This is a genomic window from Burkholderia sp. SJZ089 (assembly GCF_007828315.1).
In the GTDB taxonomy this organism is placed as follows: Bacteria; Pseudomonadota; Gammaproteobacteria; order Burkholderiales; family Burkholderiaceae; genus Burkholderia; species Burkholderia gladioli.
This window is the reverse complement of sequence record NZ_VIUM01000001.1, coordinates 630024-687694: the sequence shown is the minus strand read 5'-3', so window position 1 is coordinate 687694 and position 57671 is coordinate 630024. Positions and strand designations below refer to the sequence as shown.

Below are 57671 nucleotides of genomic sequence, written 5' to 3'. Positions count from 1 at the left end.
ATACCTCTATGCGCACGATGCCGGCCTGTTCGAGCCGCTGGTCGAGCTCGGCGCGACGGTGGCGGCCGGCGACGCGGCCGCGCGCATTCACTTCCCCGACACGCCGCTGCGCGAGCCGGTGCTGTTGCGCTTCGCCGCCGCCGGCGAGCTGGTGTGCCGCCGCGTGCCGGCCGCCGTCCGGCGCGGCGACTGCCTGTTCCATCTGGCGTCGCCGCTCGACGCCTGAGCGGCGCCGCCGCCGGCCCGGCGGAGGGCCTCGCGCATCGCGCCGATCCGTGCTGCGCATAGCGGCGCGCGCGGGCATAAGGATCTGCCGAATGCTTGGTTAGTGGCAGGCCCGGGCGCTGCTATCTTGGCTTGCGTGCCGCGTGCCGGCAGGCATCGATCTCGATTCCCGGACCACCATGCTCCTCACCTACGACGTCGTCGACACCTCGCCCCTCGATCCGCTGGCCGAGCCGCTGCTCGGCGGGCTCGCCGCCGAATACGCGACGCGCTACCGCGAGTTCAGGCCGGGCGGGGTGGAGCAGGCGCGCCACGAGATCGATACCTACCCGGCCGAGCATTTCGCGCCGCCCTCGGGCGCCTTCGTGCTGCTGCTGCACGAGGGCGAGGCGGTGGGCGGCGGCGCATTCCAGCGTTACGACGCGAGCACGGCCGAGCTCAAGCGCATCTGGACCCACGATGCCTGGCGCCGCCGCGGCGTCGCGCGCCAGGTGCTCGACGCGCTGGAGGCGAGGGCGCGCGGGCAGGGTTATCGGCGTCTCTACCTGACCACCGGCTACCGCCAACCGGAAGCCGTGGGCCTGTACCTGGCGGCCGGCTACGCGCCGCTCTACGACCCGGCGATCCCGGTCGAGGTGCATTGGCGCCTGCCCTTCGGCAAGGACCTGCTGGAGAGCGCGCGCAGCGACACGCTGGCCGACCTGCGGCGCCCCGGGCCGCTCGGGCGGCGCTGAGCCCGAGCGGGCTGGCCGAGCCTGCTTTCTCCCCACGATACCAACCAGGACAAGACACGATGAACCAAGGCAGCACATTCCGAGCGACGATGGTGGGCCTGCTGGTGAGCGCCTTTGCATGGCTGGCGGTGCCGGCACAGGCCGCGACCCCGACCGCGGCCCTGAATCTGAGCCCCGACCAGCACGACCGCGTGCGGACCACCGCCGATCGCGCCGCGATCGCGGCGATCCCGGCCAGTTTCCCCTTCGTCACCAAGGGCGAGCTGACCGTCGGCCTGGCCCCCTCGTCACCGCCGCTCGACACCTATGCTTCCGACGCGAAGACCCTGGTGGGCTACGATCCCGACCTCGCCCAGCTGGTGGCCGACGGCCTGGGCCTCAAGCTGAAGCTGGTGCCGCTGGCCTGGGCCGACTGGCCGCTGGCGGTGGCATCGGGCAAGGTCGACGCGGTGCTGTCGAACGTGACCGTCACCGAGGAGCGCAAGGAGAAGTTCGACTTCTCGACCTATCGCCGCGACGTGCTGGGCTTCTACGTGCCGAACGGCAGCCGGATCCAGGCGATCCGCGATCGCCGCGACGTGGCGGGGCTGCGCATCATCACCGATTCGGGCACCAACCAGGAAAAGATCCTGCTGGCCTGGGACAAGCAGAACGTCGCGCAGGGGCTCAAGCCGGTGCAGGTGATCTACTTCGACGACGTGGCCGCACGCTATCTCGGCCTGGTAGCGGGGCGCGCCGACGCGATCTTCAGCGTCAACGCCACGCTCGCCTACCAGCAGTCGCGCACGCACGATATCCGCGCGGTCGGCACCGTCAGCGGCGGCTGGCCGCTCACGGCCGAGGTGGCCGTCACCACCCGCAAGGGCAGCGGGCTGGCCGCGCCGATCACGCTGCTGCTCAACGACCTGATCAAGAACGGCAAGTACCGCCAGGTGCTGGAGCGCTGGAACCTCGGTGCCGAGGCGATCGACGCCGCGCGCACCAACCCGCCAGGTCTGCCGAAGAGCTGACCCGAAGCCCGGCCGGCCCGTCCGGGCTCGGCCGATTCACTTAGTCATGCGAAGCAGGAAGGCCGTCGCGACGACGACGGCCGGCCTCGTCGCGCGTGCCAGCGAGGCTCGCGCGCGACCACGCTCGTCTCGTACACGGGATAGTCGATGCGGTCAGAGCAAAGGGAACACAGGGCAAGCGCGCGCGGCATGGCCGTCGCGCCTTGGCGGTGGGCGACGGCCGGCGCGCTGGCGCTGGCCTGCGGCTCGGCCTGGGCGCGGGCCGCCGCGCCGGCGACGAAGGATGCGGGCACGAGCCATGATCCGCAGGGACAGGCGAGGCCAGGCGGCTCGCCGCTCGCGCCGGCCGTGCACGCGGCGCCCGACGCTGGCGTGACGCCCGCGGTAATCGTAGCGACGGCGGGAACGACGGCGGGCGCGACGGCAGGCACGGCAACCGGCGCGCCCGTCACGGTGCGCCAGGACGCCGTGGTGGTGACCGGCGCGCGCACGCAAACCCGCGCCAGCCAGAGCCTCACGCCGGTCGACGTGATCGGCGGGGCGCAACTGCAGCAGACCGGCGCGGCCAACCTGCGCGACGCGCTGGTGCGGCTCTCGCCCTCGATCACACGCGAGTCCTATGCGGGCGACACGGCGGTGCTGACCGACGTGCTGTCGATGCACGGCCTCACGCCCGACCACGTGCTGGTACTGGTGAACGGCAAGCGCCGCCACACCACGGCCAACATCTCGCTGGACGGCGGCCTGAACCAGGGTTCCACCGGCGTCGACATCTCCACCATCCCGGTGGCGTTGATCGACCATATCGAGATCCTGCGCGACGGCGCGGCCGCGCAATACGGCTCGGATGCGATCGCAGGCGTGATCAACATCATCCTGCGACGCAACTCTCGCGGCGGCTCGGTCGAGTCGAGCAACGGCCAGACCTATGCCGGCGACGGCTTCCGCAACAACGAATCGGCCGTGGCGGGCTTCAACCTGGGCGGCAACGGCTTCCTCGACCTGGCCGCCGATTTCTCGCGGCAGAACCACACGGTGCGCACCGGCCCCGACGATTATTTCGGCCGCTTCGCGCCGGGGCAGGGCTACGCCAACCCGATCGAGGGCGACCCGGCCAGCACCCGGACCTCGGTGGGCTTCAATGCCGGCTACCACCTCGGCGATTCGGTCGAGCTGTACGGCTTCGGCACCTACGCGCACCGGCGCGGCGAGGCCTACCAGAACTTCCGTCCCGGCACGGTGCTGCCGGCCGTCTACCCGAACGGCTTCTCGCCGGTCGAGACCGTCAACGAGAACGACTTCTCGGTCACCGCCGGCATCAAGGGCGAGAACCTGTTCGGCTTCAGCTGGGATCTCAGCTCGACCTACGGCGGCAACTACGAATCCTTCGGCCTGCTCGATTCCGCCAACACGGGCCTGTACGGCACGCAGGGCAATACGCCCACCAGCTTCCACCTGTCGACGGTCAGCAGCACCCAGCTGACCAACAACCTCGACCTGTCGCGCGCCTTGCGCCTGCCGCTGCTGCCGGCGCCGCTGTCGGTGTCCTTCGGCCTGGAGCAGCGCCACGAGACCTACAGCGTCTCGCCCGGCGACGAGGCTTCCTACCTGCTGGGCGGCGCGCAGGCGCTGCCGGGGCTGGCGCCGGTCAGCGCGAGCCGTTCCTCGCGCGACGTGCTGGGCACCTATGTGGATCTTTCGACGCTGATCACGCCGCGCTGGAAGATCGACCTGGCCGGCCGCTTCGAGCACTACAGCGACGTGGGCGACACCGCCAACGGCAAGCTCGCCACGCGCTACCAGTTCTCGCCGGCGCTGGCCGTGCGCGGCAGCGTCAGCACCGGTTTTCGCGCGCCCTCGCTGGCCGAGGAGAACTACACCAACGTCAACGTCTCGCCGGCCTCGGCCAACGGGCTGCTGGCCGCCAATTCGGGCGCGGCCCGGCTGATCGGCGCGCAGCCGCTGAAATCGGAGAAATCCACCAACTTCAACCTCGGCCTGGTGCTGACGCCCACCCGCGACCTGAACCTGGCGATCGACGCCTATCAGATCGACATCCGCGACCGCATCGTGGAGGGCGGTACCGCCTCGGGCACGGCCGCCATCGCCGCGCTGCAGGCGGCCGGCCTGTCGGTGCCGGGCAGCGTGCCGGCCTCGTCCGTCTCGGCCAGCTACTTCACCAACGGCGCCGACACGCGCACCCGCGGCCTCGACCTGACGGGCACCTGGCATACCGGCTTCGGCGCCTACAGCCAGGTGGACTGGGACCTCGGCGTGAACTTCAACACCACCTCGGTGACGCGCGCCGGCACCACCGCCAGCGGCGCGCCGCAGCTCAACGCGCAGCAGATCGCCTGGCTCACCACCTCCACGCCGAAGAACCGCGTGATCGTCGGCGGCACCTGGCATCGCGACAAGTGGGCCGTGACGATCCACGAGACGCGCTTCGGCCCCACCACCAGCGAGGAAACCTACATCGTCGGCCCGAATGCCTTCTCGACCACGCAGTTCCTGCGCTTCCGGAACGCCGCGAAATACACCACCGATATCGAGGTCCGCTACGACCTCACGAAGCGGTTCCAGGTCGCGCTGGGCGCCATCAACCTGTTCGACGCGAAGCCTTCCGAGCTGCCCTACGAGGCGCAGTTGGAAGGGATCCGCTACGACTCGGCGGCGGCCACCATCGGCGCGAACGGCGGTTTCTACTACGCGCGCCTGCGTTACGCGTTCTGAGCTTTTCGTCATATGCATCGCAGGAATTGCTCGAACGGCGCGCCGCGCGACTGACCATAATCGATGGATGCCACGCCGATGTCGGGCGACATCCAAACTTCCCGCCGGGCCCGCTCCCGGATTGGAATCCGCAATCATGAGCTATACCGTTTCGCTTCTCGACAAGAGCCCGATCCCCGAGGGCGGCACCGCGGCCGAGGCCCTGCAGGCCACGCTGCGCCTGGCGCGGCGCGCCGAGGCGCTCGGCTACCGGCGCTTCTGGGTGGCCGAGCACCATGGCTCGCCCACGCTGGCCAGCTCGGCGCCCGAGGTGCTGATCGCGCACCTGCTGGCCGTCACCTCCTCGATCCGCATCGGCTCGGGCGGCGTGATGCTGCAGCACTACAGCCCCTTCAAGGTGGCCGAGACCTTCCGGCTGCTGGCCGCGCTGGCGCCGGGCCGCGTCGATCTCGGCATCGGCAAGGCGCCGGGCGGGCTGCCGGCCACCACGCGCGCGCTGCAGGCCCGGCACGATCGCGCGACGCGCACGTCGTTCGATGCGCTGTTCGCCGAGCTCGACGGTTTCGTGAGCAAGGGCGCGAGCGAGGATCCCGCGCTGGCCGGCGCGCAAGCCTTCCCGCAGCCTGGCGAGGCGCCGCAGCGCGTGCTGCTGGGCGGCAGCCCGTCGAGCGCGACGCTGGCGGCGCGCCACGGCTGGCAGTTCTGCTATGCCGGCCACTTCAACGGCGACGTGGCGAACATCGAGCGCTCGATCGAGGCCTATCGCGAGGCCAGCGGCCGCGCGCCCTTGCTGGCGCTCTACGCCTACGCGGCCGAATCGGGCGAGACGGCGCGCGACGCGCTGGGCGCGCTGCGCATCGTCAAGCTGCACCTGCCCGACGGGCAGGCCGTGAACCTGCCCAACGAGGCGGCGGCTGCCGCCTACGCGGCGCAGGTGGGCGCCAGCGACTACCGGCTCGAGGAACTGCGCCCGCACGCGGCGGCCGGCACCGGCGAGGCGATCCGCGCCGAACTCGACGCGCTGCACCGTCGCTTCGGCATCGAGGAGTTCGTGATCGACACGCCGGTGGCCGAACACGCCAGGCGCCTGGCCTCGATCGAGGCGATCGCCGGCGCGCTGGATACGGTGCCGGCCTGAGCCGGAAAACTGCGGCGTCGCGCGAGCGGCGCCTTTCACCTTGTGCTTCGTTCAACTGATTGCGGATCCCGACATGACCCGGAAAAACCTCAGCTTCGGCATCATGCTGCATGGCGCGGGCGGCCATATGAACGCCTGGCGGCACCCGTCCGGCCCGGCCGACGCGAGCGTCAACTTCGGCTTCCTCACGCGCATCGCGCGCGAGGCGGAAGCCAACGGCATCGCCTTCGCCTTCGTGGCCGATGGCCTCTATATCAACGAGCGCTCGATCCCGCACTTCCTGAACCGCTTCGAGCCGATCTCGGTGCTGTCCGCGCTGGCCGTGGCGACCACCAAGCTGGGCCTGGCCGGCACGCTGTCGACCTCGTACAGCCACCCGTTCACGGTGGCGCGGCAGTTCGCGTCGCTCGACCTGCTGAGCGGCGGGCGCGCCGGCTGGAACGTGGTGACCTCGCCGCTGGAAGGCTCGGCGAAGAACTACGGCGGCCAGCATCCCGATCACGCGCTGCGCTACGAGATCGCCGACGAGTACCTGGAGGTGGTGCAGGGCCTGTGGGACAGCTGGGACGACGACGCCTTCGTGCGCGAGCGTGCCAGCGGCCGCTTCTTCGATCGCGACAAGCTGCACACGCTCGACCACAAGGGGCGCTTCTTCGAGGTGGCGGGGCCGCTGAACATCCAGCGCTCGCCGCAAGGGCAGCCGGTGATCTTCCAGGCCGGCTCGTCGGATGCCGGCATCGAACTGGCCGGCAAGTACGCCGACGCGGTGTTCACGCATTCGCCCTCGCTGGAGGAGACCCGCGAATTCGCCGAGCGCGTGCGCGCCAGCGCCGTCAGGCACGGCCGCGCGGCCGGCGACGTGAAGCTCTATCCGGGCATCGGGCCGATCGTCGGCGCCACCCGCGAGGAGGCCGAGGCCAAGCATCGCGCGATCCGCGAGCTGGTCGGCATCGACGAGGCGCTGGCCTACCTGGGCCGTTTCTTCGACCATCACGACTTCCGCCAGTACCCGCTCGACGCGCCGTTCCCCGAGCTCGGCGAGATCGGCCGCAACAGCTTCCGCTCCACCACCGACCGCATCAAGGCCGAGGCCAGGGCCAGCGGCGCGACGCTGCGCCAGGTGGCGCTCGACGTGACCACGCCGAAGGCGCAGTTCCTCGGCACCGGCGAGAGCATCGCCGAGGAGCTGATACGCTGGTTCGACGCCGGCGCGGCCGATGGCTTCATCCTCGGCTTCCCGGTGCAGGCCGAAGGCTTCGACGACTTCGTGCGCCACGTGATTCCGGCGCTGGAAGCGCGCGGGCGCTACCAGCGCGAGCTGACCGGGCAGACCTTGCGCGACCATCTCGGCCTGCCGCGCCGCGAGAGCCGGCACGCCCGCCAGGCCGCCGAACACGCCGCCGCCTGAGCCCGAAGGAGTCCAGATCATGAACGACAGCTCCCGGAACATCGCGGCTCTCCCGCTCGGTGCGGGCACCCTCGGCGAGGCGGGCGCGCCCGACGACTACCGGCACCTGCGTATCGTGCCGAACCGGCGCCTGGCGCGCATCGCCGGCAGCGTGCTGGCGTTCGCGCTGCTCGCGCTGGTGCTCGACTCGGTGCTCGGCAATCCGCGCTGGGAATGGGGCGTGTTCGCGCAGTGGTTCTTCGCCGCGCCGGTGCTCGACGGGCTCGCCAAGACCCTGGTGCTGACCCTGGTGGGCGGCACGGCCGGCTTCGCGCTGGCGCTGCCGGTGGCGTTGGCGCGCCTGTCCGTCTCGCCGCTGCTGCGCGCGCTGGCCTGGGGCTACATCTGGCTGTTCCGCTCGATCCCGCTGATCGTGCTGCTGCTCCTGCTGAACAACCTCGGCTATCTCTACGAGACGGTGCATATCGCCGTGCCCTTCACCGGGCATGTGCTGCTCGATGCGCCCACCACCGGGCTCGTCACGCCCTTCATGGCGGCCGCGATCGGCCTCACGCTGAGCCAGGCCGCGTTCTCGGCCGAGGCGATCCGCGGCGGGCTGCTGTCGGTCGACCATGGCCAGCGCGAGGCCGCCGCCGCGCTGGGCCTGCCGCGCGGCCGGCAGATCCGCCGCATCATCCTCCCGCAGGCGATGCGCAGCATCCTGCCCGCGGCCTTCAACGACCTGGTCGGCCTGGCCAAGAGCACCTCGGTGGTCTACATCCTCGCCATGCCGGACCTGTTCTATACCGTGCAGATCATCTACCACCGCAACCTGGAGGTGATTCCGCTGCTGATGGTGGCCACCGTCTGGTACCTGGTGATCCTCACCGGCTTGTCGGCCCTGCAGGGGCTGGTGGAGCGGCATTTCTCGCGCGGCGCGACGCGCGAGGGCGTGGCGCCGTCGCGGTTCGCGGCCGTGCTGCGGGGGCTGCTTGCCGGCGCGCGCCGTGCCGGCCGTGCGCGCGACATCGCCACGGCGCAAGCCGATGTCGATGCCGCGTCGGTCGCGAGCTGGGCCGAACGCCGCGCGGGCGGCGCGGTGCGCATCCACCAGGTGTCCAAGCGCTACGGCGCCAACACCGTGCTCGATCGCCTCTCGCTGAGCGTGGCGCCGGGCAGCGTGACGGTGATCCTCGGCCAGTCGGGCTCGGGCAAGTCCACGCTGCTGCGCTCGATCAACCACTTCGAGCGCGTCGACGACGGCTTCATCGAGATCGACGGCGAGCTGGTCGGCTATCGCCGCGACGGCGACACGCTGCGCGAGCTGCGGGAAGGCGAGATCCTGCGCCGACGTGGCAGCGTCGGCATGGTGTTCCAGGGCTTTCACCTGTTTCCACACCTGAACGTGCTGGACAACCTCGTGGAAGCGCCGCTGGCGGCCGGCGTGCCGCGCGAGCGCGCCGAACGCGAGGCGCGCGCGCTGCTGGCACGCGTCGGGATGGCCGACAAGGCCGAGGCCTGGCCCCGCCAGTTGTCGGGCGGCCAGCAGCAGCGCGTGGCGATCGCGCGGGCGCTGGCGCTCAAGCCCAAGGTGCTGCTGTTCGACGAGCCCACCTCGGCGCTCGATCCCGAGCTGGTCAAGGAGGTGCTCGACGTGATCCGCCAACTGGCGAACTCGGGCACCACGCTCTTGATCGTCACGCACGAGATCGGCTTCGCGCGCGAGGTGGCCGACACCATCGTGTTCATGGACGGCGGCCGCGTGCTCGAATCGGGGCCGCCCTCGCGCGTGCTGATCGAGCCGGCCCATCCGCGCACGCGCGATTTCCTGTCGAAGGTGCTGTGATGCGTCAGCGAGGAGGGAGCTTGGGATGAGCGTGGCAGCGAGCGAGGCGCCGGCGGCGCGAGAAGTGGCGCGTTCGGGCGCGAGCGAGGTGTTTGTCGGCGTGAGCGTCGTCGATCCGCGCTCGCGGCCGCTGTTCGAGGAACTGGCCTACGAATACGGCAGCCGCTACGCCGGGCTGGTCGATCCCGAGGCGCTGCGCGAGGAGTTCGTGCGTTATCCGCCCGAGCATTTCGAGCCGCCGCTCGGCGCGCTGGTGTTGCTGCTGCGCGAGGGCATCGCGATCGCGGGCGGCGCCTTCATGCCTCACGCCGAGGCCGGCACCACCGAGTTCAAGCGCATCTGGGTGGCCCGCGAGCATCGCGGGCAGGGCTTGTCGCGGCGCGTGCTGGCCGAGCTGGAGCGGCGCGCGCTGGGGCTCGGCTACACGCGCGTCTATCTCAGCACGGGGCCGCGCCAGCCCGAGGCGATCGGCTTGTACCGGAGCAGCGGTTATCGGCTGTTCTACGCGCACGATTTCGGCGAGGACGTGGAACCCGGTTATCGCTTCGACAAATGGCTGGCCGGCGGAAGCGATGCGGCGCTTGCCGAAGCCACGGCGGGCTGAGTTCGCGAACCATGGCCTGCACCGGTGAATCCCTGCGAAAGATCGATCACGCCGGCCGCGCCCGGGCGAGCGGCGAGCACGAGAACGAGAACGACAGCGAAGCCGCGCTGGCCTGGCGCCTGCTCGGCGCGCACCTGGCCGGCCTGGTTTTCTGCGTGGCGATCCTGGCGGCCGCGACGGTGCTCGTGCGCGGCGTGCTGCACGTGATCTGAAACGGCGACGCCACCGGCACGCGGTGCCGGTGGCGTCCCTGACCGACCCCGCGCGAGCGGGGCCGGCTTGGCGGGCTGGCTCGACCGCTCAGGCGTCGAGCCTGTCCGGCAGGTCCAGGTCCTGCATCGCGATCGCCGTCGGCGAGGAAGTGATCGAGCTCGGCAGTTCGGTCACCACCTGCGTGGCGGCCGGATCGCTGAAGCTGCTCTTGCCGTTCTCCACGTGGCCGGCGGCGCGCCAGGCGAAGGCCGCGCCGTCGGAGACGGTCAGGTCGTACCACTGGTGGCTGTGCTTGAGCGTCCAGACTTCCTCGACGAAACCTTCCGACGGGATCGAGAAGTGGCGCGTCTGCGCGCCGTAGGCGTTATCCGTGACGGACAGCTTCACGGCCTTGGCCCCCTTGTTGCTGATCTTCAGCATGACGTTGCCGTTGGCCGCGTCGTAGCCCACCACCACCACCGGCTTGGCTGACTTGTTCCGGGTCTTCCTGTCCTGCGGGATCGCGCCGACGAACTGGCGCACGAAACCGTTCGGGCCATACACCAGGAAGTTGTAGACGCCGTCCGTGCCGGCCAGGTTGAAGGTGTCGGCGATCGACTTGCCGGCCTCCACCGTGTAGCGCCACGGGCCGTCGCCGCGGTTGGTCGAGTACACGTAGAAGCTCGCGCCCACCTTGCCCGTGTTCGAGAAGTTGATCTGGAATTCGTTGTCCTTGGTGAGTTCGCGACCGTTGGCGTGCAGCTCGTAGGGCAGGGCGCGCGCGGCGCGCACGCCGGCTTCCTGCGCCTTGATCGAGCTGGGGCTCGGCACCGCCGGCACCACCGCCTTGGGGTTCTGGCAGGACGCGTCGGACATCGCCTGGTAGTTGCTGGTGTTCGGCAGCGTCGGGAACGCGGCATCCGGCGTGCTGAAGTCGAAGCAGCTCAGCAGGTCGCCCGACACGGCGCGGCGCCACGGGCTGATGTTCGGCTCCATCACGCCGAAGCGCTGCTCGATGAAGCGGATCACCGAGGTGTGGTCGAACACCTGCGAGTTGACGTAGCCGCCCTTGGTCCAGGGCGAGATCACGATCATCGGCACGCGCGGGCCCATCCCGTAGGGCAGGTTGTCGGCCGTGTAGCTGCCGCCGCGCAGCGGGTTCACCACGTTGTGGATCTCGGCGCTCACGTCCACCGTCGACAGGCCCTGGGCGCGGTTGGTCGGCGGTTGCGGCGGGGCGATGTGGTCGAAGAAGCCGTCGTTCTCGTCGTACATCAGGAAGAAGGCGGTCTTGCTCCACACATCCGGGTTCGCGGTCAGCGCGTCGAGGATCTGGGCGATGTAGGTCGCGCCGTAGGCCGGCGTGTAGCTCGGGTGCTCGGAATAGATCGCCGGCGGGCACAGCCAGGAGACCTGCGGCAGCTGGTTGGCCAGCACGTCGTTCTTGAGGTCGACCAGGGTGCGTACCGCGTTGCCGCGCGTCTGCAGCGCGGAGCCGGCCGGCGCGTTGATGAAGTTGGCGAAGTTCGGCAGCATGTTGGTGCCGTAGTTGCCGTTCACCGGATCGTTGCCGTTTACGCCCTGCTGGTAGAGCTGCCAGGAGATGCCCGCGGCCTGCAGGCGCTCCGGGTAGGTGGTCCAGGTCAGCAGGTCCCACTTCGGCGGCAGGTCGTTGTCGACCGCGTCGTTGTTGTCCAGCAGCGGGCCGCCCTGCTTGCCGGTCGGGTCCACCATGCCGGTCATCAGGTAGGTGCGGTTCGGGTGCGTCGGCCCCGGCATCGAGCAGAAATAGTGATCGCAGATCGTGAACGCGTCGGCCAGTGCGTAGTGGAAGGGGATGTCCTCGCGCACGTGGTAGCCCATCGTCAGGTCGGACTTGTTGGCCGGCCAGGCGTCCATGCGGCCGTTGTTGATCGCGTTGTGGGTCGGGTACCAGCTGTGGTCCAGGTCGCCCAGGCACTCGCTGATCTTGTTGACGTTGTAGCGGAACGGCAGCACCGGCGTCTGCGGGTTGGCCTTGGACGGCTGGAACCAGACCGGCTGGCCGCTGGCCAGGGGGATCGGGAAGCGGTCGTTGTAGCCGCGCACGCCGCGCAGGTGGCCGAAGTAATGGTCGAACGAGCGGTTTTCCTGCATCAGCACCACGATGTGCTGCACGTCCTGGATCGAACCCGTGCCGGAAGCCGCCGGAATGGCGAGCGCCTTGCGGATCGCATCGGGGAACACCGTCAGGGCAGCGGCTGCGCCGGCCGTCGAGGCGGCGGTCTGCAGGAAGCGTCGTCGATTGTAGGTAGACATGGTCGGGCCTCTCGTGAGAGATACGGTGATACGTTTGTGGGCGGCTTGCTATTGGTGAACTGCCGGGAACTGCCAGGACTGCTGAGGACTTCGGTGCCGGTCAGTTGCTGGCGTCCGCCGCGGGCTCGGGCGGGTAGTGGACGACCGGGGTGGACTGCTCGGCGGCCAGCCAGGCCGACTCGCCGTGGCTGGGATCGATGATTGGCGCCAGCGCCCGGGTGGCGCGCGGCGGATCGACGGTTTCGGTCACGCCGGCCGACATCGCGATGGCCGGCGAGGGCGGGTCGATCGGGGAGGTGTCGTGCGGCGTGTCGGCGATGGGCGGCGCGGCGGCGGGGGCCGTGCCGGGGGCGCTGGAATCGGGCGCGGTGCCGAAGCGGCTGGCGCCGCCCGCGTTATCGGCCGGGTGCAGCGAGAGCGCCGCGAAATCCTGTCGCGAGGACGCGGCGCCGGCCGGATTTCCCTTGTCGCAGCCGGCCAGCATCAGCAGCGCGGCCAGCACCACCAGAACCCTCGATTCTTTCATTTTGCCGACCTGTGATTATGTTCGAATTCAAGATGGCGATATCTTGATTCAAGGCCGATGTCATATTTGTGAATGGAATGGCGATCCTGATTGTTCGATTCGAGATTGCTTGTTTTCAGTGTGGTGTAAAGCGTAATTGAAATGCTGTTGAAAGCGATTCGGCTCGATGAAAGTGCCTGCGGTGCCTGATTTTTGCGGATTTGGGCGTGGTATCGCCGGGGGATTGCCGATTCGATTCGTATTTCGGATCAAGTATTTTTTATCGAATTAGGGAATCGATTTGGGTAAATTGTTCCGTATTGAAAATCGAGGTATTGAAGATGCGAGGCGCGGATCGAGCTTGTAAATTTTTTAATTCGATGCCGATCGGCGGCCACCGCGATCGGGTGGCCGCCCGAGTTTCTTCAGGCCGCGCCGTCGCCTGCCGCGAACCCATACAGCTCGGCCGGATTGGTCACCAGGATCCGCGCCAGCGTGGCGCTGCTGCTGAGGTTGCCGATCGCCCAGTCGAGCAGGGCCGCGTCGTCGGGCACCGGCTTCACGTTCGGATGCGGCCAGTTCGAGGCCCACAGGCAGCGTTCGGGGTAACGCGCGGCCAGCTCGCGCGCGATCCAGGCCACGTCCTGGTAGGCGGGCGGCCCCTCGCGCGAGCTCTCATAGGGCGCCGACAGCTTGATCCAGCAGCGCCCGCCGTCGAGCAGCCGGCACAGCGCCGCGAAGGCCTCGCCGTCGGCGGCCACCGGCCCGAGGAACTTGCCGAGATGGTCGATCACCAGCCGCGTGGGCAGGCGCGCGAGCAGCGTCTCGTAGTCGGGCAGGGTGCGGCCGTCCAGTTGCAGGTTGATGTGCCAGCCGAGCGCGGCGATGCGCGAGGCCAGCGGCGTGAGCGCATCCCAGCCCAGCACGCCGCCGCGCAGCATCATGAAGCGCAGCCCGCGCATGCCGCCCGCGTGCAGGCGCTGCAGTTCCCCGTCGTCCACGCCGGGCTCCACCACCGCCACGCCGCGCGCGCCGTCGCCGAGCTGCTCGATCGCGGCCAGCGTGCAGCGGTTGTCGGTGCCGTAACCGGTCGGCTGCACCACCACCACGCGCGACAGGCCGAGCGCGCGCTGCATGTCGCGATAGGCGGTGGCGGGCGCCGGCGGCGGCACGAAGGTCGCGCTCGGGGCGAGCGGGTAGGCGTCGTCGTAGACGTGGACATGGCAGTCGCAGGCGCCTGCCAGCGCGTGCACCGGGCTCATCGGTTCGGCTCCTGGAGTTCGATCGGCTGGCGACGCGCCAGGCGCGTGGCATGGGCGGCATTCACGGCGCCGGCGGGGATGCGCCCCTGCAGCAGCGCCTCGACCTGGGCGACGGTCTCGAGCGACTGGTGCTCGATCGCGCCGGGCGTGAGGCCGCCCACGTGCGGCGTGGCGATCACCAGCGGATGCGCGGCCAGCCGCGCCGAGGGCATCTGGTCGGCGGCCATGCCGACGTCGAGCGCGCAGCCGCCGAGCCGGCCGCCGTCGAGCGCGGCCAGCAGGGCCGCCTCGTCCACCAGCTCGCCGCGCGCCGCGTTGACGAACACCGCGCCGGGCTTCATCGCCGCGAAACGCTCGGCGTTCATCAACTGCGCCGTGTCGGCATTGGCCGGCGCCAGGCACACCACGTAGTCGGCCTCGCCGAGCAGGGCCTCGAGCCCGGCCTGGTGCATGCGCAGGTCGGTGACGGTGGCGAACGGGTCGGCCACCACCACGCGCATGCCGAAGGCCAGCGCCAGCTCGCACAGATAGCGCGAGATCTGTCCGTAGCCGATCACGCCGAGCGTGGCGCCGCGCAGCTCGCGGCCCATGCGCGGCACCGGGCGCTCGCCGCGGCGGTAGGCGGCGGCGTAGTCGGTGGTCGAGCGCGACAGGTCCAGCATCGCGCCGATCACCCACTCGCTGACGGCGGCCATGAAGCCGGCGCTGGCCTGCGTGATCAGCACGCCGTGCTCGCTGGCGGCGGCCACGTCGATGGTGCGGATGTCGACCGCGCAGCGCGCGAAGGCGAGCAGCGCCGGCAGCGCCTCGAACAGCGCGCGCGGCGCCGGCGTCTGGCGATAGCCGATGATGATGTCGGCATCGCGCGCCGCCTCGATCAGCTCCGCGGTGCTCAGCTCGCGGTCCTCGGGGTTGAAGCGCGCCTCGGCGATCGCGCCCAGCGCGGCCGTGGCGTGCGCGCCGAAGTAATGGTCGAGCATCGAGCGCGGATGGCTCACGAATACCTGGGTCATGTGAAGAGTCCCTTAAGGCCGGGTCCGGGACGGACGCGCGACCGATTCGCGCTCGACGAGCGCGATGTCCGTAAAGAGCGTGGGCTCGTGTTCGCGGGGGCTGTCGGGGGCGCGCATCACGCGCTCCACCATCGCCGCGGCCATCGCCGGCACCGGCAGTTGCACGGTGGTCAGCGCCGGGTTCGAGATCGCGCCGAGGAAATGGCCGTCCATGCCGACCACGGAAATATCCTCCGGCACGCGCAGGCCCGCCTCGCGCAGGCCGGCCATCAGGCCCAGCGCCATCAGGTCGTTGACGGCCACGATGCCGCTCGGGCGCTCGGCGTCGAGCGCGAGCCGGCGCGCCAGCTCCAGGCCGTTCTGCGCGATCATCGAATCGCCGTATTCGTCCACGTGGCCGCTGTCGAGCACGCGCGCGCTGGCGGCCAGGCCCGCCTCGGCCGCGGCGGCCAGGAAGCCGTCGATCTTGTCGCGGCGGCTCATGGTGATGCCGGCCAGGGTGGCGTAGGCCAGCCGCGTGTGGCCGTGCTCGATCAGGTGGCGCGTGGCCAGGCGCGCGGCGCCGAAGTTGTCGGGCGTGACGTGGTCGATGCGGCTGGGTTCGCCGTCGGTCGCGCGGCGGTCGTAGCTGACCACCACCATGCCGCGCGCGGCGGCGGTCTCCAGGTGGCCCTCGTCGGCCAGCGAGGAGAGCACGATCACGCGGCGCACGCCCTGCGAGAACAGGTCCTCGAAGAACGAGGCTTCCTTGCGCGGGTCGCGGTAGGTGTTGCCGATCAGCACGCGATGGCCGTAGCGCTCCTGCGCGAGCGTCTCGATCTCGCGCGCGATGTAGCCGAACATCGGGTTGGCGATCGAGGGCAGCAGCAGGCCGACCAGCGGCGTCTGGCCGGTCTTGAGCTGGCGCGCGAGCTTGCTGGGGCGATACTGCAGCGCCTCCATCGCGGCCCGCACGCGCGCCAGCGTGTCCTCGCGCATCTGGTCGACGCGGCCGTTGAGGACGTTCGATACCGTGCTGACGGACACGCCGGCCTCGCGTGCGACATCCTGAATGGTGCTCATGTCTGGATCTTGTTACCGGCTACAGGCCGAGCCGGGTCGGCAACCACAGGGAAAACGACGGTACCAGGATCAGTACCACGAGAGCCGCGCACAATACCACCAGATATTTGAGCATGGGGCGCGCCACCGCCTTCACCTCGGTGCCGGTGATCGCGCAGGTCGCGAACAGGCCCAGGCCGATGGGCGGCGCGAACAGGCCCAGCCCCATCGCCACCACGATCACGGTGCCGAAGTGCAGCGGGTTGATGCCCAGCTGCATGGCGATCGGGGTGAGCAGCGGGCCGAAGATGATCAGCGCCGGCGCGCCTTCCAGCACCGCGCCGAACACGATCATCAGCAGTACCGACAGAATGATGAACATGGTGGGCCCGTATTGATGCGCGAAGGCGATCATCGAATCGGACACCAGCATCGGCACCTGCTCGATGGTCAGCGCGAAGGACACGCTGGAGGCCGCCGCCACGATGAACAGGATGCTGCTGGCCATCGAGGCGGCGCGCACGAACACGCGCAGGATCAGCCGGGGGTTCAGCTCGCGGAACGCCAGCCAGCCCACCAGCAGCGCATACACCACCGCGAAGGCCGAGACTTCCGTCGAGGTGGCGATGCCCGAGGTCACGCCCTTGCCGATCATGGTGATCATCAGCAGGGCCACCAGCGCGCCGCCCAGCAGCGGCAGCCAGTTGCGCGGGTTGGGCAGCGCCGCGGCCAGGTCGATGCGGCGCCCGGCGATCACGGTCACCGCGGCCAGCGCGACGGCCAGCACCGCGGCCGGCACCACGCCGGCCAGGAACAGCCCCGCGATCGAGATATTGGCGACGAAGCCCATGATGATCATGTTCACGCAGGGCGGGATGGTTTCGGCCATCACCGCGCTGGCGGCCAGCAGCGCCGCGGCCTCGTCGGGATCCTCGCGGCTCTGGCGCACCGCCGGCATCACCACGCCGCCCACCGCGGCGATATCGGCCAGCTTGGAGCCCGACACGCCCGAGAAGAAGGCGGTGGCGATGATGGTGATCAGGCCCAGGCCGCCGCGCACGCGCCCGAACAGGCGCAGCAGCAGCTCGATCAGGCGCGAGGACATGCCGTTGCTTTCCATCAGCAGGCCGGCCAGCACGAAGAAGGGGATCGCCAGCAGCACGAAGTGATCGGTGCCCGCCATCACCTGCTGCGCGTAGACCAGCATCGGCAGCGAGGGTTCGGCGAGGAAGTAGAGCAGGGCCGAGAAGGCCAGCACGAAGCCGATCGGCACGCCCAGCAGCAGGCCGCCCACGAAGCCGGCCGCCATCAGCAGGCCCGGGCCGATCGCGTGGGCCGGCGCGAGCGCGTTCCAGCCGAACACGGCGCCCGCCACCAGCAGGCACAGCACCAGCGAGCGCAGCACCTCGCGGCGCGGGCCGTTCAGGGCATTGGCCAGGCCGAACACGGTCATGAAGGCGCTGCCGGCCGCCAGCGGATAGACGTTGATGCAGGCGGGCAGGCCGCTGGGCGTCTGCTGGCCGAAGGAATCGAGCAGCAGGAACACCGAGGACACGCAGAGGTTGCCCGCCACCGCGGCGATCACCCAGTGGCCGGCCTGCACCAGGGTGGCTTGCCAGCGCCCGGGCAGCATGCCGCGGAACAGGTCGACGCCGACGTGCTGGCTGCGTGCCAGCACGCTGGCCGCGCCGCAGAACACCAGCACGATCATCAGCGCGCCCGCCACCTCCTCGGCCCAGTCCACCGGGTCGTGCAGGAAGTAGCGGTAGATCACCGAGACGAACACCACGGCCACGTCGGCCGCGAGCACGGCCGCGCAGAAATACTCGATGCCGTGCAGCAGCGCGGCCAGGCCGCGCGCCAGCGGCGTGCCGGCCCGGGCGGCGGCCGGCGCGGCGAGCTCGGGCGAGGCCGCCGAGGGATCGGGCGAGGTGGACAGGGCGCGCATGGCCTCAGCTCCGCGCGGCCGCGATGGCCTGGAACAGCGGCGAGGTGGCCGGGTATTGCTTCGAGAAGCTCGCGTAGAGCTGGGTCTGCATGGTGTGGCGCACCGCATCGCGGTCGGCCGGCGACATCGGCGTGAAGCGCATGCCGTGCTGCTTGAGCTGCTGCTCGGCGTTGGCGGCGGTCTGGATCGCGGCCTGGCGCTGCTTGGCGGTGGCGTCCTGCATGGCGGCCTGGAAGGCCGGGCGCAGCGCCTCGGGGATCTTGGCCAGCGCGCGGCGGCCCATCACCGCCACCACCGGGCTGAACACGTGCTGGGTCTGCCAGCAGGACTTCACCACCTCGTCGAACTTGCTGGCCAGCACGGTCGCGCAGTCGTGCTCGAAGCCGTCCACCACGCCCGTCTGCGCGGCCATGTAGAGCTCGCCGATCGGGATCGGCGTGGGCACCGCGCCCATCAGCCGGAAGGTGTCCATGAAGGCCGGCGTGGGCAGCACGCGCAGCTTCAGGCCCTTCAAGTCCTGCAGCGACTGCACCGGCTTCTTGGTGAACACGTTGCGCCCGCCGAACGAGTAGCCCCAGGCCACCGCCGAGCAGCCGGCGCGCTGCTGCAGCAGCTTGTCGAACGAGGCGCCCACCGAGCGGTCCATGGCGCGGCCGACGTGGTCGAAGCCGTCGAACAGGTAGCCGAGGTCGAGCATGCCGAGCTCGGGCAGCACGGTCGCCCAGATCGAGGAGCCCGACACCATCATGTCCACCGCGCCCACCTTGACCTGCTGCACCACGTCGCTTTCCTTGCCGAGCTGGCTGTTCGGGAAGAAGTCGATGCGGATCCTGTCGCCCACGCTGGCCTTCAGGTTCGCCGCCAGGTGCTGGTACCAGACGTAGTGCGCGGCGTTCTCGTTGGCCGGCATCGACGAGGACAGCCGCAGCGCGACCGGTGAATCGGCGCGCGCGATGGCCGGCAGGCCGAGGCTCGCGGCCGCGAGCGATGCCGCCGAGGCGGTCTGGAGGAAGCGTCTGCGGGAAGTCGACTGCATGTGGTGTCTCCTGGTTGCCGTTGCCGCGCAGCGGGCGAAGGCTGGTTCGTGATTGAAGGTGTCCCGTATCGGCGCGGCCCGTCGCTCGACACTGTATCGATTTAGTGTATCGATACAGTAAACGTCGTCGGGATCGGATGTCATTGGGGTTTGCCCTTGTGGGGCGGGCGTGCCCGTTCCTGGTGCCTTTTTGAGACGACGAGGCGAAGCCATGAACCGAATTACGATTCAAGCCGCTGGCGCGCGGGCCGTTAACCGCGGTTACGCAGCGTCGGATCCCCCGACGCTCATTCCGTTAATTAGCATGTTCAGCAAAATCAAGGTTTCAACCGGCTTGCTGTGCGTCCTGGTCGCGTTCTGCGCGTTCCAGCTCGTCACGGCCGCGCTCGGTTACTGGGCGCTCACGCGCACGCACGACAACGTCATCGAGCTGTCGAACGTGGCCGTCGAGCAGATGAAGTCCGTCACCGATGCCACCCAGCAGTTGATGGACGCGCGCATCAATCTCTCGCGCGCCGGCACGCGCATGGTGAAGGGCGGCGTGGAGCCGACCGACATCGTGCAGCACGCGCGCGAGCAGCTCGGCGCGGCCGAGCAGAGCTTCGCGCGTTTCGCCGAGGCCAGCCGCGGCGAGCACGCCGCGCCCGGCGCGGCCGAGCTGGTGGATCGCTACGGCAAGTACCACGCCGCGCTCGGCGAGCTGGCGCAGTTCCTCGATGCCGGCAACGTGCAGGCCTTCCTCGACCAGCCCACCCAGTCCTTCCAGGACAACTACCTGAAGGAGGTGCGCGGCTTCGAGGCCTATGCGGGCAGCTCGGGGCGCGCCTCGCTCGACGCGATCGACGCGCGCCTGTCGCTGTTCAAGCTGGTGGGCGTGGTGATCCTGCTGTTCCTGGCCGCCGTCACGGCGGCCATCCACCTCGGGCTGCGGCGCGGGCTGGTCGCGCCGCTCGAGGAAGCGGGGCGCCACTTCGACCGGATCGCGGCCGGCAAGCTCGATACGCCGATCGCCGCGCGCGGCAGCAACGAGATCGGCCACCTGTTCGCCGGCCTGGCCAACATGCAGGCCAGCGTGGCGGGCACCGTCAGGCTGGTGCGCGAATCGGCCGACGCGATCCACCTGGGCGCCGACGAGATCGCCACCGGCAACGCCGACCTGTCGGCGCGCACCGAGAGCCAGGCCGCCTCGCTGGAGGAAACCGCCTCGAGCATGGAGGAGCTGACCTCCACCGTGCGCCACAACGCCGAGCACGCGCGCGAGGCCAACAGCCTGGCCGCCAGCGCGCTGGAGGCGACCGCCCAGGGCAGCGAGGTGGTCAACCAGGTGGTGGACAAGATGCACAGCATCGCGCAGAGCTCGGACCGCATCGCCGAGATCATCTCGGTGATCGACGGCATCGCCTTCCAGACCAATATCCTCGCGCTCAACGCGGCGGTGGAGGCGGCCCGCGCCGGCGAGCAGGGCCGCGGTTTCGCGGTGGTGGCGGGCGAGGTGCGCGGCCTGGCGCAGCGCAGCGCGCAGTCGGCCAAGGAGATCAAGGCGCTGATCAACGAATCGGTGGAGCTGATCCGCGGCGGCGCCGAGCTGGTCGAGAACGCCGGCGAGGCGATGGGCAGGGTCTCGACCACCATTTCGCGCGTGGCGCAGACCATGGAGGAGATCAGCGCTTCCTCGCGCGAGCAGAGCACCGGTATCGAGCAGGTCAACATGGCGGTCACGCAGATGGACGAGATGACCCAGCAGAACGCGGCGCTGGTGGAGGAGGCGGCCGCGGCGGCCTCCTCGCTGCACCAGCAGACCGAGCAGTTGAAGGCGGCGGTGTCGGTGTTCGAGGTGTCGGACGCAGTGATGAGGCCGGCCGCGGCGGCGATGCGGCACGAGGGGCGTCTCGCGCGAGTGGAGCGGCAGTTCGCCTGAACTCGGCCCGGTAGAGGCGGGAAACGATCGGCCCGGCGCTTCCCTGATGGGAGGGCGCCGGGCCGATTGCATTGGCTCCGATTCAAATCCATGGGTTTTGGAAAAAGCTAACCGAGTCGGATTCTATTAATTCCTCGATTAAATACCTTCCTATTATCTTGATAATCAAATCGTTACCTATGAATTCGATAACTTTTTGAGTTTAACGATTCAACCTCGTAAATCTGTCAGTGGTGATGTGAAAACCCGCATGCTAATTTTCCATCGTCCTCGATTAACTCGGGGATGACGCGGTAAAACGAAAATCGCCATTCAACCACCTACGGGGACCATCATGGCAGAACTTCATCCTTTCAATCACACCGGCAATTTCACGATCGGCAAGCCGGGCCTGCCCGGCGCTCTGCTGCTCAAGGCCATCCTCACCGTGCCGCAGGGCACCAGCCAGGTGACGGGCCACGGCGTGCTGAGCCAGGCCACCAACCCGCCGCTGCACAACCAATCGGCCTTCCACGGCTCGGTGCATTCCCTGGGCGTCGGCGGTGCCAAGCAGGTCTATGCGCTGCAAGGCACGGCGATTCCGCCGCTGCTGGGCGCGCCGCACGTCACCGAGCTGCTGATCCAACTCGACAGTGTGTGGGGCCGCGCCGGCAAGGCGTCCTATACCTACGTGCAGGGCGACACGGTCCATCGCGTCGAGGACCAGGAAGTCGCGGTCCAGTGGCTGCTGCAGGAAAACGAACGGGCCGCATGAGGCGTGTCGGCGTCATGCGCGGCGCGACTCGCCGCGCATGACGAGCGATTGAAACCCGCCCGATCCGATCGGGCGGGTTTTTATTGCCGCGATGCGAGATGGTAGTGAGTCGCTGGTTAATCCCGCTCAATGGAGACTTGGTTGCGGCGCGATGGTTTTCATTGCCGGGTGAGAAGCGGGGGCTTGATCGGAAAATCAGGGCGGGGCCGGATGTTGATTTTCGGCATTCGCGCCAATATCAATCGGCATTCCTGCCGCGCGGGCTTGGCCGGATTAATCGCCGGGCTTTGGCGCGCGGTGTTCTTTCTCTTTCGCTGATCGCTTGGCGCGGCGCGAAAATGCTCCGCGGCTGCGGGTTTTTTCCTAGACGAAAGCGCTTGCGCAAGCGCTTGCGTTCTCTATACTAGCTCGCGTTGGAGCGGGCTGGCGCTGCCTGGAGACGGCCGCGCACGGTGCCGTCCGCCGTCACGGAGAACGATGCATGGCCACGATGGAAGATGTCGCCCGCGAGGCGAATGTCTCCATGTCCACGGTTTCGCATGTGCTGAACGGCACGCGCAAGGTCAGCCCGGCGACGGTCGAGGCCGTGCGCGAGGCGATCCGCAAGACCGGCTACGTGCCGAACACGCTGGCCCAGGCGCTGGCCGGCGCGGCCTCGCGCACCATCGGCGTGGCGATCTCGGCGCTGACCAACCACTACTTCTCGGAAACGGTGCGCGCCATCGAGGCCGAGTGCGCGCGGCGCGGCCTGATGATGTTCCTGGCCGACACGCACGACGATCCGGGCCAGGAACTGCGCGTGGTGCAGGCGCTGCACCAGCGCCGCGTGGACGGCATCATCCTGGCGCCGACCGTCGGTCCCGAGCGTCGCGCGCTCGACTACCTGGAGACCGCGCGGATTCCCTCGGTGATGGTGGACCGCATCACCACCGGGCGCTTCGACCAGATCGGCGTGGAGAACCTCGAGTCGATCGCGAGCCTGGTCGCGCACCTGGTCGGGCACGGCCATCGCCGGATCGGCTTCGTGTCGGGCGCGCCCGACATCCCGACCTCGGTGGAGCGGCTCGACGGCTACCGGCTCGCGCTCGATCGCGCGGGCCTGCCCTTCGACGCCGAGCTGGTGCGATGCGGCCATTCCGACAAGGAGCCGGCGCGGCGCGCCGTGCATGCGCTGCTGGCGCTGCCCGAGCCGCCCAGCGCGATCACGGTGTCGAACAACCTGATGATGATCGGCGCGATGCATGCGCTGCGCGAGGCGGACGTGGCGGTGCCGGGCCGCATGGCCCTGGTCGGCTTCGACGATTTCGACTGGGCCGAGTACGTGAGCCCGCGGCTGACCGTGCTGGCCCAGCCGCTCGAGGAGATCGGCACGCGCGCGGTGGACCTGCTGATGCGGCGCATCGCCGAACCCGGCGGCGACTACTCGGTGCACCGGCTCGCGCCGGCGCTGCGGATACGCGATTCCTGCGGGTGCAGCGGATGAGCCGGCGCGCCGGGCCGCGCCGAGGCGCTTCGTTTTCCTTTCCTCATTGTTCCAAGCGAGGTATGTCATGACCGATGCCGTGCCGACGCCGCCGATCCTGGAGATGCGCGGCATCTGCAAGACCTTCCCTGGCGTGCGCGCGCTCGATAACGTTTGCGTCAGCGTGCGCGCCGGCGAGGTGCATGCGCTGATGGGCGAGAACGGCGCCGGCAAGTCGACGCTGATGAAGATCCTGTCGGGCGCCTATCGGGCCGATCCGGGCGGCGAGATCCTGGTCGACGGCCGGCCGGTGCAGATCGACGGGCCGCTGGCCGCGCGCGCGCTCGGCGTGGCGGTGATCTACCAGGAGCTGAGCCTGGCGCCGAACCTGAGCGTTGCCGAGAACATCCACGTCGGCCGCGAGCTGCGGCGCCGACGTTTCGGGCTGCCGACCATCGACCGCGCCGCCATGGAGCGCGACTGCGAGGACGTGCTCAAGCGCCTGGGCGCCGATTTCGGGCCGCGCACCCTGGTCGGCACGCTGTCGATCGCGAGCCAGCAGCTGGTGGAGATCGCGCGCGCGGTGCATGCGCGGGCCCGCATCCTGGTGATGGACGAGCCCACCACGCCGCTGTCCTCGCGCGAGACCGACCGCCTGTTCGCGCTGATCCGCCAGTTGCGCGAGGAGGGGCTGGCGATCATCTACATCAGCCATCGCATGGCCGAGATCTACGAGCTGTCCGACCGCGTCTCGGTGCTGCGCGACGGCAGCTACGTGGGCACGCTCGAGCGCGAGGCGCTGTCGGCCGAGCGGCTGGTGCAGATGATGGTCGGGCGCGACATGTCGGGCTTCTACAAGAAGGCGCATGCGCCCTACGATCCGGGCCGGCTGCTGCTGTCGGTGCGCGACATCGCCGACGGCGCGCGCGTGCGCGGCTGCAGCCTCGAGCTGCACGCCGGCGAGGTGCTCGGCATCGCGGGCCTGGTGGGCGCGGGGCGCACCGAGCTGGCGCGGCTGATCTTCGGCGCCGAAGCCCGCACGCGCGGCTCGATCGAGATCGAGGGCAGGGCGCTGGCGATGCGCACGCCGCGCGAGGCGATCGAGGCGGGCCTGGTCTACCTGACCGAGGACCGCAAGCGCCAGGGCCTGTTCCTCGACATGAGCGTGCTCGGCAACATCAACATCGCCGTGTGCGGGCGCGACGCGCGCGCCGGCGGCGTGCTCGACCGCGCGCGCGGCGCGCAGCGCGCCAGGCAGGCGATCGCCTCGCTGTCGATCCGCGTGCCGAACGCGCGCATCCACGTGGGGGCGCTGTCGGGCGGCAACCAGCAGAAGGTGCTGCTCTCGCGCCTGCTGGAGACGCAGCCGCGCATCCTGATCCTCGACGAGCCCACCCGCGGCGTCGATATCGGCGCGAAGTCCGAGATCTACCGGATCATCAACGAGCTGGCCAAGGCGGGCGTGGGCGTGATCGTGATCTCCAGCGAGCTGCCCGAGCTGATCGGCGTGGCCGATCGCGTGCTGGTGATGCGCGAGGGCGAGATCGTCGGCGAGCTGGGCGGGCATACCGGCAGCGCGCTCACGCAGGAGGCCGTGATCGCGCTGGCCACCGGCTCCGGCGAGCCGCTCGACGCGGCGGCCTGAGGCGCGAGCGCCTGCGCATCACCTCACGGGCATCCCTATTCGATATCAGCAGGAGGACGACATGAACGATCACAGCCAACCCGGCGCCGCCGACGCGGGCCCGGCCCGGCGCGAGACGCGCGCCGACGCGGGCTACCGCGCCCGCATGCAGTCGCTGATGCGCACCGCCGGCATGCTGCCGGTGCTGGTGCTGCTCTGCCTGGGCTTCGGCTTGCTGACCGACGGTTTCGCGAGCTGGCAGAACATCTCGATCGTGGCCCAGCAGGCCTCGATCAATATCGTGCTGGCCGCCGGCATGACCTTCGTGATCCTGACGGGCGGCATCGACCTGTCGGTCGGCTCGGTGCTGGCCGCCGCCGCGGTGGCCTCGCTGCTGGGCTCGAACATCGCCGGCTGGGGCTGGCTGGGCGTGCCGATCGCGCTGGCGGTGGGGCTCGTGTTCGGGCTCGTCAACGGCTCGCTGATCGCCTTCCTGCGCCTGCCGCCCTTCATCGTCACGCTCGGCGCGCTGACCGCGGTGCGCGGCGTGGCGCGCCTGCTCGGCAACGATTCGACCATCTTCAACCCGCAGTTGCCGTTCGCCTTCATCGGCAACGGCGCGATCCTCGGCGTGCCCTGGCTGGTGGTGATCGCGCTGGTGGTGGTGGCCGCCGCCTGGTTCATCCTGCGCCGCACGGTGCTGGGCATGCGCATCTACTCGGTGGGGGGCAATCGCGAGGCGGCGCGCCTGTCGGGCATCAACGTGCGCGCCATCGAGCTGTTCGTGTACGGGGCCTCGGGGCTGCTGGCCGGGCTCGGCGCGCTGATGTCGGCGGCGCGCCTGTATGCCGCCAACGGCCTGCAGCTCGGCCAGTCCTACGAGCTCGACGCGATCGCGGCGGTGATCCTCGGCGGCACCAGCTTCGTGGGCGGGGTGGGTTCCATCGTCGGCACCCTGATCGGCGCGCTGATCATCGCGGTGCTGTCCAACGGCCTGGTGCTGCTCGGCGTGTCCGACATCTGGCAGTACATCATCAAGGGCCTGGTGATCATCGGCGCGGTGGCGCTCGACCGCTACCGGCAGAGCTCGGCGCATACCTGAAGCGAGGCACCTGCCAGCTTGTTCATGCGGGCCGGGCGGAACCGGCCCGTCCTCGACAGCGGCGCGACGTCGGGTCCCGCGCGCCCGTTTCCCTCATCGACCCACGGAGACAAACCTCATGTTGAAGCTCAAGAGCTCGTTGCGGACCGGCGCGGCCTGCGCGCTGCTGTTCGCCGCCGGCGCGGCCCAGCTCGCCCAGGCGGCGGACAAGCCGCTGAAGTCGATCGGCATCACGGTCGGCTCGCTCGGCAACCCGTATTTCGTGACGGTGGTGAAGGGCGCCGAGGCGCAGGCCAAGGCCATCAACCCGAACGTGAAGGTCACCGCGATCTCGGCCGACTGGGACCTGAACAAGCAGTTCACGCAGATCGACAACTTCATCGCCGCCCATGTCGACCTGATCCTGCTCAACGCGGCCGATCCGAAGGCGATCCTGCCGGCCGTGAAGAAGGCGCAGGCGGCCGGTATCGCGGTGGTGGCGGTGGACGTGGCCGCGGCCGGCGCCGATGCCACGGTGCAGACCAACAACGTCAAGGCGGGCGAGCTGGCCTGCGACTACCTGGTGAAGAAGATCGGCGGCAAGGGCAACGTGATCATCGAGAACGGGCCGCAGGTGTCGGCCGTGATCGACCGCGTGAACGGCTGCAAGGGCGTGCTGGCGAAGAATCCCGGCATCAAGCTGCTGTCCTCGGACCAGAACGGCAACGGCTCGCGCGACGGCGGCCTGGCGGCGATGCAGGGCTACCTGACGCGCTTTCCCAAGCTCGACGGCGTGTTCGCGATCAACGACCCGCAGGCGATCGGCACCGACCTGGCGGCCAAGCAGTTCAATCGCGGCAATATCGTGATCACCTCGGTGGACGGCGCGCCCGACATCGAGGCGGCGCTGAAGTCGAATTCGCTGATCCAGGCCTCGGCGAGCCAGGACCCCTACGCGATGGCCAAGGAGGCCGTGACGGTCGGTTATGGCGTGATGAACGGCAAGAAGCCGGCCAATCCGATGATCCTGCTGGAGCCCTCGCTGATCACGCGCGACAACGTCGGCAGCTACAAGGGCTGGAGCTCGCACTGAGCCCGGCCTGACGGGGCGGTACCGAAGAAGCCGGCCGGCGCCGCGCCTTGCGCGGCCCGGCCGGCTTTGGCGTTTCAGTGCGCGCGCCCGTCGTAATGCGTGACGGGGATCGCCTCGAGGTCGATCTCCTCGATGCAGCGCAGGTTGACGGCGGTCATCGGGCGTCCATCCGGGGCCGCGCCGTCCGCATAGGGGTGGATCCCGCAGGCGGGGCAGAAGCGATGCCGGATCACGTGCGTATTGAAGCGGTAGCTGCTGGCATCCTGCTCAGGTGTCAGCAATTCGAAATCTTCCCGCGGCACGAACCACAGCAGCGAGCCCTTGCGCCGGCAGATCGAGCAGTTGCAGGCCATCGCGCCGGCCGGCTCGCCCCGCACGCGGAACGCCACGCGTCCGCAATGACAGCTTCCCTCGTAACTCATGCGCGCCTCCTGATGATCGAGTGACGCCAGTCACTATAGGCGATGGCTCGTCGCGCGCCGCGCTTTTCCGGCGCCGGGGCATGCTGCACTGCAATCAGGACGCATAAGGCGGATACCGTTATCCAAAGCGAGTCCGATTATCGATTGGCCGGGTGATTATCGAAATCCTGTCATTGGTTTTCGATAACGGTAAAGGCTGAATATCGGGATGTTTGAAATAATCGAATCGGATGGATGGGATTTATTTTAAATCGACGAACGTCATGTGCTCGATTTGTCGAGTCTGTCTATTTTTGTCGTTGTTGACGATTTGACACAGTCTCGGATTGTCAAAAACATTTGACAATATTCGTCGTTGGTTTCGATTCGGGAGGAATCCGTTGTTTTATCTTTTGGGACTTGATGATTGATTCCGACGGGTTGCGGGTGAGGCTTGGCGGGCAGGGCGGAAGGTGGCTTCCGGACTGCCATTCCGGATTGCGTGAAATCCCTGGAAAGCCCGTGTAACAAGGTGTTTCGGCGATTTTTCGAATTTCGTCGGAAGAGTGATGGCAGTGAAAACCTTCTGTTCCTGTACGCGTCGTCGGGGTGTCCCGCAAACGTTTAATTTACATACTAAATATTCTGCGCTTAACAATGCTTTACAGTATTAGTTGCATGGTTCTATTAGGATTCGCCCAGTCCAAGGGTGACCGTTCCGAAACAAAACACATCCGGACGCGTGATGTTTATTTCGGGGTTGCCATTGGATGTCGAGCGGCGATATTGATGTGAAGATAGTCGCGGCGTCGCATATCCATCCAGATAGTTTGTGAGACCAATCACCATGCAAACCAAGCTCATTTCCGCCCTGCTGATCGCGGGCGCCGCCACGGCTTCGCAAGTCGCCTTCGCCGCCGACGGCACGATCACGTTCTCCGGCAACGTGACCGCCCAGACCTGCACCATCAACGGCAATGGCAGCGGCTCGAAGAACTTCACCGTGACGCTGCCGACCGTGTCGGCCAGCTCGCTGGCCACCGCCGGCGCCACCGCCGGTGCCACGCCGTTCAACATCGCCCTGACGGCCTGCACGCCGACCACCGGCACCAACGCCGTCAAGGCCGTGCACGCCTACTTCGAGGCAGGCCCGACGATCGACACCACCACCGGCAACCTGATCCTCGCTTCGGGCGGCGCCACCAACGTCGAGATCCAACTGCTGAACGCCGCCGACCAGTCGGCCGTCAAGCTCGGCCAGGCCGATGCCTCGCAGAACTCGAAGCCGGTGAACGTCAGCACGGGCGGCGCGGCCACCCTGCAGTTCTACGCGCAATACTATGCAACCGGCGCGGCAACGGCCGGCGCGGCGAACTCGAGCGTGATGTACACCATCGCCTACCAGTAAGCTGACGCATAGTCATACGAAGTAACCAGCGGGGCGGGGCGAACCAGCCGTTCGCTTCCCCCACTCGCACGTTTTCTGCATCGATCCATGCCATGAAGCTCCGCAAAGCACTCAGATTCGCGATCGCCACTGCCTGCGTCGCGTGGTTCAGCCAGCTCACGACGCCCGCCGAAGCCTCGGTGGTGATCGGCGGCACGCGCGTGATCTACGGCGCGAGCGAGCCGGAAGTCACGATCAAGCTGTCCAACGAGGGGCAAGCGCCCGCGCTGGTGCAATCGTGGGTCGATGCAGGCGACGTGAAATCCGCGCCGTCCACCACCAAGGTGCCCTTCGTGGTCACGCCGCCGATCTCGCGGATCGATCCGAGCAAGTCGCAGACGCTGCGCATCGTCTATACCGGCGAGCCGCTGCCGAAGGATCGCGAATCGGTGTTCTGGCTCGACGTGCTCGAAGTGCCGCCCAAGCCGAGCGCCGCCGAGGCCGACATGAACCGCATCCAGCTGGCCTTCCGTTCGCGCATCAAGCTGTTCTATCGCCCCGACAACCTCAAGGGCAAGTCGGCCGATGCGCCTTCGCAGCTCGCCTGGCGCCTCACCCAGGTGGACGGCAAGCCGGCCCTGGAAGCGCGCAATCCCACGCCGTACTACGTGTCGGTGATCGGCATCACGCTGCAGTCGGGCGCCCGCAAGGCCACCGCCGACGACAGCGGCATGATCGGCCCGGGCGAGACGCACATGTTCCCGCTCTCGGGCGACGCGCTCGAGGCGGCCGGCGCCAGCGTGCACTACACCACGCTGAACGACTACGGCGCTTCGGTCGATGGCGACACGCCCCTGGGAGGCGCGGCCTCCTCGAAATGAGGCCTGACCGACTCCCCCGTCGAGTGAGTCGCGCGTAGCGCGCCACGTCCTTCCCCACGCAAGACCGTCCATGCCCGCCAGGGCAGGGCGCAGCCTTGCCCACGTTTCGGCCGCCATCGTGAACCAACGCACCTCCTCCTTGCCGCTGTCCATGCCCTGGCGTCCGCGTCCGTGCTGCGTGCTCGCGCTGTCGATGTTCGTCTCGACGGGCGCGATGGCCGCGACCACCGCGGGCAGCATGCAGGTGGCGGAAGTTCAGTTCAACGACCTGTTCCTGCAGCATCCGGACGGCGTGAAGGTGGACGTGAGCCGTTTCGACAAGGGCAACGTGGCGGCGCCGGGTTCGTATCGCGCGGACCTGTTCGTCAATACCAACTGGATCGGCCGCGCCGAGATCACGCTGCGCCAGATCGGCGGCGACACGGGCAACGTGCAGCCCTGCTTCGATCGCGAGCTGCTGCAGCAGGTGGGCGTGGACATCTCGAAGCTGTCGCCCGAGGCCACCAAGCTGCTGACCGAGCCGGGCGCGAGCTGCGCGACCCTCGGCATGCTGGTGCCGGACGGCGTGGCGACTTTCGACAACGGCGAGCAGCGCCTGGACGTCAGCATTCCGCAGGCCTCGCTGAGCCGCGAGGCGCGCGGCTACGTGGACCCGCGCTACTGGGACGAGGGCGTGCCCGCCGCGCTGCTGTCTTACAACGGCAATGCCTATCGCTCCGACAACCAGGGTTCGTCGGCCACCCAGGCCTACATGGGCCTGACCGCGGGCCTGAACTTCGGCCCCTGGCGCTTCCGCCACAACGGCAACCTCACCTACGACTCGCACGGCGGCACGCACTACCAGAGCGTGCAGACCAGCCTGCAGCGCTCGATCGCGCGCCTGAAGTCGCAGTTCGTGATCGGCGACGCGTTCACCGACGGCACCATGTTCGACAGCGTGGGCTTCCGCGGCGTGCAGATCGCCAGCGACGAGCGCATGTATCCCGAGTCGCAGCGCGGCTACGCGCCGACCATCCACGGCATCGCCAACAGCAATGCGCTGGTGCAGGTGCGCCAGAACGGCAACATCATCTACAGCACCAACGTGGCCACCGGCCCGTTCGAGATCAACGATCTCTACCCGACCGGCTACGGCGGCGACCTCGACGTGGTGGTGACCGAGGCCGACGGCAGCATCCACACCTTCAAGGTGCCGTATGCCTCGGCCGTGAACTCGCTGCGCCCGGGCATCACGCACTTCAGCGTGACGGCCGGCGTGTACCGCAATCCGCTGCTGTCGAGCAAGCCGGCGCTGTTCCAGGCCACGATCCAGCACGGCTTCACCAACCTGATCACCGGCTACGGCGGCGTGACGGCCGCGCGCGGCTACCTGGCCGGGGTGATCGGCGCGGCGCTCAACACCGAGCTGGGCTCCTTCGCGCTCGACATCACGCAGGCCAATACCGAACTGCCGGGCATGGCCTCGCGCCACGGGCAGAGCGTGCGGATCTCCTACAGCAAGCTGATCAGCCCGACCAACACCAACGTGACGGTGGCCGCCTATCGCTACTCGAGCAGCGGCTACCTCGGCCTGCAGGACGCGATGCAGCTGCGCGATCCGCAGACGGGCGGCGTGAACGGGCTGCTCTCGGGCGGCATCCGCCGCGGGCAGTTCCAGGTGACGCTGAACCAGAGCCTGCCCGAAGGCTGGGGCTCGTTCTACCTGTCGGGCTCGACGGTCAACTACTGGAACCGCGGCGGCAACGACACGCAGTACCAGGCCGGCTACAACAACAACTTCAAGCGCATCAACTACGGCGTATCGGCCTCGCGCCAGTTCGACGTGACCCAGAACCGCTGGGACAACCGCTTCATGCTGAACCTGTCGATCCCGCTGAACCTGGGCTCGCACGTGGTGTATTCGTCCACCAGCCTGCAGCGCGACACCGGCGGCGCGACCGTGGTCCAGCAGTCGCTGACGGGCTCGCTGGGCGTGGACAACGCGCTCAGCTACGGCGTGAACGTGGGCCACACCACGGGCGGCGGCGCGAATTCGACCACCAACGTGGGCGGCAACGTCTCCTACATGTCGCCGTACGCGACCTTCACGGGCAATGCCTCGAAGGGCACCGGCTTCACGCAGTACGGCGCCGGCATCTCGGGCGGCGTGGTGGCCTATTCCGGCGGCGTGGCCTTCACGCCGACCATGGGCGAGACGGTGGCGATCGTCGAGGCCAAGGATGCCGCCGGGGCGCGCGTGACGACCGGCAGCGGGCTGCGCATCGATCCGTTCGGCCATGCGATCGTGTCGAGCCTCACGCCGTTCTCGACCAACGAGATCGAGATCGACCCGAAGGGCCTGCCGATGAGCGTCGAGCTGAAGACCAGCGCGCAGCACACGGCGCCGACCGCGGGCGCGGTGGTGCGCCTGAAGTTCGAGACCGAGGGCGGCGGGCGCTCGGTGATCATGCGCGCGCGCATGAGCGACGGCCAGCCGGTGCCGTTCGGCGCCGAGGTGAACGACGCGAGCGGTCAGAACGTCGGCACGGTGGCGCAGGAAGGCCGCATCGTGCTGCGCGGGCTGAAGAGCGATACGGGCACGCTGAGCGTGAAGTGGGGCGAGACGGCCGCCGATGGCTGCTCGCTGTCGTACAAGCTGCCGGTCGCGGACAAGGCGAGCAAGCAACGCTGGACCGACGCGGAGGCGGTATGCGCGAAGTGAACGAGGGGTGGGCGATGGGCCTGGGAGAGAGCGGGAAGCGGGTTGGGAAGCCGGCGAAGATCGGCCGCCTGCTGTTCTGGCTGTTCACGATGGCGGTGATGATGCTCGGGCTGGGCTCGCGCACGGCGCTCGCGCAGAGCGCTACCTGCTCGGGGAGCGCACAAACGGTTCCGATCTCGATGCCCGCTTCGATCACGGTGCCGCGCGATGCCGCGAACGGCACGATACTCACCTCCTGGGTATCCACGGCGGCCACGACCAATTACTACAACTGCACGGTGGTGCCGGTGGGCAATACCGTGCGCCCCGCATCGGGCATGGCCTTCGAGCCGCTGTCCATGACCAAGGCGGGCTTGAGCGTGACCGGGCCGAATGGCGCGGCGTACACGGTCTGGAACACCAACGTGCCGGGAGTCGGCATCGCGATCGGCGTGCGCTCGTACGTGAACGGTTGCGGCTGGCAGGCCTGGGGCGACCTGGGCACGCGCTCGGGTTTCCTGCCGTCGCCATGGAAGGGGAGCGCCTGCAACGCCAACGGTTCGGTCGCCAACGGCGGCCAAGCGCAAATGGCACTGGTCAAGACCGGTACCATTGCCGCCGGCACCGTCTCGGGCGGTGTGCTGTTCGAGGGCGCCTCGGTCACCGCCATGGACCTCAACGGGCCCTATACCATCGCCACCTCGGGCCGCAAGTCGTTCTCGCCGAGCCAGACCATCATCAACGTGGCGGCCTGCACCACGCCGAACGTGACGGTCACCATGGGTTCGTACAAGCAGTCGGCTTTCACCGGCGTGGGGTCGACCACGCCGGCGGTGGCCTTCAACGTGGGCGTCAATGCCTGCCCGGCCGGCTTGAACTCGATCCAGTACCAGTTCATCCCGGTCAACGCGGTGCTCGACACCACCAATGGCGTGCTGGCGCTGTCGAGCGACTCGACGGCCGCGGGCATCGGCTTGCAATTGAAGGACAACAGCGGCAAGGCCTTGAAGTACAACACGCAGTACACGCTGACGAGCTACAACAGCTCGACGGGCGGTTCCTACACGATTCCGCTCACGGCCAACTACTACCAGACCTCGGCCAGCGTGACGCCGGGTAGCGCGAATGCGGTGCTGACCTTTACCATGACGTACCAGTAGGTTGCGCAGCAGGTTTTGACGAATACGGAGGTATCGCGAGCATGTCGGATTGGATACGGCGATTGAGCCATCTTCATCGCCACGGCGCTTCGGCGGCGTGGCGGCTCGCGGCGCGCTGCGCGGCCCTGCTGGTCCTCGCGCTGTCCTCGCACGCGGCCTGGGCGACCGCCAGTTGCTCGAGCACGGCGCAGACCTTCACGGTGTCGATGCCGTCCTCGATCACGGTGCCGCGCGATGCGGCGGTCGGCACGGTGTTGACGACCTGGGTGTCGACTTCGGCCACCACCAATTACTTCAACTGCACGCTGAGCGGTTCGGGCGCAACGGGAACCGGCTTCGAGCCCTTGTCGCTGAGCAAGGCGGGGCAGACGGTGGCCAGTCCTCACGGAACCTATACAGTGTGGAATACCAACGTGCCCGGCGTCGGTATCGCGATTGGCATCCGCCCTTACGTGAACGGTTGCGGCTGGCAACCATGGAACGATCTAGGCACGCCATCCTCGTTCTTCCCGAATCCGTGGGTCGGCTCTGCCTGCAATGGTGGGGGCTCGGTCACCAACGGCGGCCAGGCCGAGATGGCCCTGGTCAAGACCGGGCCGATCACGGCGGGCACGGTCAACGGCGGCGTGCTGTTCGAGGCCGCCGCGGCCGTCTCGCAGGGCGGCGGCTACACCATGCAGAGCGGGCGCAAGTCCTTCTCGCTGACGCAAACCATCATCAACGTGGCGGCCTGCACCACGCCGAACGTGACGGTCGACATGGGCTCGTACAAGCAGTCGGCCTTCACCGGGGTGGGTTCGACCACGCCGGCGGTGGCCTTCAAGGTGGGCGTCAATGCCTGCCCGGCCGGCCTGAATTCCATCCAGTACCAGTTCATCCCCGTCAACGCGGTGCTCGACAGCACCAACGGCGTGCTGGCCCTGTCGAGCGACTCGACCGCCAGCGGCATCGGCCTGCAACTGAAGGACAGCAGCGGCAAGGCGCTCAAGTACAACAGCCAATACACGCTGACGAGCTACAGCAGCGCGACGGGCGGCACCTACACGATTCCGCTCACCGCCAACTACTACCAGACCTCGGCCAGCGTGACGCCCGGCAGCGCGAATGCGGTGCTGACCTTCACGATGACGTATCACTGATCGCGCGGCGATAGACCCATAGCGCCGCCATGGCCAGCAGCAGGCAGGCGCCGATCATGATCGACAGGCTGCGCGCCTGGGGCAGCACTTCGTTGAGCCGCGACATGCGGCCGACCATCAGGGCCGTGACCGCCGCCTGGGAGAAACCGAGCAGGGCGGAGCTGGTGCCGCGCAGCAGCGGGAACCGCGCCAAGGTGCGTGCCACGCCGATCGTCAACAGGGTGCCGTTGGCGGCCACCAGCAGCGCGGCGGCCAGCAGCAGCCCGGCCGCACCGAGCGGCCGGCCCGCGACGCCCCAGCCCGCCAGCAGCACGGCGCCGGCCGCGAACAGCGCCGTGCCGGCGGTGACGATGGCGCGATCGCCGGCGCGCGGCGCGAGCCGCCGGCCGACGGCGCTTCCCAGCACGAAGCCCGCGGTGACGGGCAGGTAGGCGTAACTGATCGCGCGCGGCGTGTAGCCGAGCGCGAGCAGCAGCAGCGGCGCCTGGAACAGGTACAGGAAGTAGGCCGCATAGGCCGCGCAGGCCAGCGCGCAGAACGACACGAAGCGCCGCGAACGCGCCAGCGCGAGCCACGAACTCATCCATTGCCGTGCCGCCCCGCCAGCGGGCGCGGGGCGATGCGTTTCCGGCACGAAGCCCCAGGTCAGCGCGAAGGCGAGAGCGCCGACGCCGGCCAGCGCCGCGAAGATCGCGCGCCAGCCCGCCAGCGCCGCGATCCACTCGCCGACGATCGGCGCCAGCGCGGGCGACACCACCATCACCGGCACCACCACCGAGATCGCGCGCGTCGCCGCTTCGAGCGGCAGCGCGTCGAACGCGATGCTGCGCCACAGCGCGACCGGAATCCCGGAGGCCAGGCCCTGCGCGAAGCGGCAGGCCGACAGCGTGGCGAGATCGTGCGCGCCGGCCATGGCGAGGCTGGTCGCGGCGTGCAGGGCCAGGGCGGCGAGCAGCGGCCGGCGGCGCCCATGACGATCGGACAGCGGCCCGCAGACCAGCAGCGACAGGGCGAGGCCGGCGAAGTAACTGTCGAACAGCCGCTGGGTGGCGGCCACCGACACCGCCAGGGCGCTCGCGATGGCCGGCAGCGCGGGCAGGAACAGGTCCGACGACAGCATCGGCAGGAAGGCGACCAGGGTAAGGCAGGCGGTCAGCCGGGCGGGGCGATCGGCGAGCGAAATCTCGGGCATGGCAAAGGGCGGGGCCGCGAACGGGAAGTGCGCAGTCTAGGCGGGTGCGCCGCGCACGGCTGGCAGGCGATGCGCGAAGGCTGGCAGGAAATGCGCATCGCCCCCGCGCGGCGCTTTTTTTCGCGGCGGCGGGGCATGAACCCCGGTGCTAGAATCCGCGCGAACCGCCGGCCGTCGTCGGCGGTCGTTCAGGGAGCGCGCATGCGGGAATACGATGCGAACCTGGTGTCGAGGTCGGTCACGCGACTGGGCGGCACCAGCATCGAACTGGTCCGGCGCCGCATCGAGGCGGGCGCGCCGGCCAGGCTCCACGTCGCGCACGAGCGGCACGCGATCTACGCCGAAATGAGCCGCGGTTTCGAGTGCGAGCGGCAAGTGGCCGGCGCCGCGCGCGAGCGCTTCGTCAGCGAACCGGGGCTGGTCTCGTTCCGGCCGGCGGGCTCCGAGGTGCGCGGCAGCACGATCGGCGAGGGCATCGTCAGCTACGGCCTGGTGCTGATCGATCCGCGCCAGGATTGGCTGGACGACTTGCAGGGCGCGCTGCGCCCGCTCACGGCGCTGCGCCATGCGCGCCTCGCGGCCGAGCTGGCATCGATGTTCGAGGCCTGCGCGGCCGGCGAAGCCGCCGGCGCCACGCCGTTCGCGGCCCTGCATGCGCAAGGGCGCAGCCTCGCGCTGCTGGCCCTGCTGGCCGACCAGGGCGGCACGGCACCCGCCGTCGATCGCGTCGATGCGCGGCTGGCCGCGGTCACTGCCTGGATCGACGCCCATCTCACGCAGGAATTCTCGCTGGCCGAGCTGGCCGAGGTCGCTCATCTCAGCGTCTCGCAACTGGTGCGCCAGTTCCGCTGCCGGCTCGGCATCACGCCGATGCGCCATGTCTCGAACGCGCGCCTGAAGGAGGCGCAGCGGCTGCTCGCGCAGACCCGCTGGCCGGTCGCGCGAATCGCGGCGCATCTCGGTTATACCGACGCCAGCCATTTCACCAGCCGCTTTCGCGCCAACACCGGCGCCACGCCCGCCGCCTGGCGTCGCCGCTTGCACGGCCGCTAAGGCGAGCGCCGGCGCTCGTCCCGCGGCGTCGGTGCGACGTCCGACATCCATGTCGCGCTCGGCGGAAGCGCAGCCCGGCTGCACCGATCCGCTGCAGATGCAATAAAAACGCATCGACGCAATATTCGACCGGACTGTGGGCTAAACTACTCGCTGCGCCGAACGGGACAGCGCCTGATTTGCGTTTCAAAGAACTGAAGATATTTCATATGCAGCGCGAAGATTGCGCATGTGAATCAAAAAACCTGAAACCGGTTCACTTCGCTGCCATGAAAACGCAAGGCCGGCAAGGGTTTTCGTTGATATGACGAACTCTCGGCAAGTGCCGCTCGACTCGCCAATATCCTGATCATTCCGTCGCGCGCGAGCCCCCATGGGGCATAAGCTTATTCGTTGTATGTGCAATCTAATTGCCTCGCGAATTGTTAATAAAAGTGAGGAAATAATGCCGGGCCGCCGCTATAATCGGTTCGGACTGCTGGACTTCAATAACCGCCCTTGACATCGCCGCGACGTCAGTCGTCATGTTCCGATTCGTCCCATGATTGATCTTTTCAGACGAAGCTTCATCGAGCTCAGCGTCGGCCTGCCGCGCATGGAGCGCGCGCAGGCGCCCGGCGAGCCGCCCTTGCTGGTGGCGGGCCGGGGCAGCGCGACGCCGGCCGCGGTGGCCGCGCTGCAGCGCGAGTTCGCCTTGCGCGACGTGCTCGACGAAGCCTGGAGCGCGGTGCCGCAGGCGCTGATGCCTTATGGCGACGGCGTGCTGTTGGTGCTGGCCGATCGCGGCGGCGAACCCCTGCCGCGCGGCGGCATGGGCGGCGAGGCGCTGCCCGCGTTCTTCGCGCTGGCGCGCGGCATGGTGGCGGCGGTCGGCGAGATGCACGGCGCCGGCCTGATCCATCGCGCGCTCGGTCCCAAGCGTTTTCTCGCCGATCGCGAGGGGCGCGTCTACCTGACCGGCTTCGGCTTCGCGGTGCGCGGCGGCGCGACCCAGGCTGGCCAGGGGCAGCGGGGCAACCCGCTCGGCGCCGGCCGCTGGGCCGACGACGAACTCGAATGGGACGACGAGAGCTTCGTCTACATGGCGCCCGAGCTCGGCGCGCGGATGAACGTGCGCGTCGACGCGCGCGCCGATCTCTATTCGCTCGGCTGCGTGCTCTACGAACTGCTGAGCGGCGTGCCGCCGTTCGAGGCCGGCGACACCGCCACGCGCATCCACGCCCACGCCACGCGCCGGCCCCGGCCGCTGCCCGAGGTGGCGGCAGGCATTCCGCGGCAACTGTCACGCATCGTCTTGAAGCTGCTGGAGAAGGCGCCCGAGCAGCGCTACGCGAACGCGGCGGGCCTGCTCGACGATCTGTGCCGCTGCGAGGAACTCTATCGGCGCGACGGCCGCATCGATCCGTTCGCGCTCGATACGCGCGCGGCGATGCGCTCGCTGCGCCACAGCGAGGTGGTGGTCGGCCGCGAGCGGGAGATCCACGCGCTGCTGTCCCTGCATCGCACCGTGGCCGAGAGCGGCCGCGCGCGCGTCGCCTGGATCTCGGGCCAGTCGGGCATCGGCAAGTCCACCCTGCTGCACGAGGTGGTCTCGCGCATCCAGCGCGAGGGCGCGCCGCTGCTGGCGCGCGGCAAGAGCGAGGAGGGGCGGCGCGGCACGCCCTACGCGATCCTGATCCAGGTGCTGGAGCCGCTGCTGCAGTACGTGCTGGCCTGTCCCGACGAGACCTTCGCCAGTTGGCGCCAGCGCGTGCGAGAGGCCACCACGCCGGTCGGCCGCACGCTGTCCGACTTCCTGCCCACGCTGGCCACCGTGCTCGGCCCGCAGCCGGAGCCGGTCGCGCCGCCCGATGCGCAGCCGGCGCTCGAACGCGAGCGCGTGCTGCAGGGCATGGCGCGGCTGCTGGCCTGCTTCGCCGCGCCGGACCGGCCGCTGGTGCTGCTGCTCGACGACCTGCAATGGACCGACGTCGGCAGCCTGCAAGTGCTCGAGCGCGTGCTGCTGCAGCATGCCGATGCTGCGATCACAGTCATCGGCGCCTTCCGCGGCAACGAGATCGACGATGCCCATGCGCTGCAGGCCTTGTTGCGCTCGCAACGGATTGCCTCGCTGCCGATCGCGCTGGGCCCGCTCGACGCGGCGGCGCTGCACGACCTGGTGGCCAGCGCGCTGAGCGGCGACGCGGCCGCGCTCGAACCGCTGGTGGCCGAGATCGACCGCAAGTCCGGGCGCAATCCCTTCTTCGCGCGCCACCTGCTGCGCGTGCTGGCCGATGACGGCCTGCTCGACTACGACCACGACGCCGCCACCTGGCGCTGGAATCTCGATCACATCGCCCGCCATCGCGGCATCGACGACATGTTCGAGCTGCTGGTGCACAAGCTGGAGCAACTGCCGCCGGCCGCGCAGAGGCTGTCGCGGCTGCTGGCCTGCCTGGGGGACCGCGCCTCGATCGAGCGGCTGTCGATCGCCGCGGGGCTGACGCCGTTCGAGGTGGTGCGCGACCTGCAGCCGGCGCTGGAGGCCGGCACCATCCTCAGCGACGGCGACGACTACGCGTTCGGCCACGACAGCATGCGCGAATCGGCCTATGCCTCGATTCCCGAAGGCGAGCGCGCCGCGCTGCACCTGCTGGTGGCGCGCCGGCTGCTCGGGCACCCGGGCGCGCAGGCCGACGTGTTCGCGATGGCGGCCCAGGTCAACCTGGCGCGCGAGGCGGTCGACGCGCGGCGCGAACGGGCCGCCTTCGCCGCGCTCAATCTCGACGCGGGGCGGCGCGCCAAGGCCGCCACCGCGCATCACTCGGCGCTGGTGTATTTCCGCGCCGCGCTCGACTTCATCGGCGAGGACGACGGCGAGCAGATGGGCCTGGACGCGCGCGTGCTGTGCGGCGAGGCCGAATTCATGACGGGCGCGCTGGAGGCGGCCGAGGCACGGCTCGCGGCGCTCGAGGCGGTGGCCGGCGACGGCATCTTCGGCGCCGACCTGGCGCGCCTGCGCGCGGCGCTCTACACCACGCTGGGCCGCTACGACCTGGCGATGGGCACCGGCCTGGCCTTCCTGCGCCGCGCCGGCATCGAGATCCCGATGCAGCCCGAGGTGGCCGAGGTCGATCGCGAATACGCGCGGCTGCGCGGCTGGCTCGACGAGCACGGCATGGAGGGCCTGCGCGCGCTGCCGGTGGCCGCCGACCCGCTGCGTCGCGCGCTGATGGACATCCTCGCCGACCTGATCCCGCCGGCGATGTACACCGACCAGAACCTGGTCGACCTGATGGTGATGCGCACCGCGACGCTGTCGATCGCCTACGGCCAGTCCGATGCCTCGGCGAACGCCTATACCTGCATGAACCTGGTGTTCGGCGCGCGCTACGGCGACTATTCCTACACGCTCGACTTCGGCCGGCTGGCGCTGTACCTGGTCGACGAGCTGGGCCTGAAGCGCTACCAGGCGCGCGTCTACATGGTGTTCGGCTGCTTCGTGGTGCCCTGGACGCTGCCGGCGCGCTCGGCGCGCGACTACGCGCGGCGCGCCTACACGGTCGCGCTGGAATCGGGCGACCACACCTTCGCGAACTACTGCAGTCCGAACGAAGCGACCGGCATGATCTTCGGCGGCGAGTATCTCGACGACATTCGCGAGACGGTGCGGCGCGGGCTGGTGCTGGCGCGCGACTCGAACTTCCTGCTGGTGATCAACCAGTTGCTCGCGCAATCGAACCTGCTGGCGCGCCTGCAGGACGACCCGGCCGAGCGGCGCGAGCCGCCGCCGCCGGTGCCGGTGGAGGGCGCGCCGGTCACCCTGGTGGACGTGGCCTACTGGGTCTATCGCCTGCAGCTCGGCGTGATGTTCGGCGACGCGGGGGACGCGCTCGAAGCGCGCCGCCGTGCCGAGGCCTGCGTGTGGTTCGGCCGCTCGTTCGCCGAGAGCGGCGACCTGGCCTATTACGGCGCGCTGGCGCTGATCGCGCGGCGCAATCGCGATGCCGACCAGGACGCGGCCCTGCAACGACATATCGACCAGCTCGCGCTTTGGGCCAATGCCTGCCCGGCGAACTTCGTGGCGCGTCGCGACCTGGTGCACGCGGAATGGCTGCGCACCCGCGATCGCGCCGCCGAAGCCGGCGCCGCCTATGCCGCGGCGGTGGCCCACGCGCGGCGTCACGGCTTCACCCAGGTCGAGGCGCTGGCCGCCGAGCTGGCGGGGCGCTTCTACAGCGCGCGCGGCGAGGAGGTGCCGGCGGCCGCCTATCTGCGTCATGCGCGCGGTGCCTGGCAGCGCTGGGGCGCGATGGCCAAGGTCCGGCAGTTGCAGGCCGATCATCCGGCGGTGTTCGAGTCCGATGCGCGCGCCTCGGCCGCCAGCCGGCTGTTCGAGCTCGACGTGCAGGCCGTGCTGCGGATCTCGAACGCGCTGGCCAGCGATATCGTGCCGTCGCGGCTGGTCGAGACGGTGCTGCGCACCGCGCTGGAGAATTCCGGCGCCGGGTATTGCGTGCTCGCGCTGCTGCGCGCCGAGGGTTGGCGCGTGCCGGCGCAGGCCTACGTGCAGGACGGCGAGATCACGGTCACGCAGCAGGGGGCGGGGTTCAGCGCCGAGGTGCTGCCGGTGTCGCTGGTGCAGGCGGTGGCGCGCAAGCAGGACGGCCTGCTGATCGACGACATGCGCGACGCGCCGGCCTTCGAGGAAGACGAGTACGTGCGCCGCTACCGGCCGCGCTCGGTGCTGTGCGTGCCGCTGATGCGGCATGCCACCCTGGTGGGCGTGCTCTACCTGGAGAACAAGCTCGCCGCCAAGGTGTTTACGGCCGCCAAGGCGGCGGTGCTGGAAGTGATCGCGAGCCAGGCCGCGTTCGCGCTGGAGAACGCGCGGCTCTACGAGGAACTGGTCGAGCAGTATGGCCAGCGCGCGCGGGCCGAGGAACAGTTGCGCAATGCGCTGGCCGAACTCGAGCGCGCCAGCCGCCTGAAGGCGATGGGCGAGCTGGTGGCCTCGATCGTGCACGAGGTCGGGCAGCCGATCGCGGCGGTCGACACCTCGGCGAGCGCCGCGCTGCGCTGGCTGAACCGCGAGCCGCCCGATATCGACGAGACGCGCGAGATGCTGCGCTACATCAGCCTCAGCGCGACCCGCGCCAAGACCATCATCCAGGCGCTGCGCGCCAAGGCCCGCAAGGCCGAGCCGCAGTTCACCGCGGTCCACCTGGGCGAGGCGCTGCGCGAGGCCGCCACCCTGGTGGCGGGGCAGCTCGATGCGCTGGAGGTGGCGCTCGAGCTGCGCGGGCTGGAGGCCGGCGTGCAGGTGCTGGGCGACCGGATCCAGCTCCAGCAGGTGGTGATCAACCTGCTGACCAACGGCGCCGAGGCGATGGCCGGGCAGGCGGCGGGCGATCGCCGGCTGGTGCTGTCCTGCGACGAGGAGCCGGGCGGCTGGGCGCGCGTGAGCGTCGACGACCACGGCTGCGGCATCGATCCCGGCATCGCCGGCCGCCTGCTCGAACCGCTGTTCACCACCAAGGACAACGGCATGGGCATGGGTCTCGCGATCTCGCATTCGATCGTCGAGGCGCATGGCGGCTCGCTGACGCTGACGCGGCGCGCCGAGGCCGGCACCCGCGCCAGCTTCGCGCTGCCGCTGCTCGCGCCATGAACCGCCGGCCGCGCCGCTCGATCGACGCGATCGATGTGAACGACGTCACCGACGCGATCGATACGCCGTGCTCGATCGGCCGGGCCTGCCGCATCGGCCGTCCCGTCGCCTGCCGCCGCGGCGGCGCCCCCGAACCCAGGCCGCCCGCGCGGCGGCCGCCTTCACGGGCCATGCCCTGACCACGATGTCCTATTCCCGTCCCCCCGAAAGCGATCCCGCCTTGCGCCGCGATGCCCGCATCGTCTACGTCGTCGACGACGACGAGCTGGTGCGCGGCGCGCTGGCCGGCCTGCTGCGCTCGATCGACCTGGAGGTGCGCGCCTACGGCTCGATCGAGGAGTTCGTCGCCGCGCCGCGCCACGGCGGCCCCGCCTGCCTGGTGCTCGACGTGCGCCTGAAGGGGCAGAGCGGCCTGGCCTTCCAGCGCACCCTGATGGACGACGGCGGCCCGCACATGCCGATCATCTTCATGACCGCCTATGGCGACATCCCGATGACGGTCAAGGCGATGAAGGCCGGCGCGATGGATTTCCTCGCCAAGCCGTTCCGCGACCAGGACATGATCGACGCGGTGATCAGCGCGCTGGAGCGCGACGCGGCGCGCCTGGCCACCGACCGCCAGCTCGGCGAGACGCGCGCCTGCTGGGAATCGCTGACGCCGCGCGAGCGCGAGGTGCTGCGGCACGTGGCCGATGGGCTGATGAACAAGCAGATCGCCGCCAGCATGGGGATCGCCGAGATCACCGCGAAGATCCATCGCGGCCAGGCCATGCGCAAGATGAACTCGCGCTCGGTGGCCGAGCTGGTGCGCAAGATGGAAGCGCTCGGCATCGAGCGGCTGGCGCCGCGCTAGCGCGGCGCCAGCCGCCCCGTCGCGAGAACGCCCGCCCGGCGCGGCTTGCGGCCAGCCACGCGGGCGCGCGGCGGGGCCACCCTATACTTCGATATGATGGTTGGCGCCTCCCGCGCCGCGGTACTCTAGTCCCCGGACGATGGTCGGATGAGCCGCCTCGTTCACCAGGTCATGAGCGAGATTTCTTTTGTCCGTAGACGCCAACCAGCTCGTATCCATCGTCGACGACGATCCGTTCGTGCGTGCCGCCACCAGCAGTCTGGTGCGTTCGTTCGGCTGGAATGCGCGCGTGTTCGCGACCGCGGACGAATTCCTCGCATCGGATACGCTCGCGGCCACCGGCTGCCTGGTCTGCGACGTGCAGATGCCCGGCACCGACGGCGTCGAGCTGCTCTCGCTGCTCGAAGCGCGCGGCATCCTGATCCCCACCGTCTTCATCACCGCGTTCGCCTCGGGCCGCACGCTCGAGCGCGCCAGCGCGAGCCGCGCGCTGTGCGTGATCGACAAGCCGATCGACGCCTCGGAGCTGGAGTCGTGGATCGGCCGCGCGCTCGGCCTGTGGCCCGGGCCGCCCGCGACCTGAACCTGCGCATCGCCCGATAAACCTTGGTAGGGGGTGGACGCCCTCTCGTCTGATAGCGCAGCTCCCGGCGGCCATGGTGTCATGTGCACCGTGCCTTCGATCCGATCGAGACGGGAGAACCGGAATGAACAGGACCCTGACCTTGCTGCGTAGCAACGCCCTCGAGTTGTCCGCGCGTCCCCGCGCGCTTGCCGCCATGCCGCTCTTGCGATTGCGCCGGCTGACCCGCAGCGTCGCCTATCGCGGCCATCGCCATGCGGCGCTGGTGCGGATCGGCTTCATGTGCGCCACGCTGGCCGTCAACGGCGCGATGGCGCTGAGCATGCAGCGGCCCTATGCGCACCTGCTGATGATGACGCTGATGATCGTGCCCGGCACCGGCTTCGCGCTGCTGGCCGCCCACGCGCTGGCGCGCCTGCGCGGCCAGCGCCGGCGCATCGCGCGGCTCGCCGCGGCGCTGGAACGGCAGTGCCGCGAGGGCACGCGCGCGGCCTTGCCGCCCGACGGCGGCGCGGCGCTCGACCGGCTGATCGAGGCGATCAACGGCACCGGCCGGCAGGCGGCCGAGCGCGAGGCCGAGCTGCTGGTGGTGCAGGCCGCCTATGCGCACGACCTGCGCACGCCGCTCACGCGCATCGGCCTGCGCAGCGAGATGCTCGACGACACGGCGATGCGCGACGCGATGGCCGGCGATCTCGCCGAGATGAACGAACTGGTGGAGGCCAGCCTGGCCTGCGCGCGGACCCAGTCGGGCGGGCTCGAATCGCCGCGCCGGGTCGACGCGGATCGCATGTTCGATGCGCTGGTCGACAATTATCACGACGCGGGGCGCGTGGTCGAACTGGATGGCCGGGTCGGCCGGCCGATCGTCACCTGCCCGCATGCGCTGCGCCGCGTGCTGATGAACCTGATCGACAATGCGCTGCGCTACGGCACCGACGTGCGCCTGCGCGTGCGCGTGGAGGCCCAGCACCTGGTGCTCGCGGTGCTCGATTCGGGGCCCGGCATCGCGCCTTCGCAACTGGCGGCGGTGTTCGAACCTTGGTATCGCGCGCCGGAATCAGCCGCGAAGGCGAAGGGTTCGGGCCTGGGCCTGGCGATCGCGCGCCGGCTGGTGAAGGCGATGCGCGGCGATCTTCAACTGCGCAATCGTCGGGGCGGCGGGCTCGAGGCCACCTTGCGGCTGCCGCTGGTGATCGCCTGAGGATCGCGAGGCGGTGGCGTCGAGGCGATTCGACTGCATCTCGAGAGCGGCAGGCGCCGCTTGATTGCCTGACGGCCGGCGGCGTCGCGGGGTTCCGCGCCGGCCGCCGTATTGCTCGATGACGAAAGGCATGGCGTTTCGCGTGCTGCCTGGCGAAGCGACATCCCGGGACGGAGATCCGAGTCCGTCAGTGATGCGCATAGAGCGAGGCCGTGTCGACCGGCACGAGACGCGCGCCCGATTCCGCGCCGGCATGGCCTTCGGCGCCATACGCGGTGTTCGCGACATCGGCCTGATCCATCATCCATTGCGCCGCTTCGGCGTGGAGCGTCTGCGCGCTCTGCCCGCGCTGCGATGCCGGCGCGCCGGCGAGCGGGTCGTAGTGCGGGGCCGGGCCGTAGCCGCTGGCGAAGGCGGCCGGGGCCGCGGCGATACCGGCGGCGACGATCGCCGCGATCAGGTAGGGCTTGAACATGGTGCTTTACCTCGAGTCGATGAGTATGAGAGTGGACGGTCGCTGGTTCGCGGCGTTCAGCTGCCGCGATAGAGGTCCTGCAGGGCGGCGAGCTGGCCGTCCTTCTGCGCCTCGACCAGCTGGGCGCGGACTTCGGCACGCGTGAGCGGATGGTTCATGGCGCGGGCGACCTGCGTTTGCACGCTGTCCTGGGCCGGGGCCGATTGGGCGGGCATCGCGGCGAAGGCGCTGGCTGCCGTGGCGGACAGGGCGGCGACGGCGAGCGACAGGACGAGTTTCGAGGCTTTCATGGTGTTCTCCAGTTTCAGTGAGTGTTCGGCAGTGCTTGGGTGAAGGTCGGGTGATGCTGCGTGACTGCGCGCGGATCAGCTGCCGCGATAGAGGTTCTGCAGGGCGGCGAGCTGGCCGTCCTTCTGTGCCTCGACCAGCTGGGCGCGGACTTCGGCACGCGTGAGCGGATGGTTCATGGCGCGGGCGACCTGCGTTTGCACGGTGCCCTGGGCCGGAGCCGATTGGGCGGGCACCGAGGCGAAGGCCGAGGAAGCGGCGGCGAACGAGGCGGCGAGGGCAAACGACAGGGCGATCTTCGAGACTTTCATGGTGTTCTCCTGGAACGGTTCAGTGGTCGGTGGTGCGTCGGGGTTTCGCGTCGTCCGGTCGTTGCCGGCCGGGTGACTGGCCGGTTTGCGTTTGCGTCCGGCGTGAAAGCATTACAACCGCCGCACGTATCTCGTGTGTTTCGTCGAACCGGGTTTGTTGCAAGCACATGTATCGGATACGCGGGCGGATACGTTGCGACACACATCTCGGGGCGGTAGGGATTCCGACCCGGTATTTCCGGAATGCGAAAGCGGGGAAGCCGTTGGAGTGGCTTGTCGGAAGGGCATGGACGGGGTATGGCAGGCGCGGGCCCACCAAGGGCCGCCAGGGTCGTCAGGGCCCGCCACGGCCTGCTATGGCCGCTATGGCGCCCCACATGAACGAAACCCCGAATCGCCTGACCGGCGATCCGGGGTTTTTGCCTTCCGCCGCCGGTAGGCCCCGGCAGCGCCACGCTCAACCAAAGGTGAAACTGAAGGCCTTGGCGCCCGGATCGAGGAATTCGATCGTGAAGGTATGGTCGCGTACCGGCCCGCGCTGGCGCACCAGTTGATACAGGCGCGAGGCGTCGATGCTGCCGCTGCCGTCGGCGGCGACATCGGCGCCATGCGCGTCGCCGGGCGGCGCGCCGTCGATGCTCACGCGAAAGCGCAGCGGCCGGCCGTCGGCGCCGGGCCCGAGCACCAGGTGCAGGTCGCGCGCGTGGAAGCGGTAGCTCAGGCGCGCGCCCGGCGCGGCCGCCACCGCCGATTCGGCGCCCACGTTCCATTGCCCGGCCAGGGCGAAGGTATTGAGCGCGAGCCGCGCCGGCGTGCTGTAGGCCGCGTCGTGGTCGGGCCGCACCGGCTCGGGCGAGGCGAAACCCTGCGCCTGGCGGTAGCCCACGTAGGTTTCCTCCGAGCCGATGTCGTCGGGGTCGGCCGGTGCCAGGGCGCCGGTCGCCACCGGCGCGCCGCCGTCGGCCGCCGGCATGCCGTGGCCGGCGTCGGCCAGCAACTGCCGGATCGCGTGCTCGGCGTCGTCGTAGCCGCCCTCGCCGAAGTGGTGGAAGCGGATCCGGCCGTTCGCGTCGGCGATATAGAAGGCCGGCCAGTACTGGTTGTCGAACGCCTGCCAGATCCGGTAGTCGTTGTCGGTCGCGACCGGGTAATGGATGCCGAGGTCCTTCAGCGCGCGGCGCACGTTGCCGGGATCGCGCTCGAAGCCGAACTCGGGCGTGTGCACGCCGATCACCACCAGGCCGTCCTTGCCGTAGCGCTCGGCCCAGGTCTTCAGGTAGGGCAGCGTGCGCAGGCAGTTGATGCAGGAATAGGTCCAGAAGTTGACCACCACCACCTTGCCGCGCAAGGCATCGCGCGTGAGCGGCGGCGAATCGAGCCAGCCGCTCGCGCCGTCGAGCATCGGCAACTCGCCCTCGTCGCGCAGGCGGATCGGCGCGGCGGCCGGTGCCGCCGGCGGCGTCTGGCGCGTGGCCTTGCCCTGGTCGTCGGCGCCGCGCTTGCCGAGCAGGCCCACCAGGCGCGTCTCGAGCCCGCTGGTGGGGGTGCTCGGCAGTTGCGCGAGCGCCTGCGTATCGAAGCCGAGCGCGATCGCGCCGGCCGCGAGCAGCACCGCCGCGCCCGTCGCGCGACGCAGGCGCTCGCCGAAGCCGGCGCGGCGCTTGAGCGTCTGCATCGCCCGCTGGCCGAGCCCGGAGATCACGACCAGCGAGCCCGCGCCGCCGGCCGCATAGGCGGCCAGCGCCGCGATGGTCCACCACGACAGCCCATGCAGTGCCGCGCCGGTGAGGATCAGGCCGAGCACGGGGCCGGCGCAGGGCGCCCACAGCAGCCCGGTGGCCACGCCGACCAGGGCGGCCGACAGCACGCCGCGGCGCGGGCCGGCCTGCAGAGAGCGGCCGATGATCGAGTTGGCGGCCCGCGTCAGCGGCTGGCCGACGCGGGCGGCCAGGGCCGGGAACAACAGCGCGACGCCGAACAGCGCGAAGCCGCCGAGCGCGAGCCAGCGCCCGTAGCGGCTGAGCTGCGCGATGCCGCCCAGGCCGGCCGCGCCGAGGCCCGTGACCAGCGCGAAGCTGGCCGCCAGGCCGATCAGCAGCGGCAGGCGGGTGCGAACGAAGGGGCCGTCGGTCCTGGCGAACACGAAGGGCACCACGGGCAGGATGCAGGGGCTCAGTACCGTGAGCACGCCGGCAAGGAAGGCGATGAGTATCAGCAACATGATCGGATCCGGGTCGAGGTCGGTGGTCGCGCGGCTGGCGCCGGGGCGGGCCGCGTGAGGCAGGGAGGACACGGGAAGGATTTCAGCGCGCGGGTGTATCCGGGGCTTGTCCGCCGCGCGGGATTTGCGCAAGCGTCTGTAACGGGCGGCGTGCGATACACACTCGGATACAAAACGGGCGCTCGCCTCGGGGGAGGGAGCGCCCGCGAAATCCGGGCGCCGGCACGAACACGCGCCGGGCCCGGCAGGAGACTTGCCGGGTCATCCGCGGGCCTCGGGGGCCCGTCTGCCTGCTTGTCAGCGGACCTGCCCGAGCAGGGCGCCGGCCTGGCGGCGGCAGGCCGCGTTCGCGATCGGCAACTCGATGCCGGCGTCGATCACCGAGGACAGGATCATCCACGGGTAGTCGGCCGGTTCGTTGGCATCGCGCTTGCGCGGCCGGAACACGCGGCTGCCGCGCGGGATCTCGCGGCCGGTCAAGGCGCAGACGGCGGGGCCGTGCGACAGCGCGGTATGCCAGATCTGTTCGGAATGCTTGCCGAAGCGCGGATCGCTCCAGGTCACCGTGATCGAGCCCGGCGAGGGCCGGTCGATCACGGCGACATGATCCGGGCACAGACGCGCGTCGAACGGACATTCGCGCGCGGCGGCGGCCTCGTCGCGTGCCGGACCTGCGGCGCGCCGCCGTGCCGGGCGCGCCGGCAGACCGCCCACGGGCGGGAACAGCATGTCGAGCAGCGCGCGCGCCGCGATGTCGTCACAGGCGAGACCGGGCAGTTCATGGGCGGTCGGCATCATCGATATCTCTCCAGTCGTCAGGGGCGGGGGGCGAGCCGGGCGGGCCGGATCGCGTTGGCGTCGTCAAGGTGGCGGCGCACTTGCCAGGCGGTTCCGGGCGAGCCGGAATCGATCGGCAGCAGCAGGTGAACCGATGGGAAAAGCATAGCGGCGGCACCTATGCCGATTCCATGAGACCTGCATCTGCCGCTTCCCATGCATTGATATCGAGGCCTTAATACCTTCGTATGAGCGGTATTGCGCGGCCATGCGAAGCCGCGCGCGCGAATGGCGCGCGACGGCGCCCGGCGTGCCGCATGCAGGTGACTGTCGCGCAAGGGAATTCCCTGGCGGCGTCGGCGTGTCGTGTACGCGGCCAAGGCGTAAAGGCGAAGCGAAAAAGATCAGGAAAACTCAGCGTTTCGGTCGGGCGGATACAAAGCGGTACATGACGCACACATGCCCGATACATTGAATCTTTCCAATGGCTGTCACCGCCACGGCCAACCGGCATCGCGACGAGCCGGCGACGCGGTCTGATCAACCACTGGAACAAGGATAAGAACCATGTCTCACTCCGAGTTTTCTCCGATGCGGCGCCACCTGCTCGCGGCATCGGCCGCGGCCGGCGCGCTGGGCATGCTGCCCGCCGCGGCGCGCGCGGCCGCGGGCAATACCGCGATTCGCCCCTTCAGCGCCCGCGTGCCCGATGCCGACCTGGTCGAACTGCGCCGCCGCATCGCCGCCACGCGCTGGCCGTCGCGCGAGACCGTGGCCGACGAATCGCAGGGCGTGCGTCTGGCGCGCATGCAGCAGCTGATCCAGTACTGGGGCACCGACTACGACTGGCGCAAGGGCGAGGCCAGGCTCAACGGCTTCCCGATGTTCGTGACCGAGATCGACGGGCTCGATATCCAGTTCATCCACGTGCGCTCGCGCCACGAGAACGCGATGCCGCTGATCATGACCCACGGCTGGCCCGGCTCGATCTTCGAGCTGCTGAAGGCGATCGGCCCCTTGTCGGACCCGACGGCATATGGCGCGAGCGCCGACGATGCCTTCCATGTGGTGGTGCCGTCGCTGCCCGGTTTCGGGTTCTCGGGCAAGCCGACCGGGACCGGCTGGGGCTCGGACCATATCGCGCGCGCCTGGGGCGAGCTGATGGCGCGCCTGGGCTACACGCGCTTCGTCTCGCAAGGCGGCGATTGCGGCTCGGTGGTCTCGCATCGCATGGCGATGCAGAAGGTGAAGGGGCTGATCGGCATCCACGTGAACATGCCGGCCACCGTGCCGCCCGAGATCGCCAGGCTGTTGCAGCTCGACGCGCCGGCGCCGGCCGGGCTGTCGCCGAAGGAGAAGGCCGCCTACGACAAGCTCGGCACCTTCTATCGCGACAACTGCGGCTACTCGGCGATGATGGTCACGCGCCCGCAGACGGTCGGCTACGCGCTGGCCGATTCGCCCTCGGGTCAGGCCGCGTGGATGTACGACAAGATCTCGCAATGGACCTACAGCGGCGGCGTGCCCGAGCGCTCGCTGACGCGCGACGAGATCCTCGACGACATCTCGCTGTACTGGCTGACCGACTCGGCCACCTCGGCCGCGCAGATCTACTGGGAAGACCATTCGAACAACTTCAATGCCGTCGACATCTCCCTGCCGACCGCGATCACGGTGTTCCCGGGCGAGATCTACCAGGCGCCGCGCAGTTGGGCCGAGCGCGCCTATCACAAGCTGATCTATTTCAACGAGGTCGACAAGGGCGGCCACTTCGCGGCCTGGGAGGAACCGCTGCTGTTCGCGCAGGAAGTGCGGGCCGGTTTCCGGCCGCTGCGCAACGCCTGACCCGGCCCGATCGGGCGGTGGATTTGTAGCGTTTCGTATCGGGGGCCGCGGTGGAAAAACTGGCTTGCACGGCAGGCCCCGCGCGGAAACATTCCGGATACGTCCGGCGGTTCAAATGGCTTCATGCGGACGACGCGCGAAATGCGCCGCTGCCGAACCCCACAACCCATCGTCCGATATCAGGAGAAACGCATGAACGCCACCCGATTGCTCGCCCTTGCCGCGCTTGCCTGCGCGCCCGTGCTGTCGTTCGCCGGCAGCACGCCGGGCCTGACGCGCGCCGAGGTGCGCGCCGACCTGGTCCGCATCGAGCAGGCCGGCTATCGCCCGGCCGGCGACGACGCGCAATATCCGCTGGACCTGCAGGCCGCGCTGGTGCGTGTGCGCAGCGACCAGAACAGCCCGTCGCTGTCGCAGTTCGATGCCGACGACGAGCGCGCGCCGAAGCCGGCCGCGCATCGTCGCTCGACGGCTCGATCGCAGGCGGCGCGCGACGAGGTGCCGGGCTTCGGTGCGGTGTACGCGCATTCCTGATGCAAGGACGGTTGGCCTGGCGCCCGCCGCTTCGGCGGCGCAGGCATTCGCCGTTCACGACTTATTTCGACAATCCATGGAAGGGGGAGTAACGATGAAGGTTTCGATCAAGGGGATGCTGATCTCGGCCGCGCTGGCCGGCGGTGTGTTCGCGGGCGCGACCGGCGTGGCGAGCGCCGCGCCGGTGGCCGACCTCAAGGGCACCAATGTCGTGCTGGTGCACGGCGCGTTCGCCGACGGCTCGAGCTGGAGCAAGGTGATTCCGCTGCTGGAGGCCCGCGGCCTGCACGTGGTGGCGGTGCAGAATCCGCTCAGCTCGCTGGCCGACGACGTGGCGGCCACCCGGCGCGTGATCGAGCAGCAGGACGGGCCGGTGGTGCTGGTCGGCCATTCCTGGGCCGGCGTGGTGATCAGCCAGGCGGGCAACGAGGAGAAGGTCAAGTCGCTGGTCTACGTGGCGGCCTTCGCGCCCGACAACGGCCAGTCGATCGCCGACCTGACCAAGGACGCGCCGCCGCCGGCCTGGGTGGGCGAGCTGCGCAAGGATTCGGCGGGTTTCATGACGCTCTCCGACAAGGCGATCCACGAGGACTTCGCGCCCGACCTGCCGCGCGCCCAGCAGGATGTCGTGGCGGCCACGCAGGGGCCGTGGTTCGGCGGCTGCATCGAGGACAAGGTCACGCAGGCGGCCTGGCACGACAAGCCGTCGAGCTTCGTGGTGGCGACCCGGGACATGATGATCGATCCGAAGCTGCAGCAGCGGATGGCCGAGCGGATCGGCGCGACGATCACGCGCGTGGGCGCGAGCCATGTGGAGATGCTGAGCCAGCCGCGGGCGGTGGCCGATGCGATCGTGGCGGCGGCCGAGCGGGTGCGCGGCGAGGGGGCGGGGAAGTAAGGGCGCGGGCGAGGGCGGCCGTGGGCGGCGTGGCGTGTGCTTCGCTACGCCGAAGCCATCCCCGAGCCCCCATTCACCACCGCCGTTCCCGACACGAATCGGCTCCCCGGCACGCTCCACCGCCACGGAAAATCCTTCGCGACGCTGATCCCGATCCGCGTGCTGCAAGCCGGGTTTTCCGGCGGCGCGGTGCCGTCGTCCACCACCGCGAACCCCTCGTCGGCGCGTATCAGATCGACTCCATCCTGGGCGCCGGTGATTGCCAGCGCCTGCGTGAGCCGTGCCGGCCCGCGACACAGATCCCGATCGCGAATCCGCTCGCCACGCGCCGCGCGCATCGCCGCCAGCCCATGCAGCGGTTCCAGCGCGCGGATCAGCACGCCGCTGCCGTCGCCCTCGGGGCCGCACACGCAGTTGGCGCACCAGTGCATGCCGTAGGTGAAGTAGACATACATGTGCCCCGGCGGCCCGAACATGGTGGCGTTGCGCCGGGTCTTGCCGCGATAGGTATGCGCGGCCGGATCGATCGCGCCGAGATAGGCCTCCACCTCGACGATGCGGCCGGCCCGGCCATCGGCCGCGGCCAGCACCTTGTTGAGCAGTTGCGGCGCGACTTCCAGCGGGCTGCGCAGGAAAAAATCGCGCGCGAGCCGCTTGCCCGGCCAGCGTTGCGCGTTGGTTCGCGAACCCATGCCGCGGCGGGCGGCCGGCTCAGGCCGTCTCGCCGCGGCAGGCCACCGGCTGCTGCGGCTTGGCTTGGGCCAGGTGGCGCAGCAGCTTGCCGACCATCACCACCACCACCACGGCGAGAATCACGAAGAACACCGCCAGCGGCGTGAGCTCGCGCACCGACACGAAGCCGGCCAGCCCCATCATCGCCGAGGACACCAGCAGCAGCGCGCAGCCGAGGATCGCGCTGGTCAGCCCGGCGATATGCGGGAACAGCGAGTTGCCCTTGGCCATCAGCGTCGGGTACATCGCGCCGGCGCAGAAGCCCATCACCAGCACCGGCAGCGCCAGGGTCCAGACGCGCAGGCCGATGGTCAGCGCGAACACCAGCATCGCCACCGAGGCCGCGGCCATCACGTAGGCGCCGATGCGCAGGCGCTGCTCCGAAGTCGGCAGCGCCGCGCTGTGGATCCGGTTCGACAGGCCGCCGAAGAAGTACATCGCGCCGATCGCCAGCGCCAGGTAGCCGAAGTAGGTGGGCGGCTTGTGCAGCGTGCTCTGCACCATGAATGGCCCGATGATGTTGAACACCAGCAGGATGCTGTAGCACACGCCCTGCGCCAGGAAGCAGCTCTGGAACACCGGGCTCGACAGCACCTTGCCGGCATTCGTCACCAGCGTGCGCGGCTCCAGCTTCACCGGTTTGGGCAGGGTCTCGCGATAGCGCCACAGCAGCGCCCACATGATCAGCGAATAGACCAGCAGGAACACCAGGCAGGCCTTCCAGCCGAACCATTCCTGCAGGTGCGCGCCGATCACGGGCGCGATGATCGGCGCCAGCCCCCAGGCGATCGACATGTAGGTGAAGGCATGCATCAGCGCCTGGCCGGAGAACGAATCGGTGATGATCGCCTTGGCCAGCAGGTTGGTGGTGGCGATGCCGAAGCCCTGCAGGCAGCGCGCCAGCACGAAGGTTTCCAGGTTCGGCGCGCCCAGCGAGAGCAGGCAGCCGATGGTGTAGATCACCAGGCCGAAGGCGAGCACGCGCTTGCGTCCATAGGCGTCGGCCACCGGGCCGAAGATCAGTTGGCCCAGCGCGTAGGCCGCCATGTAGCCCGATACGCTCGACTGGATCGCCTGCGGCGAGGTCGAGAAGAAATGCGCCATGGCCGGCAGGGCGGGCACGTAGATGTCGATCGCGAGCTGCCCGGCGGAGGCGAACAGGCAGATCAGGAACAGCAGGAAACGGGGGGAGTTCGTCGCGCGCTGGGCGGTGACGCTACGGCTGGCAGTATCGTGGTTCATGACGGCATCGAGAGGGCGGAGCGGCGGCGCGGGCCGGGACCGTTCGGCTGGCGAACGGCGGCGCGGAGGCGTCGCCGACGCATATTGTGCCTGTCGTTTGAAAACTCGATGCGAATCCCTGTTTTGGGGCAGGGATTGCGAAATGAAAATGAAAGATTCGTCGGCTTGGTGAAAAGCGCGATGCCTAGCGTGCCGAGGCGCTGAAGCTGCTGACGTTCACCGAGCCGTTGGCGCCGTTGCTCTGGATCACCTCGACGCCGAACTGGGTGTTCAGCGTGTACCAGCTCGGGTTCAGCCAGCCCAAGGTGTAGGCGAGGTAATAGACGAAGGGCTGGAGCTTGCCGCTGAAGCTGGTGGTCTGCGCGGTACGCACGAAGCTCCACACCGGCCAGCCGTTGCTGCCCTGGTAGACGTCCCAGCTGCCGTCCATGCCGCCCAGCGTCACGCCGGAAGCCACCAGGTTGCCGGCCGGCCGGTTGCCCGAGTAGGCGAGCCAGACCATCATCTCGCCCGAGGGCGAGCCGGGGTTGGTCGAGGGCGAGAAGAACAGGTCGTAGGCCGCGTCGTACTGGTTGTTGCCGCTCATGCTGTAGCTGACCTGGGTGGGCAGCGGCGCCTGGCTCGACACCTGGACCGGAAAGCCGCCCGCGTCGGGCGACCAGGCGCCCATCTGCCAGCCGCGATAGATGCTCGGGTAGGACTTGATCCCGCCGCTGCCGGTGGCCCACCACCAGGTCGACGACCAGCTGTTGCCGGCGGCGCTGCCGGTGCAGACCTGCTGCCAGCCGCCGGGGTTGTTGGCCAGGCCCCATTCGTCGTTCTGGATCGTGTAGCTGCCTTGCGCGAGCGCGCCGTATTGCGTCGAGATGCAGTTCTGCGCCGAGGCGGTGTTGCCGAGCAGGAGCGAGAGCGGCAGCAGCCACAGGGCGCGGCGCGGCGGATTCAGCGGCATGGCGGATCTCCAGGTTGACGGGTTGCGGCGGGTTCGGTTTGCTCGCCGGCAAGCACGAGCCTTGATAGATTAGGCGCCGAACGGGGATCCGGTGCCCCGGAAAACCGGTTCATTCGATTATCGATGCAATATCGGCCCGGCCTGGAACGTCATCACCAGGTCGCGACGCTCAGTTCGTTGCCGCGGCCCTCGCTGATCGGGATCGGCTGGGACAGATAGCCGTTGGCCGGGTCACGGACGTAGTCGAGGTAGGCGTTGCCCCGCTCGACGGCATTCTCCGCCAGGATCGGCGTGCCCGGCGCCAGGTGCGGCTCCAGCAGCTTCAGGATCGGCAGGTACAGGCTGAACGCGCCGTCGAGCAGCACCAGGTCGATCTCGCCGTCGAGTTCGGCAAGCGTCTGCCGCGCGTCGCCCACGCGGATCTCGACCAGCTCGTCGAGCCCCGCGGCCTCGAGGTTGGCGCGTGCCCGGGCGGCCTTGCCCGCCTCCAGCTCGGTGCCGATCAACCGCCCGCCGCCGTTGTCGCGCAGCGCGGCGGCCAGATGCAGCGTCGAGATGCCCATCGAGGTGCCGAACTCCACGATCCGCTTCGCCTTGCGCGCGCGGGCGCACTGGTAGAGGAAGCGGCCGTATTGCGGCGTGACGTTCAGGAAGTTGTCGGCCAGGCCGCGATAGTAGCCCTGCAGGTCGCGCGCTTCCTCGGCGAACACCTCGTGCAGGGCGTCGTCGAGCGATCCGCCGGCATGCTCGGCCTCGAATTGCGCCAGCAGTGCCTGGTCGGCCTGTTCGGCCTGCTGGAACAGCCGCTGCAGCGTGTCGGCCACGCGGGTCGTGTTCAGTGAATTCATGATGAGGAGTAGTCCAAACGATGTCGTAGAGAGGATGCCGCTTGCGATCGCCTGCCTAGCGTAAGGGCGTGGACGCGGCCTGGCATTGGGCGAAGATGCCAAACTGTATGGAATTCTTGCCAATCACCGGAACGCCGCTTGCGGCGGGAACATCGACATGCCTCTCCTGAGCTCGCTTGACGACTGGGTGGACCCGGATCGCGTGCCACGGCCGGTGGTCACGATCGGCGCCGCCGATATCGTGCTGGAGGATCACGGCGGCCCCGCCGGCGATCTGCGCCATCGCGCGGCGACGGAATTTCACCAGCATCACAAGGGCGAACTGCTGCTGGCGCTGCGCGGCGTGTTCACCTGCGAGGTGGACGGCGGCTTCTGGATCGTGCCGCCGCAAAGCGCGATCTGGATCCCGGGCGGCATCCGGCACAAGTTCGTTTCCGCCGGCATGCTCGAGTGCTACGTGGTGTTCGTCGATCCCGAGGCGGCCGGGGCCTTGCCCGCCGATTGTTGCGTGCTGGCGACCACGCCGCTGCTGCGCGAGCTGGTGATCCGCTCCGCCAGCCTGCCCGTCGAGTATCCCGACGGCGGCCTCGCCGCGCATCTGATGACCCTGCTGCTCGATGAACTGGCGCTGGCGCCGGCCGGCAAGCTGCACCTGCCGATGCCGGGCGACACGCGCCTGCGCGGGATCGCGGAGGCGATCATGGCCAGGCCCGCCGATCGCGGCACGATCCGCGTGTGGGCGCGGCGCGCGGGCCTGAGCGAGCGCACCCTGGCACGTCGCGTCACGGAGCAGACCGGCATGAGCTTCGGCCGCTGGCGCCAGCAGCTCCACCTGATGCTGGCCGTGCAGTGGCTGGCGAACGGCATGTCGATCCAGCAGGTCGCGGACGAACTCGGCTACGAGAGTGCGAGTACCTTCGTCACGATGTTTCGAAGGACGCTCGGCGCGCCGCCTGCCCGCTACATGGCGGAGTGGGGCGCGGGCCGTCGTTGAACGGGCGCTTGCGTGCCGCCTTCATGGACAACCGGCTTCGGCCGGTTTTTCCGTGGAGCGCCGCGCACCATGAAAAACGCGCCGCTCCCGGGAGGAAGCGGCGCGATGGAGGCATCGCACGCGCGCATCAGCGCTGGTCATCGAATCCCGACCGGCCGATTCACGCGTGCCGGCTCGCGATCAGCGCGCGAAATCCGAATGGCTCTTGATGAAGCTGTAGAGCTTCGAGATGTCGATGCTGCCGAAGCCCGTCGAGCCGTCCCAGCCGGTGGCGGCGGCGAAACCCTTGTAGCTGCCGCTGCCGTTGTTGCCCGAGGTCACGTCGTGCAGCAGGGACGCATTGCTCGGGAAGTACTGGTAGAGGCTCGCGGCCGGGAAGCCGAGCGCATTGCCGTTGGCCGATTGCAGGCGCGCCCAGATGCCCACGAAGATCGGCGAGGCCAGGCTGGTGCCGCCGACCTGGTTCG

49 protein-coding genes (2 of these 49 cut by a window edge) are annotated in these 57671 nt (G+C 69.2%); 30 read left to right on the top strand and 19 right to left on the bottom strand.

Annotation, left to right across the window (positions count from 1 at the left end; translation table 11 throughout):
- The 9 genes from FB600_RS02665 to FB600_RS02625 all read left to right on the top strand — a co-directional run.
- Positions 1-226: the end of a succinylglutamate desuccinylase/aspartoacylase family protein gene (locus tag FB600_RS02665; RefSeq protein ID WP_145756198.1), read on the top strand. Its footprint begins 776 nt before the window's first position; 226 of the gene's 1002 nt are visible here — the last part of the coding sequence; its start codon lies beyond the left edge, outside the window; it ends in the stop codon at positions 224-226.
- Positions 227-404: 178 nt separating this feature from the next.
- Complete coding sequence (locus FB600_RS02660) at positions 405-959, top strand: GNAT family N-acetyltransferase (protein WP_013690684.1); 555 nt, start codon at positions 405-407, stop codon at positions 957-959.
- Between the two features lie 59 nt (positions 960-1018).
- Entirely contained in the window at positions 1019-1969 is a 951-nt protein-coding gene (locus tag FB600_RS02655; RefSeq protein WP_096751418.1) for an ABC transporter substrate-binding protein, read from the top strand.
- Positions 1970-2158: 189 nt separating this feature from the next.
- Positions 2159-4702: a TonB-dependent receptor plug domain-containing protein gene (locus tag FB600_RS02650; protein WP_261383320.1), complete on the top strand. Its 2544-nt coding sequence runs from the start codon at positions 2159-2161 to the stop codon at positions 4700-4702.
- Between the two features lie 136 nt (positions 4703-4838).
- Positions 4839-5840 carry an LLM class flavin-dependent oxidoreductase gene (locus FB600_RS02645; protein ID WP_145756196.1) on the top strand — a complete coding sequence of 334 codons (1002 nt, stop codon included), beginning with the start codon at positions 4839-4841 and terminating at the stop codon, positions 5838-5840.
- Between the two features lie 73 nt (positions 5841-5913).
- On the top strand, positions 5914-7248 hold the full coding sequence (locus FB600_RS02640) for an LLM class flavin-dependent oxidoreductase (RefSeq protein WP_098152783.1): 1335 nt from the start codon (positions 5914-5916) through the stop codon (positions 7246-7248).
- A 19-nt stretch (positions 7249-7267) separates the two neighbouring features.
- Positions 7268-9073 (top strand): amino acid ABC transporter permease/ATP-binding protein, encoded by a 1806-nt coding sequence (locus FB600_RS02635; RefSeq protein WP_145756195.1) that lies wholly within the window; start codon positions 7268-7270, stop codon positions 9071-9073.
- A gap of 25 nt (positions 9074-9098) precedes the next feature.
- Positions 9099-9677: a GNAT family N-acetyltransferase gene (locus FB600_RS02630; protein ID WP_145756194.1), complete on the top strand. Its 579-nt coding sequence runs from the start codon at positions 9099-9101 to the stop codon at positions 9675-9677.
- Positions 9678-9688: 11 nt separating this feature from the next.
- The gene (locus FB600_RS02625) at positions 9689-9889 is read left to right on the top strand and encodes a hypothetical protein (RefSeq protein WP_145756193.1); all 201 of its coding nucleotides are present in this window, start codon (positions 9689-9691) and stop codon (positions 9887-9889) included.
- 88 nt (positions 9890-9977) lie between these two features.
- On the opposite strand, the gene FB600_RS02620 is transcribed toward FB600_RS02625, so the two are convergent.
- From FB600_RS02620 to FB600_RS02590, 7 genes are all read right to left on the bottom strand, one after another.
- Complete coding sequence (locus FB600_RS02620; RefSeq protein ID WP_145756192.1) at positions 9978-12167, bottom strand: phosphocholine-specific phospholipase C; 2190 nt, start codon at positions 12165-12167, stop codon at positions 9978-9980.
- A gap of 100 nt (positions 12168-12267) precedes the next feature.
- Positions 12268-12693, bottom strand: coding sequence for a hypothetical protein (locus FB600_RS02615; protein WP_124076673.1), 426 nt, complete (start codon positions 12691-12693; stop codon positions 12268-12270).
- Positions 12694-13097: 404 nt separating this feature from the next.
- Complete coding sequence (locus FB600_RS02610; protein ID WP_145756191.1) at positions 13098-13934, bottom strand: amidohydrolase family protein; 837 nt, start codon at positions 13932-13934, stop codon at positions 13098-13100.
- Positions 13931-14947, bottom strand: a complete 1017-nt coding sequence (locus FB600_RS02605) for a hydroxyacid dehydrogenase (RefSeq protein WP_013690675.1) — start codon at positions 14945-14947, stop codon at positions 13931-13933. Before FB600_RS02605 ends, FB600_RS02610 begins: the two co-directional genes overlap by 4 nt.
- Positions 14948-14959: 12 nt before the next feature.
- Positions 14960-16009, bottom strand: coding sequence for a LacI family DNA-binding transcriptional regulator (locus FB600_RS02600; protein ID WP_145756190.1), 1050 nt, complete (start codon positions 16007-16009; stop codon positions 14960-14962).
- Positions 16010-16028: 19 nt separating this feature from the next.
- Entirely contained in the window at positions 16029-17936 is a 1908-nt protein-coding gene (locus tag FB600_RS02595) for a TRAP transporter large permease subunit (protein ID WP_145756189.1), read from the bottom strand.
- 4 nt (positions 17937-17940) lie between these two features.
- Positions 17941-18972, bottom strand: a complete 1032-nt coding sequence (locus tag FB600_RS02590) for a TRAP transporter substrate-binding protein (RefSeq protein WP_036055858.1) — start codon at positions 18970-18972, stop codon at positions 17941-17943.
- Between the two features lie 304 nt (positions 18973-19276).
- Between FB600_RS02590 and FB600_RS02585 the strand changes: the two genes are divergently transcribed.
- From FB600_RS02585 to FB600_RS02560, 6 genes are all read left to right on the top strand, one after another.
- A complete protein-coding gene (locus FB600_RS02585; protein WP_096751406.1) occupies positions 19277-20890 on the top strand; it encodes a methyl-accepting chemotaxis protein in 1614 nt (537 codons plus the stop codon).
- A 334-nt stretch (positions 20891-21224) separates the two neighbouring features.
- Positions 21225-21644, top strand: a complete 420-nt coding sequence (locus FB600_RS02580; RefSeq protein ID WP_098152767.1) for a DUF1842 domain-containing protein — start codon at positions 21225-21227, stop codon at positions 21642-21644.
- 481 nt (positions 21645-22125) lie between these two features.
- Positions 22126-23127 (top strand): LacI family DNA-binding transcriptional regulator, encoded by a 1002-nt coding sequence (locus FB600_RS02575; protein ID WP_025097879.1) that lies wholly within the window; start codon positions 22126-22128, stop codon positions 23125-23127.
- Between the two features lie 67 nt (positions 23128-23194).
- Positions 23195-24751: a sugar ABC transporter ATP-binding protein gene (locus FB600_RS02570; RefSeq protein ID WP_036033741.1), complete on the top strand. Its 1557-nt coding sequence runs from the start codon at positions 23195-23197 to the stop codon at positions 24749-24751.
- Positions 24752-24812: 61 nt separating this feature from the next.
- Positions 24813-25832 carry an ABC transporter permease subunit gene (locus tag FB600_RS02565; protein ID WP_105820798.1) on the top strand — a complete coding sequence of 340 codons (1020 nt, stop codon included), beginning with the start codon at positions 24813-24815 and terminating at the stop codon, positions 25830-25832.
- A 118-nt stretch (positions 25833-25950) separates the two neighbouring features.
- Positions 25951-26904: an ABC transporter substrate-binding protein gene (locus tag FB600_RS02560; RefSeq protein WP_096751404.1), complete on the top strand. Its 954-nt coding sequence runs from the start codon at positions 25951-25953 to the stop codon at positions 26902-26904.
- A gap of 74 nt (positions 26905-26978) precedes the next feature.
- Here FB600_RS02560 and FB600_RS02555 read toward each other — a convergent pair whose 3' ends face one another.
- Entirely contained in the window at positions 26979-27326 is a 348-nt protein-coding gene (locus tag FB600_RS02555; RefSeq protein ID WP_046582235.1) for a GFA family protein, read from the bottom strand.
- An 826-nt stretch (positions 27327-28152) separates the two neighbouring features.
- Here FB600_RS02555 and FB600_RS02550 point away from each other — a divergent pair.
- From FB600_RS02550 to FB600_RS02530, 5 genes are all read left to right on the top strand, one after another.
- On the top strand, positions 28153-28713 hold the full coding sequence (locus FB600_RS02550; protein ID WP_036055860.1) for a fimbrial protein: 561 nt from the start codon (positions 28153-28155) through the stop codon (positions 28711-28713).
- 92 nt (positions 28714-28805) lie between these two features.
- A complete protein-coding gene (locus FB600_RS02545; RefSeq protein WP_036055861.1) occupies positions 28806-29573 on the top strand; it encodes a fimbria/pilus periplasmic chaperone in 768 nt (255 codons plus the stop codon).
- A 70-nt stretch (positions 29574-29643) separates the two neighbouring features.
- Positions 29644-32274, top strand: a complete 2631-nt coding sequence (locus FB600_RS02540; protein WP_145756188.1) for a fimbria/pilus outer membrane usher protein — start codon at positions 29644-29646, stop codon at positions 32272-32274.
- The gene (locus tag FB600_RS02535) at positions 32262-33413 is read left to right on the top strand and encodes a fimbrial protein (RefSeq protein ID WP_145756187.1); all 1152 of its coding nucleotides are present in this window, start codon (positions 32262-32264) and stop codon (positions 33411-33413) included. Before FB600_RS02540 ends, FB600_RS02535 begins: the two co-directional genes overlap by 13 nt.
- A gap of 62 nt (positions 33414-33475) precedes the next feature.
- On the top strand, positions 33476-34552 hold the full coding sequence (locus tag FB600_RS02530; protein WP_227742791.1) for a fimbrial protein: 1077 nt from the start codon (positions 33476-33478) through the stop codon (positions 34550-34552).
- On the opposite strand, the gene FB600_RS02525 is transcribed toward FB600_RS02530, so the two are convergent.
- Complete coding sequence (locus FB600_RS02525) at positions 34533-35744, bottom strand: Bcr/CflA family efflux MFS transporter (protein WP_145756186.1); 1212 nt, start codon at positions 35742-35744, stop codon at positions 34533-34535. The genes FB600_RS02530 and FB600_RS02525 overlap by 20 nt on opposite strands.
- A gap of 201 nt (positions 35745-35945) precedes the next feature.
- Between FB600_RS02525 and FB600_RS02520 the strand changes: the two genes are divergently transcribed.
- The 6 genes from FB600_RS02520 to FB600_RS02495 all read left to right on the top strand — a co-directional run bounded on the left by FB600_RS02520 (position 35946) and on the right by FB600_RS02495 (position 45087).
- A complete protein-coding gene (locus FB600_RS02520) occupies positions 35946-36797 on the top strand; it encodes a helix-turn-helix domain-containing protein (RefSeq protein WP_105821141.1) in 852 nt (283 codons plus the stop codon).
- 541 nt (positions 36798-37338) lie between these two features.
- Positions 37339-42447: a trifunctional serine/threonine-protein kinase/ATP-binding protein/sensor histidine kinase gene (locus FB600_RS02515; RefSeq protein WP_145756185.1), complete on the top strand. Its 5109-nt coding sequence runs from the start codon at positions 37339-37341 to the stop codon at positions 42445-42447.
- The gene (locus FB600_RS02510) at positions 42444-42626 is read left to right on the top strand and encodes a hypothetical protein (RefSeq protein ID WP_103692532.1); all 183 of its coding nucleotides are present in this window, start codon (positions 42444-42446) and stop codon (positions 42624-42626) included. Before FB600_RS02515 ends, FB600_RS02510 begins: the two co-directional genes overlap by 4 nt.
- A gap of 5 nt (positions 42627-42631) precedes the next feature.
- Entirely contained in the window at positions 42632-43300 is a 669-nt protein-coding gene (locus tag FB600_RS02505) for a response regulator transcription factor (RefSeq protein ID WP_145756184.1), read from the top strand.
- 187 nt (positions 43301-43487) lie between these two features.
- Positions 43488-43883, top strand: a complete 396-nt coding sequence (locus FB600_RS02500; RefSeq protein ID WP_047839831.1) for a response regulator transcription factor — start codon at positions 43488-43490, stop codon at positions 43881-43883.
- A gap of 124 nt (positions 43884-44007) precedes the next feature.
- Positions 44008-45087: a sensor histidine kinase gene (locus FB600_RS02495; protein ID WP_047839830.1), complete on the top strand. Its 1080-nt coding sequence runs from the start codon at positions 44008-44010 to the stop codon at positions 45085-45087.
- Between the two features lie 187 nt (positions 45088-45274).
- Here the strand turns inward: FB600_RS02495 and FB600_RS02490 are convergent, their stop codons facing one another.
- From FB600_RS02490 to FB600_RS02470, 5 genes are all read right to left on the bottom strand, one after another.
- Positions 45275-45562: a hypothetical protein gene (locus tag FB600_RS02490; protein WP_013690653.1), complete on the bottom strand. Its 288-nt coding sequence runs from the start codon at positions 45560-45562 to the stop codon at positions 45275-45277.
- A gap of 56 nt (positions 45563-45618) precedes the next feature.
- Entirely contained in the window at positions 45619-45852 is a 234-nt protein-coding gene (locus FB600_RS02485) for a DUF4148 domain-containing protein (RefSeq protein ID WP_025097897.1), read from the bottom strand.
- 75 nt (positions 45853-45927) lie between these two features.
- Positions 45928-46161 (bottom strand): DUF4148 domain-containing protein, encoded by a 234-nt coding sequence (locus tag FB600_RS02480; protein ID WP_098152749.1) that lies wholly within the window; start codon positions 46159-46161, stop codon positions 45928-45930.
- A 457-nt stretch (positions 46162-46618) separates the two neighbouring features.
- Positions 46619-48382: a cytochrome c biogenesis protein DipZ gene (locus FB600_RS02475; protein ID WP_096752877.1), complete on the bottom strand. Its 1764-nt coding sequence runs from the start codon at positions 48380-48382 to the stop codon at positions 46619-46621.
- Between the two features lie 297 nt (positions 48383-48679).
- Complete coding sequence (locus FB600_RS02470) at positions 48680-49180, bottom strand: DUF3331 domain-containing protein (protein ID WP_096751392.1); 501 nt, start codon at positions 49178-49180, stop codon at positions 48680-48682.
- A 546-nt stretch (positions 49181-49726) separates the two neighbouring features.
- On the opposite strand from FB600_RS02470, the gene FB600_RS02465 reads away from it, so the two are divergent.
- The 3 genes from FB600_RS02465 (at position 49727) to FB600_RS02455 (ending at position 52436) form a co-directional block, all read left to right on the top strand.
- Entirely contained in the window at positions 49727-51004 is a 1278-nt protein-coding gene (locus FB600_RS02465; protein WP_096751391.1) for an epoxide hydrolase family protein, read from the top strand.
- A 192-nt stretch (positions 51005-51196) separates the two neighbouring features.
- Positions 51197-51538, top strand: coding sequence for a DUF4148 domain-containing protein (locus FB600_RS02460; protein WP_096751390.1), 342 nt, complete (start codon positions 51197-51199; stop codon positions 51536-51538).
- A gap of 94 nt (positions 51539-51632) precedes the next feature.
- Positions 51633-52436, top strand: a complete 804-nt coding sequence (locus tag FB600_RS02455) for an alpha/beta fold hydrolase (RefSeq protein ID WP_098183084.1) — start codon at positions 51633-51635, stop codon at positions 52434-52436.
- Between the two features lie 44 nt (positions 52437-52480).
- Here FB600_RS02455 and FB600_RS02450 read toward each other — a convergent pair whose 3' ends face one another.
- The 4 genes from FB600_RS02450 to FB600_RS02435 form a co-directional block, all read right to left on the bottom strand.
- Positions 52481-53128, bottom strand: coding sequence for a DNA-3-methyladenine glycosylase (locus FB600_RS02450; protein WP_096751386.1), 648 nt, complete (start codon positions 53126-53128; stop codon positions 52481-52483).
- A gap of 19 nt (positions 53129-53147) precedes the next feature.
- Positions 53148-54410 (bottom strand): multidrug effflux MFS transporter, encoded by a 1263-nt coding sequence (locus FB600_RS02445; protein ID WP_096751385.1) that lies wholly within the window; start codon positions 54408-54410, stop codon positions 53148-53150.
- Between the two features lie 184 nt (positions 54411-54594).
- Positions 54595-55362: a GH12 family glycosyl hydrolase domain-containing protein gene (locus tag FB600_RS02440; protein ID WP_105821132.1), complete on the bottom strand. Its 768-nt coding sequence runs from the start codon at positions 55360-55362 to the stop codon at positions 54595-54597.
- A 152-nt stretch (positions 55363-55514) separates the two neighbouring features.
- The gene (locus tag FB600_RS02435) at positions 55515-56210 is read right to left on the bottom strand and encodes an O-methyltransferase (RefSeq protein ID WP_098152735.1); all 696 of its coding nucleotides are present in this window, start codon (positions 56208-56210) and stop codon (positions 55515-55517) included.
- 157 nt (positions 56211-56367) lie between these two features.
- Here FB600_RS02435 and FB600_RS02430 point away from each other — a divergent pair, with 157 nt between their 5' ends.
- Positions 56368-57204, top strand: coding sequence for an AraC family transcriptional regulator (locus FB600_RS02430; RefSeq protein WP_145756183.1), 837 nt, complete (start codon positions 56368-56370; stop codon positions 57202-57204).
- Between the two features lie 180 nt (positions 57205-57384).
- Here FB600_RS02430 and FB600_RS02425 read toward each other — a convergent pair whose 3' ends face one another.
- Positions 57385-57671: the 3' end of a protease pro-enzyme activation domain-containing protein gene (locus FB600_RS02425; protein WP_096751381.1), read on the bottom strand. Its footprint extends 1618 nt past the window's final position; the window shows 287 of its 1905 coding nt (coding positions 1619-1905); the start codon falls outside the window, past its right edge; its stop codon occupies positions 57385-57387.

Excerpts from the sequence above, each read along its gene's own strand:
- FB600_RS02660 (WP_013690684.1), top strand. The coding sequence starts at position 405 with ATGCTCCTCACCTACGACGTCGTCGACACCTCGCCCCTCGATCCGCTG.
- FB600_RS02655 (WP_096751418.1), top strand. The coding sequence starts at position 1,019 with ATGAACCAAGGCAGCACATTCCGAGCGACGATGGTGGGCCTGCTGGTG.
- FB600_RS02650 (WP_261383320.1), top strand. The coding sequence starts at position 2,159 with ATGGCCGTCGCGCCTTGGCGGTGGGCGACGGCCGGCGCGCTGGCGCTG.
- FB600_RS02645 (WP_145756196.1), top strand. The coding sequence starts at position 4,839 with ATGAGCTATACCGTTTCGCTTCTCGACAAGAGCCCGATCCCCGAGGGC.
- FB600_RS02640 (WP_098152783.1), top strand. The coding sequence starts at position 5,914 with ATGACCCGGAAAAACCTCAGCTTCGGCATCATGCTGCATGGCGCGGGC.
- FB600_RS02635 (WP_145756195.1), top strand. The coding sequence starts at position 7,268 with ATGAACGACAGCTCCCGGAACATCGCGGCTCTCCCGCTCGGTGCGGGC.
- FB600_RS02630 (WP_145756194.1), top strand. The coding sequence starts at position 9,099 with ATGAGCGTGGCAGCGAGCGAGGCGCCGGCGGCGCGAGAAGTGGCGCGT.
- FB600_RS02625 (WP_145756193.1), top strand. The coding sequence starts at position 9,689 with ATGGCCTGCACCGGTGAATCCCTGCGAAAGATCGATCACGCCGGCCGC.
- FB600_RS02620 (WP_145756192.1), bottom strand. The coding sequence starts at position 12,167 with ATGTCTACCTACAATCGACGACGCTTCCTGCAGACCGCCGCCTCGACG.
- FB600_RS02615 (WP_124076673.1), bottom strand. The coding sequence starts at position 12,693 with ATGAAAGAATCGAGGGTTCTGGTGGTGCTGGCCGCGCTGCTGATGCTG.
- FB600_RS02610 (WP_145756191.1), bottom strand. The coding sequence starts at position 13,934 with ATGAGCCCGGTGCACGCGCTGGCAGGCGCCTGCGACTGCCATGTCCAC.
- FB600_RS02605 (WP_013690675.1), bottom strand. The coding sequence starts at position 14,947 with ATGACCCAGGTATTCGTGAGCCATCCGCGCTCGATGCTCGACCATTAC.
- FB600_RS02600 (WP_145756190.1), bottom strand. The coding sequence starts at position 16,009 with ATGAGCACCATTCAGGATGTCGCACGCGAGGCCGGCGTGTCCGTCAGC.
- FB600_RS02595 (WP_145756189.1), bottom strand. The coding sequence starts at position 17,936 with ATGCGCGCCCTGTCCACCTCGCCCGATCCCTCGGCGGCCTCGCCCGAG.
- FB600_RS02590 (WP_036055858.1), bottom strand. The coding sequence starts at position 18,972 with ATGCAGTCGACTTCCCGCAGACGCTTCCTCCAGACCGCCTCGGCGGCA.
- FB600_RS02585 (WP_096751406.1), top strand. The coding sequence starts at position 19,277 with ATGTTCAGCAAAATCAAGGTTTCAACCGGCTTGCTGTGCGTCCTGGTC.
- FB600_RS02580 (WP_098152767.1), top strand. The coding sequence starts at position 21,225 with ATGGCAGAACTTCATCCTTTCAATCACACCGGCAATTTCACGATCGGC.
- FB600_RS02575 (WP_025097879.1), top strand. The coding sequence starts at position 22,126 with ATGGCCACGATGGAAGATGTCGCCCGCGAGGCGAATGTCTCCATGTCC.
- FB600_RS02570 (WP_036033741.1), top strand. The coding sequence starts at position 23,195 with ATGACCGATGCCGTGCCGACGCCGCCGATCCTGGAGATGCGCGGCATC.
- FB600_RS02565 (WP_105820798.1), top strand. The coding sequence starts at position 24,813 with ATGAACGATCACAGCCAACCCGGCGCCGCCGACGCGGGCCCGGCCCGG.
- FB600_RS02560 (WP_096751404.1), top strand. The coding sequence starts at position 25,951 with ATGTTGAAGCTCAAGAGCTCGTTGCGGACCGGCGCGGCCTGCGCGCTG.
- FB600_RS02555 (WP_046582235.1), bottom strand. The coding sequence starts at position 27,326 with ATGAGTTACGAGGGAAGCTGTCATTGCGGACGCGTGGCGTTCCGCGTG.
- FB600_RS02550 (WP_036055860.1), top strand. The coding sequence starts at position 28,153 with ATGCAAACCAAGCTCATTTCCGCCCTGCTGATCGCGGGCGCCGCCACG.
- FB600_RS02545 (WP_036055861.1), top strand. The coding sequence starts at position 28,806 with ATGAAGCTCCGCAAAGCACTCAGATTCGCGATCGCCACTGCCTGCGTC.
- FB600_RS02540 (WP_145756188.1), top strand. The coding sequence starts at position 29,644 with ATGCCCGCCAGGGCAGGGCGCAGCCTTGCCCACGTTTCGGCCGCCATC.
- FB600_RS02535 (WP_145756187.1), top strand. The coding sequence starts at position 32,262 with ATGCGCGAAGTGAACGAGGGGTGGGCGATGGGCCTGGGAGAGAGCGGG.
- FB600_RS02525 (WP_145756186.1), bottom strand. The coding sequence starts at position 35,744 with ATGCCCGAGATTTCGCTCGCCGATCGCCCCGCCCGGCTGACCGCCTGC.
- FB600_RS02520 (WP_105821141.1), top strand. The coding sequence starts at position 35,946 with ATGCGGGAATACGATGCGAACCTGGTGTCGAGGTCGGTCACGCGACTG.
- FB600_RS02515 (WP_145756185.1), top strand. The coding sequence starts at position 37,339 with ATGATTGATCTTTTCAGACGAAGCTTCATCGAGCTCAGCGTCGGCCTG.
- FB600_RS02510 (WP_103692532.1), top strand. The coding sequence starts at position 42,444 with ATGAACCGCCGGCCGCGCCGCTCGATCGACGCGATCGATGTGAACGAC.
- FB600_RS02505 (WP_145756184.1), top strand. The coding sequence starts at position 42,632 with ATGTCCTATTCCCGTCCCCCCGAAAGCGATCCCGCCTTGCGCCGCGAT.
- FB600_RS02495 (WP_047839830.1), top strand. The coding sequence starts at position 44,008 with ATGAACAGGACCCTGACCTTGCTGCGTAGCAACGCCCTCGAGTTGTCC.
- FB600_RS02490 (WP_013690653.1), bottom strand. The coding sequence starts at position 45,562 with ATGTTCAAGCCCTACCTGATCGCGGCGATCGTCGCCGCCGGTATCGCC.
- FB600_RS02485 (WP_025097897.1), bottom strand. The coding sequence starts at position 45,852 with ATGAAAGCCTCGAAACTCGTCCTGTCGCTCGCCGTCGCCGCCCTGTCC.
- FB600_RS02480 (WP_098152749.1), bottom strand. The coding sequence starts at position 46,161 with ATGAAAGTCTCGAAGATCGCCCTGTCGTTTGCCCTCGCCGCCTCGTTC.
- FB600_RS02475 (WP_096752877.1), bottom strand. The coding sequence starts at position 48,382 with ATGTTGCTGATACTCATCGCCTTCCTTGCCGGCGTGCTCACGGTACTG.
- FB600_RS02470 (WP_096751392.1), bottom strand. The coding sequence starts at position 49,180 with ATGATGCCGACCGCCCATGAACTGCCCGGTCTCGCCTGTGACGACATC.
- FB600_RS02465 (WP_096751391.1), top strand. The coding sequence starts at position 49,727 with ATGTCTCACTCCGAGTTTTCTCCGATGCGGCGCCACCTGCTCGCGGCA.
- FB600_RS02460 (WP_096751390.1), top strand. The coding sequence starts at position 51,197 with ATGAACGCCACCCGATTGCTCGCCCTTGCCGCGCTTGCCTGCGCGCCC.
- FB600_RS02455 (WP_098183084.1), top strand. The coding sequence starts at position 51,633 with ATGAAGGTTTCGATCAAGGGGATGCTGATCTCGGCCGCGCTGGCCGGC.
- FB600_RS02450 (WP_096751386.1), bottom strand. The coding sequence starts at position 53,128 with ATGGGTTCGCGAACCAACGCGCAACGCTGGCCGGGCAAGCGGCTCGCG.
- FB600_RS02445 (WP_096751385.1), bottom strand. The coding sequence starts at position 54,410 with ATGAACCACGATACTGCCAGCCGTAGCGTCACCGCCCAGCGCGCGACG.
- FB600_RS02440 (WP_105821132.1), bottom strand. The coding sequence starts at position 55,362 with ATGCCGCTGAATCCGCCGCGCCGCGCCCTGTGGCTGCTGCCGCTCTCG.
- FB600_RS02435 (WP_098152735.1), bottom strand. The coding sequence starts at position 56,210 with ATGAATTCACTGAACACGACCCGCGTGGCCGACACGCTGCAGCGGCTG.
- FB600_RS02430 (WP_145756183.1), top strand. The coding sequence starts at position 56,368 with ATGCCTCTCCTGAGCTCGCTTGACGACTGGGTGGACCCGGATCGCGTG.